Source organism: Rhodopseudomonas pentothenatexigens, assembly GCF_900218015.1.
GTDB classification, from domain to species: domain Bacteria; phylum Pseudomonadota; class Alphaproteobacteria; order Rhizobiales; family Xanthobacteraceae; genus Rhodopseudomonas; species Rhodopseudomonas pentothenatexigens.
Genome location: NZ_UFQQ01000026.1, coordinates 1 through 56,730 on the forward strand (window position 1 = coordinate 1; position 56,730 = coordinate 56,730).

At 66.8% G+C, this 56,730-nt stretch carries 47 protein-coding genes, 3 tRNA genes and 2 pseudogenes; 18 read left to right on the forward strand and 34 right to left on the reverse strand.

Features of this window, described 5'->3' with window-relative positions; all coding sequences use genetic code 11:
* Positions 1-103, forward strand: a pseudogene (locus DWA33_RS25775) (integrase core domain-containing protein); the annotation flags it as partial.
* A pseudogene (locus DWA33_RS20050) lies at positions 82-261 on the forward strand (integrase core domain-containing protein); the annotation flags it as partial. The pseudogenes DWA33_RS25775 and DWA33_RS20050, both read left to right, overlap by 22 nt.
* A 102-nt stretch (positions 262-363) precedes the next feature.
* On the opposite strand, the gene DWA33_RS20055 reads toward DWA33_RS20050, so the two are convergent.
* Together DWA33_RS20055 and lipA are read right to left on the reverse strand one after the other, a co-directional pair.
* Positions 364-837 (reverse strand): type II toxin-antitoxin system RatA family toxin, encoded by a 474-nt coding sequence (locus tag DWA33_RS20055; protein ID WP_114360284.1) that lies wholly within the window; start codon positions 835-837, stop codon positions 364-366.
* A 25-nt stretch (positions 838-862) separates the two neighbouring features.
* On the reverse strand, positions 863-1,822 hold the full coding sequence (gene lipA / locus DWA33_RS20060; protein ID WP_114360285.1) for a lipoyl synthase: 960 nt from the start codon (positions 1,820-1,822) through the stop codon (positions 863-865).
* A 162-nt stretch (positions 1,823-1,984) separates the two neighbouring features.
* Between lipA and DWA33_RS20065 the strand changes: the two genes are divergently transcribed.
* The gene (locus DWA33_RS20065; RefSeq protein WP_114360286.1) at positions 1,985-2,605 is read left to right on the forward strand and encodes a DNA-3-methyladenine glycosylase; all 621 of its coding nucleotides are present in this window, start codon (positions 1,985-1,987) and stop codon (positions 2,603-2,605) included.
* A gap of 159 nt (positions 2,606-2,764) precedes the next feature.
* Here DWA33_RS20065 and DWA33_RS20070 read toward each other — a convergent pair whose 3' ends face one another.
* The 6 genes from DWA33_RS20070 to DWA33_RS20095 all read right to left on the reverse strand — a co-directional run bounded on the left by DWA33_RS20070 (position 2,765) and on the right by DWA33_RS20095 (position 10,182).
* Positions 2,765-3,325: a hypothetical protein gene (locus DWA33_RS20070; protein WP_114360287.1), complete on the reverse strand. Its 561-nt coding sequence runs from the start codon at positions 3,323-3,325 to the stop codon at positions 2,765-2,767.
* Positions 3,326-3,427: 102 nt separating this feature from the next.
* Positions 3,428-3,814, reverse strand: a complete 387-nt coding sequence (locus DWA33_RS20075) for a VOC family protein (protein WP_114360288.1) — start codon at positions 3,812-3,814, stop codon at positions 3,428-3,430.
* A gap of 3 nt (positions 3,815-3,817) precedes the next feature.
* Positions 3,818-6,691, reverse strand: a complete 2,874-nt coding sequence (locus DWA33_RS20080; RefSeq protein WP_114360289.1) for a valine--tRNA ligase — start codon at positions 6,689-6,691, stop codon at positions 3,818-3,820.
* 145 nt (positions 6,692-6,836) lie between these two features.
* Positions 6,837-7,622 (reverse strand): PopZ family protein, encoded by a 786-nt coding sequence (locus DWA33_RS20085; protein WP_114360336.1) that lies wholly within the window; start codon positions 7,620-7,622, stop codon positions 6,837-6,839.
* A gap of 291 nt (positions 7,623-7,913) precedes the next feature.
* A complete protein-coding gene (locus DWA33_RS20090) occupies positions 7,914-9,305 on the reverse strand; it encodes a TolC family outer membrane protein (RefSeq protein ID WP_114360290.1) in 1,392 nt (463 codons plus the stop codon).
* A gap of 211 nt (positions 9,306-9,516) precedes the next feature.
* On the reverse strand, positions 9,517-10,182 hold the full coding sequence (locus DWA33_RS20095; RefSeq protein WP_114360291.1) for a protein-L-isoaspartate O-methyltransferase family protein: 666 nt from the start codon (positions 10,180-10,182) through the stop codon (positions 9,517-9,519).
* A gap of 258 nt (positions 10,183-10,440) precedes the next feature.
* Between DWA33_RS20095 and DWA33_RS20100 the strand changes: the two genes are divergently transcribed.
* The 3 genes from DWA33_RS20100 (at position 10,441) to DWA33_RS25280 (ending at position 11,449) form a co-directional block, all read left to right on the forward strand.
* A tRNA-Asn gene (locus tag DWA33_RS20100) sits at positions 10,441-10,515 on the forward strand.
* A 201-nt stretch (positions 10,516-10,716) separates the two neighbouring features.
* On the forward strand, positions 10,717-11,088 hold the full coding sequence (locus DWA33_RS20105; RefSeq protein WP_114360292.1) for a hypothetical protein: 372 nt from the start codon (positions 10,717-10,719) through the stop codon (positions 11,086-11,088).
* A 187-nt stretch (positions 11,089-11,275) separates the two neighbouring features.
* A complete protein-coding gene (locus tag DWA33_RS25280; RefSeq protein WP_167443247.1) occupies positions 11,276-11,449 on the forward strand; it encodes a hypothetical protein in 174 nt (57 codons plus the stop codon).
* 14 nt (positions 11,450-11,463) lie between these two features.
* Here the strand turns inward: DWA33_RS25280 and DWA33_RS20110 are convergent, their stop codons facing one another.
* From DWA33_RS20110 to DWA33_RS20150, 9 genes are all read right to left on the reverse strand, one after another.
* Complete coding sequence (locus DWA33_RS20110) at positions 11,464-12,597, reverse strand: alginate O-acetyltransferase AlgX-related protein (protein WP_114360293.1); 1,134 nt, start codon at positions 12,595-12,597, stop codon at positions 11,464-11,466.
* Between the two features lie 2 nt (positions 12,598-12,599).
* On the reverse strand, positions 12,600-14,069 hold the full coding sequence (locus DWA33_RS20115) for an MBOAT family O-acyltransferase (RefSeq protein ID WP_114360294.1): 1,470 nt from the start codon (positions 14,067-14,069) through the stop codon (positions 12,600-12,602).
* A 390-nt stretch (positions 14,070-14,459) separates the two neighbouring features.
* Positions 14,460-14,533: transfer RNA gene (locus DWA33_RS20120), tRNA-Cys, on the reverse strand.
* A gap of 87 nt (positions 14,534-14,620) precedes the next feature.
* Positions 14,621-15,400, reverse strand: coding sequence for an exodeoxyribonuclease III (locus DWA33_RS20125; RefSeq protein WP_114360295.1), 780 nt, complete (start codon positions 15,398-15,400; stop codon positions 14,621-14,623).
* A gap of 93 nt (positions 15,401-15,493) precedes the next feature.
* The gene (locus DWA33_RS20130; RefSeq protein WP_114360296.1) at positions 15,494-16,225 is read right to left on the reverse strand and encodes a tRNA-uridine aminocarboxypropyltransferase; all 732 of its coding nucleotides are present in this window, start codon (positions 16,223-16,225) and stop codon (positions 15,494-15,496) included.
* Positions 16,226-16,232: 7 nt separating this feature from the next.
* Entirely contained in the window at positions 16,233-19,340 is a 3,108-nt protein-coding gene (locus DWA33_RS20135) for an efflux RND transporter permease subunit (protein ID WP_114360297.1), read from the reverse strand.
* On the reverse strand, positions 19,340-22,471 hold the full coding sequence (locus tag DWA33_RS20140) for an efflux RND transporter permease subunit (protein ID WP_114360298.1): 3,132 nt from the start codon (positions 22,469-22,471) through the stop codon (positions 19,340-19,342). Before DWA33_RS20140 ends, DWA33_RS20135 begins: the two co-directional genes overlap by 1 nt.
* Before the next feature lie 75 nt (positions 22,472-22,546).
* On the reverse strand, positions 22,547-23,908 hold the full coding sequence (locus tag DWA33_RS20145) for an efflux RND transporter periplasmic adaptor subunit (RefSeq protein ID WP_114360299.1): 1,362 nt from the start codon (positions 23,906-23,908) through the stop codon (positions 22,547-22,549).
* Positions 23,898-25,346 carry an efflux transporter outer membrane subunit gene (locus DWA33_RS20150; protein WP_114360300.1) on the reverse strand — a complete coding sequence of 483 codons (1,449 nt, stop codon included), beginning with the start codon at positions 25,344-25,346 and terminating at the stop codon, positions 23,898-23,900. Before DWA33_RS20150 ends, DWA33_RS20145 begins: the two co-directional genes overlap by 11 nt.
* 429 nt (positions 25,347-25,775) lie before the next feature.
* On the opposite strand from DWA33_RS20150, the gene DWA33_RS20155 reads away from it, so the two are divergent.
* The 5 genes from DWA33_RS20155 to DWA33_RS20175 all read left to right on the forward strand — a co-directional run bounded on the left by DWA33_RS20155 (position 25,776) and on the right by DWA33_RS20175 (position 30,784).
* Positions 25,776-27,089 (forward strand): NAD(P)/FAD-dependent oxidoreductase, encoded by a 1,314-nt coding sequence (locus DWA33_RS20155; RefSeq protein ID WP_114360301.1) that lies wholly within the window; start codon positions 25,776-25,778, stop codon positions 27,087-27,089.
* 2 nt (positions 27,090-27,091) lie between these two features.
* The gene (locus tag DWA33_RS20160; RefSeq protein ID WP_114360302.1) at positions 27,092-27,937 is read left to right on the forward strand and encodes a DUF1365 domain-containing protein; all 846 of its coding nucleotides are present in this window, start codon (positions 27,092-27,094) and stop codon (positions 27,935-27,937) included.
* Positions 27,938-27,991: 54 nt separating this feature from the next.
* Complete coding sequence (locus DWA33_RS20165; protein WP_114360303.1) at positions 27,992-29,221, forward strand: SAM-dependent methyltransferase; 1,230 nt, start codon at positions 27,992-27,994, stop codon at positions 29,219-29,221.
* A 110-nt stretch (positions 29,222-29,331) separates the two neighbouring features.
* The gene (locus DWA33_RS20170) at positions 29,332-30,369 is read left to right on the forward strand and encodes a cysteine synthase A (protein WP_114360304.1); all 1,038 of its coding nucleotides are present in this window, start codon (positions 29,332-29,334) and stop codon (positions 30,367-30,369) included.
* 145 nt (positions 30,370-30,514) lie between these two features.
* Positions 30,515-30,784, forward strand: coding sequence for a hypothetical protein (locus DWA33_RS20175; protein WP_114360305.1), 270 nt, complete (start codon positions 30,515-30,517; stop codon positions 30,782-30,784).
* Positions 30,785-30,805: 21 nt separating this feature from the next.
* Here the strand turns inward: DWA33_RS20175 and DWA33_RS20180 are convergent, their stop codons facing one another.
* Genes DWA33_RS20180 through DWA33_RS20195 form a run of 4 tightly spaced genes read right to left on the reverse strand, consistent with a single transcriptional unit; the run spans position 30,806 to position 35,306 of the window.
* The gene (locus DWA33_RS20180; RefSeq protein ID WP_114360306.1) at positions 30,806-31,546 is read right to left on the reverse strand and encodes an amino acid ABC transporter ATP-binding protein; all 741 of its coding nucleotides are present in this window, start codon (positions 31,544-31,546) and stop codon (positions 30,806-30,808) included.
* 15 nt (positions 31,547-31,561) lie between these two features.
* Positions 31,562-33,067 carry an amino acid ABC transporter permease gene (locus DWA33_RS20185; RefSeq protein ID WP_114360307.1) on the reverse strand — a complete coding sequence of 502 codons (1,506 nt, stop codon included), beginning with the start codon at positions 33,065-33,067 and terminating at the stop codon, positions 31,562-31,564.
* Positions 33,064-34,269 (reverse strand): amino acid ABC transporter permease, encoded by a 1,206-nt coding sequence (locus DWA33_RS20190; protein ID WP_114360308.1) that lies wholly within the window; start codon positions 34,267-34,269, stop codon positions 33,064-33,066. Before DWA33_RS20190 ends, DWA33_RS20185 begins: the two co-directional genes overlap by 4 nt.
* A gap of 20 nt (positions 34,270-34,289) precedes the next feature.
* Complete coding sequence (locus DWA33_RS20195) at positions 34,290-35,306, reverse strand: amino acid ABC transporter substrate-binding protein (RefSeq protein WP_114360309.1); 1,017 nt, start codon at positions 35,304-35,306, stop codon at positions 34,290-34,292.
* A 325-nt stretch (positions 35,307-35,631) separates the two neighbouring features.
* Between DWA33_RS20195 and metC the strand changes: the two genes are divergently transcribed.
* Positions 35,632-36,828: a cystathionine beta-lyase gene (gene metC, locus DWA33_RS20200; protein WP_114360310.1), complete on the forward strand. Its 1,197-nt coding sequence runs from the start codon at positions 35,632-35,634 to the stop codon at positions 36,826-36,828.
* 184 nt (positions 36,829-37,012) lie between these two features.
* On the opposite strand, the gene DWA33_RS20205 is transcribed toward metC, so the two are convergent.
* From DWA33_RS20205 to DWA33_RS20230, 6 genes are all read right to left on the reverse strand, one after another.
* Positions 37,013-37,351: a lipid-A-disaccharide synthase N-terminal domain-containing protein gene (locus tag DWA33_RS20205; protein ID WP_114360311.1), complete on the reverse strand. Its 339-nt coding sequence runs from the start codon at positions 37,349-37,351 to the stop codon at positions 37,013-37,015.
* The gene (locus DWA33_RS20210; protein WP_114360312.1) at positions 37,351-38,103 is read right to left on the reverse strand and encodes a glycosyltransferase family 2 protein; all 753 of its coding nucleotides are present in this window, start codon (positions 38,101-38,103) and stop codon (positions 37,351-37,353) included. Before DWA33_RS20210 ends, DWA33_RS20205 begins: the two co-directional genes overlap by 1 nt.
* Before the next feature lie 68 nt (positions 38,104-38,171).
* The gene (locus tag DWA33_RS20215) at positions 38,172-39,014 is read right to left on the reverse strand and encodes a phosphatase PAP2 family protein (protein WP_114360313.1); all 843 of its coding nucleotides are present in this window, start codon (positions 39,012-39,014) and stop codon (positions 38,172-38,174) included.
* Between the two features lies 1 nt (position 39,015).
* Positions 39,016-40,761, reverse strand: coding sequence for an ArnT family glycosyltransferase (locus DWA33_RS20220; protein WP_114360314.1), 1,746 nt, complete (start codon positions 40,759-40,761; stop codon positions 39,016-39,018).
* A 50-nt stretch (positions 40,762-40,811) separates the two neighbouring features.
* On the reverse strand, positions 40,812-43,007 hold the full coding sequence (gene pbpC / locus DWA33_RS20225; protein ID WP_114360315.1) for a penicillin-binding protein 1C: 2,196 nt from the start codon (positions 43,005-43,007) through the stop codon (positions 40,812-40,814).
* Complete coding sequence (locus DWA33_RS20230) at positions 43,004-48,217, reverse strand: alpha-2-macroglobulin family protein (RefSeq protein WP_114360316.1); 5,214 nt, start codon at positions 48,215-48,217, stop codon at positions 43,004-43,006. The genes pbpC and DWA33_RS20230 overlap by 4 nt, the downstream gene beginning before the upstream one ends.
* A gap of 292 nt (positions 48,218-48,509) precedes the next feature.
* Here DWA33_RS20230 and DWA33_RS20235 point away from each other — a divergent pair.
* Both DWA33_RS20235 and DWA33_RS24960 read left to right on the forward strand, forming a co-directional pair.
* Positions 48,510-48,586 (forward strand) — tRNA-Arg (locus tag DWA33_RS20235).
* A 57-nt stretch (positions 48,587-48,643) separates the two neighbouring features.
* Positions 48,644-49,168, forward strand: coding sequence for a hypothetical protein (locus DWA33_RS24960; RefSeq protein ID WP_147270259.1), 525 nt, complete (start codon positions 48,644-48,646; stop codon positions 49,166-49,168).
* 159 nt (positions 49,169-49,327) lie between these two features.
* Here DWA33_RS24960 and DWA33_RS20240 read toward each other — a convergent pair whose 3' ends face one another.
* The gene (locus tag DWA33_RS20240) at positions 49,328-49,777 is read right to left on the reverse strand and encodes a peptidase associated/transthyretin-like domain-containing protein (protein WP_114360317.1); all 450 of its coding nucleotides are present in this window, start codon (positions 49,775-49,777) and stop codon (positions 49,328-49,330) included.
* 239 nt (positions 49,778-50,016) lie between these two features.
* Here DWA33_RS20240 and DWA33_RS20245 point away from each other — a divergent pair, with 239 nt between their 5' ends.
* Entirely contained in the window at positions 50,017-50,370 is a 354-nt protein-coding gene (locus DWA33_RS20245; protein WP_114360318.1) for a hypothetical protein, read from the forward strand.
* Here the strand turns inward: DWA33_RS20245 and DWA33_RS20250 are convergent, their stop codons facing one another.
* Positions 50,371-50,850, reverse strand: coding sequence for a threonine/serine exporter family protein (locus tag DWA33_RS20250; RefSeq protein ID WP_114360319.1), 480 nt, complete (start codon positions 50,848-50,850; stop codon positions 50,371-50,373).
* The gene (locus tag DWA33_RS20255; protein ID WP_114360320.1) at positions 50,847-51,653 is read right to left on the reverse strand and encodes a threonine/serine exporter family protein; all 807 of its coding nucleotides are present in this window, start codon (positions 51,651-51,653) and stop codon (positions 50,847-50,849) included. The genes DWA33_RS20250 and DWA33_RS20255 overlap by 4 nt, the downstream gene beginning before the upstream one ends.
* A gap of 220 nt (positions 51,654-51,873) precedes the next feature.
* Here DWA33_RS20255 and DWA33_RS20260 point away from each other — a divergent pair, with 220 nt between their 5' ends.
* Entirely contained in the window at positions 51,874-52,218 is a 345-nt protein-coding gene (locus tag DWA33_RS20260; RefSeq protein ID WP_114360337.1) for a hypothetical protein, read from the forward strand.
* Positions 52,219-52,270: 52 nt separating this feature from the next.
* On the opposite strand, the gene DWA33_RS20265 is transcribed toward DWA33_RS20260, so the two are convergent.
* Positions 52,271-52,729, reverse strand: coding sequence for an FKBP-type peptidyl-prolyl cis-trans isomerase (locus tag DWA33_RS20265; protein ID WP_114360321.1), 459 nt, complete (start codon positions 52,727-52,729; stop codon positions 52,271-52,273).
* Positions 52,730-52,946: 217 nt separating this feature from the next.
* On the opposite strand from DWA33_RS20265, the gene DWA33_RS20270 reads away from it, so the two are divergent.
* Positions 52,947-53,294 carry a GrlR family regulatory protein gene (locus DWA33_RS20270; protein ID WP_114360322.1) on the forward strand — a complete coding sequence of 116 codons (348 nt, stop codon included), beginning with the start codon at positions 52,947-52,949 and terminating at the stop codon, positions 53,292-53,294.
* A gap of 43 nt (positions 53,295-53,337) precedes the next feature.
* Here DWA33_RS20270 and DWA33_RS20275 read toward each other — a convergent pair whose 3' ends face one another.
* Both DWA33_RS20275 and DWA33_RS20280 read right to left on the reverse strand, forming a co-directional pair.
* Positions 53,338-53,580: a pentapeptide MXKDX repeat protein gene (locus DWA33_RS20275; RefSeq protein ID WP_114360323.1), complete on the reverse strand. Its 243-nt coding sequence runs from the start codon at positions 53,578-53,580 to the stop codon at positions 53,338-53,340.
* A gap of 237 nt (positions 53,581-53,817) precedes the next feature.
* Positions 53,818-54,714, reverse strand: coding sequence for a LysR family transcriptional regulator (locus DWA33_RS20280; protein ID WP_114360324.1), 897 nt, complete (start codon positions 54,712-54,714; stop codon positions 53,818-53,820).
* Between the two features lie 147 nt (positions 54,715-54,861).
* On the opposite strand from DWA33_RS20280, the gene DWA33_RS20285 reads away from it, so the two are divergent.
* Positions 54,862-55,512, forward strand: coding sequence for a hydrolase (locus DWA33_RS20285; RefSeq protein WP_167443248.1), 651 nt, complete (start codon positions 54,862-54,864; stop codon positions 55,510-55,512).
* Positions 55,513-55,778: 266 nt separating this feature from the next.
* Here DWA33_RS20285 and DWA33_RS20290 read toward each other — a convergent pair whose 3' ends face one another.
* Entirely contained in the window at positions 55,779-56,684 is a 906-nt protein-coding gene (locus DWA33_RS20290; protein ID WP_114360326.1) for a hydroxymethylglutaryl-CoA lyase, read from the reverse strand.
* Positions 56,685-56,730 lie beyond the last annotated feature (46 nt).

Genomic DNA, 56,730 nt, shown 5'->3' on the forward strand with positions numbered 1-56,730 from the left:
GAGGCAATGCTGCGCGAGCTCGGCATCGTGCACCGTTACACTCGGCCTTACCGCCCCCAGACCAACGGCAAGATCGAGCGCTTCTGGCGGACCCTGGACGACGACGTGATCGACGGAGCCACCTTCGACAACCTCGACCACTTCGCCAACGAGTTGTTCGAATACATGGTCTATTACAACAACTTCAGGCCCCACCAGGCCCTCGGCGGCAAAACCCCGAAGGACTTCGCCGCCGACAAAAAAATCCGATCACCGAATTAGTGAACTCGCACAATTGCGAGGAGCGTAGCGACGAAGCAATCCAGTGCCGGAGCACGGGGCTGGATTGCTTCGCTTCGCTCGCAATGACGACGGAGGCGTGAACTACACCTGGGACAGTTTCGGGCCGGTGCCGTAGATCTGGTCGGCGCGGGTTTCGAACGCTTCGGCGAAGCGATGAAACGCGGTGTCGAACATCGCGCCCATCAGCGTGGCGAGCATCCGGCTCTTGAATTCATAGGCGATGAAGAAGCCGACCTCGCAGGCGCGCTCGGTCTTGGCTGTGAAGGTCCAGCGGTTCTCCAGGTTGGAGAACGGGCCTTTCAGATACTCGACCAGGATCGTCAGATTGGCGCGGTCCAGAGTGACGCGGCTGGTGAAGGTCTCCTGCACCAGCTTGAACGACACCGTCATGTCGGCGATCACCACTTCGGTGCCGTCCGGCTGCGGGTTGCGCTCGCGGATTCTCAACGCCTTGCACAGCGGCACGAATTGCGGATAGCGCTCGACGTCGGCGACGAGGTCGAACATCTTCTCGGCACTGTGCGGCACTCGGCGCCTGTTGGAAAACTGCGGCATCGTCTCGGGCTTCAGATCTTGGCTCTCAGCGGGCTCGCGCCGCGCGCGCCGCCTTGAGCTTGGCGAAATCGTCGCCGGCGTGGTGCGACGAGCGCGTCATCGGCGACGCCGACACCATCAGAAAGCCCTTGGCGTAGGCGGTGGTCTGATAGCCGGCGAACTCGTCCGGCGTGACGTAGCGCATCACCGCGTGATGCTTGCGGGTCGGCTGCAGATACTGGCCGATGGTGAGGAAATCGACCTCCGCCGAGCGCAGATCGTCCATCACCTGCAGCACCTCGTGGCGCTCCTCGCCGAGCCCGACCATGATGCCGGATTTGGTGAAGATGCCGGGGTCGAGTTCCTTCACCCGCTGCAACAGCCGGATCGAATGGAAGTAACGCGCGCCCGGCCGCACCGACAGATAGCGCGACGGCACGGTTTCGAGATTGTGGTTGAACACGTCCGGCTTGGCAGCGGCCACCACTTCAAGCGCGCCGTCCTTGCGCAGGAAATCCGGGGTCAGGATCTCGATCGTGGTGGTCGGGCACGCCGCGCGCACCGCACGGATCGTCGCCGCGAAATGCGCAGCGCCGCCGTCGACGAGATCGTCGCGATCGACCGAGGTGATCACGAGATGCTGCAGCCCGAGCTTGCGGGTCGCCTCGGCGACGTAAGCCGGCTCATTGGGATCCAGCGCGCCGGGCAGCCCGGTCTTGACGTTGCAGAACGCGCACGCCCGGGTGCAGGTGTCCCCCATGATCATGAAGGTGGCGTGCTTCTTGTCCCAGCACTCACCGATGTTCGGGCAGCCGGCCTCCTCGCACACCGTGTGCAGGCCGTTTTCCTTGACGATGCCGCGGGTCTCGCCGTAGCCGCGGGTGGTCGGCGCCTTGACCCGGATCCAGTCCGGCTTCTTCGGCGACAGCGCATCCGGCCGCGCCGCCTTCTCCGGATGCCGGGGGCGGACAGGATTGGCGGACACCGTATCGACGAGAACGACCATGAGCTGCCTGGGGTTTGCGCGAGAACCCTACCTAATCCGGCCGTCCCCGTCCCGCAACCCGGGCGGCTTGCAGGCCGTTATCCCTTGGAATAATGCTCGAATTGTAAGCATAACGCGCGCCGCCGGCCGCCCCCTCACGGCGCCTCGATCCTTGTCCCACAGATGACCAAGCCCCGCGTTCCGAAGCCCTCGTCGGACGGAACACATCCAGCTCTCGGCCCGCTGCTGACGCGCCGGTTCTTCGCCCGCAGCGTCCATGAGGTCGCGCCCGAGCTGATCGGCGCGACGCTGCTGTTCGGCGGCACGGGCGGCATCATCGTCGAGGTCGAAGCCTATCACCACACCGACCCGGCCGCGCATTCCTTCGGTGGCCAGACCCCGCGCAACGCGGTGATGTTCGGCCCGCCGGGCTTCGCCTATGTGTACCGGTCCTACGGCATCCATTGGTGCGTCAACGTCGTCTGCGAGCCCGAAGACTCGGCCAGCGCCGTCCTGATCCGCGCGCTGGAGCCGACCCACGGCCTCGCGGCGATGCGCAAGCGCCGCGGCCTCGACGAGCCGCGCAGCCTGTGTTCCGGCCCCGGCAAGCTGGCGCAGGCGCTCGGCATCACCATCGCCCACAACGGCCTGCCGCTCGACGCCGCACCGTTCGCGATCCATCGCCGACCCAGGACTCCGGAGGTCGTCACCGGCCCGCGCATCGGCATCACCAAGGCGGCCGACTATCCGTGGCGCTATGGGCTGAAGGGGTCGCGGTTTTTGAGCAAGCCATTCCCAGGTTGAATGTCTCGGGCAGCGCTTCTCCAACCTCTCCGGTCATCGCCCGACTTGATCGGGCGACCCAGTATTCCAGAGCGCTTCAACTACCAACGACCGCTCTGGGATACTGGACCCTCCGCTTTCGCGGAGGGTGACGTGTGTTTGCGGCGCAGCGCCGCGGACTTAGCTTGCCGCCGCCCGCGCCTTCCGCAAATGGTCCGGGTACCAGACCGTGAAGATCGCGGTGCCGATCAGCACCGCGTAGGAGATCAGCTCGTAAGCGAGTTCGGGAAGCGCGAACTGCTCCATCTTGCCGAATGCCAGCACAGCGTTGATCGTGAAAGCCGTCGCCCAGATGCCGGTCATCAGCACGTTGATGCGGATGAATTTCGGATCGTTCCAGACCGCCGGATCGACATGCTCCTTGGCGTAGTCGAGCGTGAACGGCTTGCCGAGCAGGATGGTCAGCCAGGCGCCGGCCGCCAGCGCGCCGTTGGCCAGCACGCCGAGATGGCGCAGCGTCCAAGTGTCGTGGAAGCCGATCACCGCGATGGTCGCGGCGCCGAAGAACACCACGCCGACCCACAGAATGATACCGCGATGGAGCTTCAACACGCCCATCACGACCGTCAGCGCCAGTGCAACGCAGAGGCCGATCTCGACCCGGAGCAACGTGTCACGGGCGATGATCAGGAACGACAGCCACGGCGCAAACGAGATCAGTAGCTTGAGGAAGGCGAGCATCGGCACAGCCCCGTTGATGCCCGATCCTACGCGACTGCCGCGGTGTCATACTTTGGCGCCGATCAACGCCGCGGCGACGGACAGCAGGTGCAAGGAAAGAGCTCAATCGAGCGCGTGGCACACCGCTTCGAGCCGGTTGCCGTCAGGGTCGGTGATGAAGGCCGCGTAGTAACCGGGATGATAATCGCGCAGTCCTGGCGCGCCCTGATCGACGCCGCCGTGAGCGAGCCCGGCTTGCCAGAATGCATCGACCACCGAGCGGCTGTTCGCCTTGAAGCACCAGTGCCGGCCATAGGCCGGCTCCGGCCTGTCGCCCTTGCGGATCGACAGATAGACGCGGTCCGGATGCTCAGGCCGCGCCCGCTCGCCATAGCCGAGCCAATCGCCGCGGGCGCCGACCTTGACGACGCCGAGCGCCGCCATGATCGCGTCGTAGAACGGCTCGGCCACCGCAATATCGGACACGGTGATCGAGACGTGGTCGAGCAAGGGTCAGCTCGCGTTCTTGATCCGCAACAGCGCTTCGAGGATTTTGACCTTGCGGGCGATCGCGGCTTCGCGCTTTTCGCGCTCTTCCTCGACCACTTCCTCGGCGGCGTTGGCGACGAACTTCTCGTTCGCCAGTTTGGCCTCGGCGCGCTTGATGTCGGCTTCGGCCTTGCCGAGCTCCTTCTCCAGGCGCGCCTGTTCGGCGGCGAAATCGATCACGCCCTTCAGCGGCAGGGCCGCGACCTCGCCGCGCACCAGGAGCTGCACGGCGCCCTGCGGGGCTGCGTCGGCGAACGAGATTTCGCCGACCCGCGCCAGCCGCTTGATCACGTCGCTCCAGCGCCCGGCCCGGGCGTTGGTCGCCGCCGAGGCGCCGGCCAACACCAGCGGCGTCAGGGTCGACGGCACGATGTTCATCTCGGCGCGCACCGAGCGGATCGCGGTGACGAGATCGACCACCCAGCCGATCTCGGCCTCGGCGGCCTCGTCGGTGAAGTCCGGCTCCTGCGGCTCCGGAATCGCCAGCATCGCCGGCCCGGCCATCGGGTCGGTCGCGGCTGAGCCCGCCAGCACCGAGACCTCTTCGTCCGACATCCCGGACTTGCGCGACCACGGCGCCAGTGCCAGCAGGCCGTCGCGGGATGCCGTCACCGCCCACAGTTCCTCGGTGATGAACGGCATGAACGGATGCAGGATCTTCAGGATCTCGTCGCGCGCCCACGCCACCATCGCGCGGGTCTCGGTTTTGGCGGCGCCGTCCTCGCCCATCAGCACCGGCTTGGCGAGTTCGAGATACCAGTCGCAATACACGTTCCAGACGAAGCGATATGCGGCTTCGGCGGCGTCGTTGAAGCGATAGGATTCGATCGCCTCGGTGACCTCGCGCACCGCGCGCACGGTCTCGTGCGCGATCCAGCGGTTCAGCGTCTCCTTCGCCGCGGTGTAGTCGAAATCCGCCGGCGCGACGCAGCCGTTCATCTCGGCGAAGCGGCAGGCGTTCCACAGTTTGGTGGCGAAGTTGCGGTAGCCTTCGACGCGGCTGGTCGCGAGCTTGATGTCGCGGCCCTGCGCCGCCATCGCGGCCAGCGTGAAGCGCAGCGCGTCGGCACCGTATTGGTCGATCAGGTTGAGCGGATCGATGACGTTGCCCTTCGACTTCGACATCTTGGCGCCCTTCTCGTCGCGAACGAGGGCGTGGATGTAGACGGTCGGGAACGGCACGTCGTCCATGAAGTGCAGGCCCATCATCATCATCCGGGCGACCCAGAAGAAGATGATGTCGAAGCCGGTGACCAGCACGTTGGTCGGATAGTAGCGGTCGAGCTCGGGCGTCTCGTCCGGCCAGCCCAGCGTCGAGAACGGCCACAGCGCCGAGGAGAACCAGGTGTCGAGCACGTCCTCGTCGCGGGTGATGAAGCCCTCGCGCTTGACGGGATCTTCCGCCATGTCGTGCGCCTGGGCGGGCGTCAGCACTTCCTGCTCGACGTAGTAGCCGAGCGCGTTACCGACCGCCTCTTCTTCGGTTTCGGCGACGAACACCTTGCCGTCCGGCCCGTACCACGCCGGGATCTGATGGCCCCACCACAGCTGGCGCGAGATGCACCACGGCTGGATGTTTTCCATCCACTCGAAATAGGTCTTTTCCCAGTTCTTCGGCACGAAGTTGGTCTCGCCGGAACGCACCGCGGCGATCGCCGGCTGCGCCATCGTCTTGGCGTCGACGTACCACTGGTCGGTGAGGAACGGCTCGATCACCACGCCGGAGCGGTCGCCGTGCGGCACCATGTGGACGTTGGGCTCGATCTTCTCCAGGAAGCCGAAATCGTCGAGCCGCGCCACGATCATCTTGCGGGCGACGAAGCGGTCGGTGCCGTCGATCTCCTCGGCGAATTCACGCGCGCCCTCCGGCAGGCCTTCGAGATAGGCGCTGTTGTCGGCGACCGAGATCTTGCCCTCGATGTCGAGCACGTTGATCTGCGGCAGATGATGCCGCTTGCCGACCTCGAAGTCGTTGAAGTCGTGCGCCGGCGTGATCTTCACCGCGCCCGAGCCCTTCTCGGGATCGGAGTACTCGTCGGCGACGATCGGAATTCGCCGGCCGACCAGCGGCAGGATGACGTGCTTGCCGACCAGATGCGTATAACGCTCGTCTTCCGGATTCACCGCCACAGCGGTGTCGCCCAGCATCGTCTCGGGCCGGGTGGTGGCGACGACGATGAAGGTCGAAGGATCGGCCGGGTCGAAGCTTTTGCCTTCGATCGGATAGCGCAGGTGCCAGAGATTGCCCTTCACCTCGATCTGCTGGACCTCCAGATCGGAGATCGCGGTGAGCAGCTTCGGGTCCCAATTGACCAGCCGCTTGTCCTTGTAGATCAGGCCCTGGCGGTGCAGCTCGACGAACACCTTGGCGACGGCGCGCGACAGCCCCTCGTCCATCGTGAAGCGTTCGCGCGACCAGTCGCACGAGGCGCCGAGCCGCTTGAGCTGGTTGACGATGACGCCGCCGCTCTCGGCCTTCCACTGCCACACCCGCTCCAGGAACCTGGCGCGGCCCATGTCGCGGCGGCTCGGCTCCTGGCGCTCCATCAGCTGGCGCTCGACCACCATCTGGGTGGCGATGCCGGCGTGGTCGGTGCCGGGCTGCCACAGCACGTCGCGGCCGCGCATCCGCTCGAACCGGCACAGGATGTCCTGCAGCGTGTTGTTGAGCGCATGGCCCATGTGCAGCGAGCCGGTGACGTTCGGCGGCGGGATCACGATCGAGTACGGGATGGCGTCACGGCGGTCCGGACGACCGGCCTTGAAGGCCTCCGCGTCTTCCCAGGCGCGCGCGATGCGGGCCTCGATGTCGGCAGGCTGGTAGGTTTTCTCGATCATGGCGCTGCAATCAAAAAAGGCGCGTCGCCGGGCTGCGGACGCGCTCGCTGGACGTCGCTAGAAACCTTCCGGCGCGCCGCAAGTCAACAATGGAAGGCCGATCCATTCGATCAGGCCGCCGGCAGGCGCAGCCGCGGTCCGCCGCTCAGCGCCCGCGCGAGACCCGCTCGATCTCCTGGCGGACGATCCGCTCGACCAGCGTCGGCAGATTGTCGTCGAGCCAGGCCTTCAGCATCGGCCGCAGCATCTCCTTCACCAGGTCCTCGAGGGTCCGGGCATTGTTGCTGAGCACGGTGGTGGCGAGCGAATTGAACGCGGACTCGACCGCCGCGGCGGTGGTCCGCGACAGGATCGGCTGCTGCGGCTCTTCGCTCCAGGCCGCTGCAGGTGGCGGCTCGTAAGCCGGCTCCGGCGCGCGCGGCTTCGGCGCGGCTTCGGCGAATTCGATGTCGTCCTCGACCGGCGCCTTCTGAACCGGCGACGGTGGCGGCGGCGGCGGAGTCGGCTCAGGCTCCGGTTCGGGCTCCGGCAGCGCCATCTCGTCGGTCAGCTCGAGGACGTCGCCGTCCGGCTGCGGCGGCCGGACTTCTTCCTCGGTGGTGCCGGCGTCGAGGCCGGCCAGCAGCGCGTCGATGTCGTCCTGGCTGTTGCTCTCGGCTGCGGCCGGCATCGGCGGAGGCGCCGGCTTCGGCGCGGCAGCGGGCTTCGGCGGCGCAGCTTGCGACACCGGACTGGGTGCAGACGGAGGTGGGGTCATGGCCGCGGGCTTGCTCGGCGGGGGAGCCGGCTTGGGCGGCTCCGGCTTCGGGGCAACGGCCGCCGGCGCAGGGGCCGGGGTCGCGGGCTTGGCTTCGTCATCGGCGATGATGCGACGGATCGACGCCAGAATCTCCTCCATCGAAGGCTCTTGGGCCTTTGCAGGCTGCGTCATCTCCGACTCCACATCATCACGCCCTTCCCGGCGTTGTAACATCAAACTCTGCGGGAGAGACCGGTTCCGAACAGGCGGCGCTGGGTTTCGCGTTCGAAGCAGGACTTGTCCCCAGCTTCAACTGCGGTTCTCACCGAGGTCAGGCTCGGCAGCGAACGGCGCTACGCACCACGACGCGGCGCATCTCCGACTCGAATCGCTACCACGATTCCGTCGAACGGTAGGCACCGTGTTAGTTGTTTGCAAGCAAACGCACCCGCGGCAAGCCCACGGGTGCCGGCGCGACCGCAATCAGCGGCCGTCGGGAGTCCGCACGCCGCCCCAGCTGTCGCGCACCTGATGATAGTGCACGCTGGGATCATAGACGTTGGTCTTCAGGCCGAGCACCTGCGGCGAGAGACGGCCGACCGCGTTCAGCACCGCGTAGGACGCCACCACGCGATCATGCTGCGCGGTCACCAGCGCGACGCGGGCATTCACCAGCGCCTGCTGCGCGTTCAACACGTCGAGCGTGGTGCGCTGGCCGGCGCGGGCTTCCTCGCGGACGCCGTTGAGCGCGATCTCCGAGGCCTTCACCTGCGATTGCGCCGAGGACACCTGCGCCTTCGCCGCCTGCAACTGGCCCCACGCCTGCACCACGCTGGCGCGGGTCTGGTCGCGGACCTGTTCGAGATTGAGACGCTGCTGCGCCAGGCTTTCCTTCGACTGCCGGATCAGCGCGTATTCGCCGCCGCCCTGATAGATCGGGATCGAGAGCTGCGCCACGCCGGACGCCAGGAACTGCCGCGGCGACGAGATCGACGGTTCCCACGACTGCTGCGCGCTGGCCTGCAGCGTCAGGGTCGGGAACAACGCGCCTTCGTTGATCTTCACGTTGAGATAGCTGACGTCGATGCCGTACATCGCGGCGGTGACGTTCGGATTCTCGACCAGCGCCAGATTGATCGCCTGCGCCAGCGTGCTCGGCAGATACCGATCGACCGGCGAGCCCGGTGCGAGATTGCCCGGCTCGTTGCCGATGATGCGCCGGTAGTTCGACCGGGTGGTGGTCAACGTCGACTCGGCGGCGAGCTGCTGGGTGTTGCCGGCGGCGAGCTGCGCCTGCGACTGCGCGACGTCGGTGCGGGTCACCTCGCCGACGTTGAATCGATCGTTGGTCTGCCGCAGCGTCTGCTCGAGCACCCGCACGTTCGACCGCTGCACTTCCAGGGTCGCGGAGTCGCGCAGATAGTCCATGTAGATGGTGGCCGCCGACAGCAGCACCGACTGCTCCAGCACCCGCAGGCCCTCGCGCGCCGAGGAAACCTGGCTCTCCGCCGCACGGGTGCGGTTCGCGGTCTGATTGCCGTTGAACAGCGTCTGCGACGCGGTCACGCCGACCGAGCGCGGGATCTGCGTGCCGTTGAGATGAAACTGATTGCCGCCGACGCTCGAGATCGCATCGGTGTACTGATAGCCGCCGCTCGCGGTGATCGACACCTTCGGCCGGTAACCGGACAGAGCCTGCGGCACCGATTCGTCGGTGGCACGGACAGATGCGCGCTGCGCGTTGAGCTGGGGATTGTTCTGGTAGGCTCGGATCAGCGCCGCTTCGATCGTCTCGGCCCCGGCCACGGTCGGAGAAACGCACGCCAAAACGATGCCGGCAGCCGCGAGGCCGGAAATCCGCTTAAGCCCATCCATTCTGGCAATCCAATCCTGAACTTTTCCCCACACCGAACCCACCGGTGCACCATGACGCGCGCCCAGCCGAACAATGTCCGGTAAGTCCATCCTCACCATAGGACACCGAACTGGCCGAAGAAACCCCCTGCCCCGGTCCCGCGTCGAAACTTCCAATCTGGGGCATTCGCGCCACAGGTATGATTTCCCAGCAGAATTCGGACGATTCCGATCAGAATTCGAAGGCCGGAACACGCTCCAGGCCGGGCAGAACCGGCACCGAGGCATCGAACAGGATGCGGGTGCCGAAGTCGCAGTGCGACCGCGTCACCACCGTGACCCGCTGCGGCCTGCCGGTCGCGAACGCGCCGACCAGACGCCCGCCGAGCTTGAGCTGCTCGTACAGCGCGGTCGGTTCCACCTCGGCGGCACCGCACAGCAGGATCGCGTCGAACGGCGCGCCGTGCAGATCACCGCGCGCCGCCTCGGCAACCCGGACATCGACATTGGCGAAGCCGAGCGCCGGCAGCGTCGCACGCATGCGCTGCGCCAGCGTCTCGTCGTCGATGGTCGTGACGACACGATCGGCGAGCTTGGCCACCACTGCGGCGACGTAGCCGGTCGGACAGCCGACCACGAGGACGCGATCGTCCCGCTGGATCTCCGCGGCCTGGATCAGGCGCGCCGTCATGATGGGGTTGAGAAGGAAATGCTTGCGGCCATCGCCGCCGTCGATCTCAAGGTCGAGATCGAGATAAACCAGTTCGCGCTTCGAGTCCGGAACGAACGCCTCGCGCGGCAGCGCGCGCATCGCGTCGATGATTCGCCAATCCGTCACGCTGGCGGGCCGGATCTGGCCGTCGACCATGTTCTGCCGCGCGCGCTCGAATTTCAACATCCCCGATCCCCTGCGATGAAACCCGGCGCCATCCATGCTGCAACGCGGTTCAAAACGCAACTGGCCAAGGGCGGTCCACAGAATTGGCGTGATGGGGGCTTCACGCCGGGCTTCACATCCCCTACATACGACCCGCGCCGCCACGGCGGCTGCGCCGCGCTGCGGCGGCGGAACGGACGATCCCGATCGACCGATTTCCGCTTTCCAACGCCGAACGGCTTTGTTATACGCTGCCCCGCGAAGCGATGCTTCGCATGTTCCCTGGTAGCTCAGTGGTAGAGCAACCGGCTGTTAACCGGTTGGTCGCTGGTTCGAATCCGGCCCGGGGAGCCATTTCCATTTTCCATCATTGCAGATCGTGACGTCCACGACAGTTCGTGGGCTTCCGAGGATGCGTCCTTGTTCGCGCACCCGGCTTCGCGCCCAAGGCCGCGTGCCCTTCACGCCGCTGTGAATCCGCCTCCCCCCGCTCCCGGAACGTTCTCGCGTCGCCGCACGTTGCGTCCGCATCGGAGACAATGAGGGAGACCGAAGATGTTGAAGCCGACGACCTTTGCGGCCGCTGTATTCGCAGGCGCCGTGGCCCTGAGCAGCGCCGCTTCGGCGCAGCAACCGATGCAGACGCGTGGCCAGCACTACGGCGAGACCTATCGCCATCAAGGTTATCAGGACCGCGGCTATCAGCAGCGCAATTGGCGCGACAGCAACGCGTTCTGGCCGGGTCAGGTCGCCGCGGGTGTGGTCGGCGGCGCGATCGGCGCGGCCGGTGCGATCGCCACCGCGCCGTTCCAGGCCGGCTATCAGGGCGACTACGACATGCGCAGCTATGCCGAGCGCAACGGTTTCGTCTGTCTGCCGGGCACCACGTTCCGCGGCGAAGACGGCCGGATGCATCTGTGCCAGTAACGTTGCATTCAGCAACGCGTCTGAATCGAGCCGCCTCCCGTTCGGGGGCGGCTTTTTTCATGGCGACCGATGCATCGGCAGCGGGCGATCCGGTACCAATCGGCCGATCGCTAAAATTGTAGCGATCCGCTCAACCGCGCTCACAGCTGTTTTTGCCAGACTCCGGTTCGGACAGGGGAGCCGAACCATGAGCGAAGCCGAATACGATCTGATGCTGGAAACGATCAGCGGTGCCGTCGCCGAAAGCGCGCAGGACAATGTCGCACGTTCGACCGTGGCGACGATGCGACGCGCCGCCAACGACAACTCGGTCGAATGGCCGCTGCTGCCGTTCCCATCGGACTGGTACGCTTCCTGCTGACGGCCCTCGCCGGCCTACCGCCCGTCCGGCGCGACGGTGTCGGCGAGCGAGTCGAGATGCCGCTCCGCCAGCTCTTCGATTACCATGTCGGGCGCCTCCCGCTCGATCAGCGGCACGATCTGGCGTGACGGCTTGAAGCCCGAACGCGCGACGTAAACCACTTCCCCGAAACTGCGCGACAGATACTTCACCAGACCGTCGGTGAAGGAGTCGCCGACGAATACGATCTTGAACTTCGCCTGCGGACAGAACGTCCGCCGCACCGCAATGTCGTCGCCGACGTGCTGGAAGGCAGTGGCGGTGAAAGCGCATCGATCGGCCGGCACCTGCGCAACCCGGGTCGGCTCGCGCCGCGACAGACCCGCCATGCCGGCGAGATCGCCCGCATGGTCCGCCGGGACCGCGAACTGCCGCGCATCGAGATCGAGCACCGGCAGACCGGGCAGCGGCAGCGCGGCCATGATGCGACGATAGCCGAGATAGGCGCCCCAATCGCTCCAATGCGAGTCGTCTTTGAAGTACACCTGCCCGTCCGCCTTTCCGGCCCGCAACGCGGCGCGCAGATCGAGGACCGGCAATCCCGCCGCACCGGCGATCGCGACGACCTGATCGAGCTGCGACGGCGGATCGCGCCGCGACATGTAGGTCGGCATCATCTCCGGGTAGATCGTGTGCTTGTCCGGCGCGACGACGAACAGATACGGCCGGTTCGCGGCCTGCATCGCGCCCACCCGGCGCTGCAGAGCCGTTCGGGTATTGTCGAGCTGCAGCGAACTGAGCGGACGCTGGTTGCGATACAGTTCGATCGAATTGTCGCCGGCGTAGAACAGCCAGTCGTTATGGCCGAACACCACCTTGTCGGACGGCGAGCGCCCCAGCATCACGGTGCTGAAATTCGAGTTCAGCCGCAGCAGCAGCGTCCGCAACCCGAAATTGTCATTGAAGAACGCGTCGAACCGCTGCGGAAAGCTGTCCCATTCGGCACGCGTGCGCGGCCATCCGGGCATCTGCGCCAGCGCCCGGTTCTCGACTCTGCTGATCTCGGCGTGCTTGAACGCCATGGCGATCAGCGAGGCGAACGGAAACACCAGCACCAACCCGACCAGAGCGCCGCCGTACAGTCGAGCGTAGAACGGTGATCGCCGCATCGCTAGAACCGGAAATAGATGAACGGATTGTAGGTGCCGGCCGCGACCTGGCTGGCGGCCAGCAGCCCGGTGGTCAATAGCACCATCAGACGCGCGCCGAGCACCACGGCGCCGTCACGACCCAATTGCAGGCAGCCGATCCCGGGTTCGACGCGGCCCTCCCGCTGGTTTCGGCGCAGCCGCCAGTCCGAGGTGAGCGGGCTGAACAGCGCCGCGCTCGCCAGGCTGCCCATCACCAGACAGATCACCACCAGCGGATCGATCTCGTACAGGAAGTCGAGCGACCAGCCGGCGCCGAGACCGGCCATCGCCTGGAGATAGCCGATCGCGTGGGGCAGATCGGCGGCGCGGAAGAACACCCAGGCCAGCGACACCACGGCCAGCGTGTAGAGGTGGCGCACCGGCCTCGGCATCCGCGCCAGCAGCGCCGCCAGACCGAGGCGCTCCAGGATCAGGAACAGACCGTGGATCAGCCCCCAGACCACGAACGTCCAGTTGGCGCCGTGCCAGAGCCCGCACAGCAGGAACACGGTGGCGAGGTTGAAATACACCCGCCATGGCGGCATGCGATTGCCGCCGAGCGGGATGTACAGATAATCGCGCAGCCAGTTCGACAGCGAGATGTGCCAGCGCCGCCAGAATTCCTGCAGCGACTGCGACAGATACGGATAGTTGAAATTCTCCAGGAAGGTGAAGCCGAACAGCCGCGCCAGCCCGATCGCCATGTCCGAATAGGCGGAGAAGTCGAGATAGATCTGCAAGGTGTAGCAGACCAGCCCGAGCCAGGCCGCACCCGGACTGAGCTCGGCGGCCGGCAGCGCGAAGATCCGGTCGGCGACCTCGCCGAGCGGATTGGCCAGCAGCATTTTCTTGCCGAAGCCGGCGAGGAAGCGCTCGATCCCGGACGTCGCCAGTTCGAGCGTCACGGGCCGTCGGCGGAGCTGGTCGGAGATATCGTGATAGCGGATGATCGGGCCGGCGATCAGTTGCGGAAAGAACGCGATGTACAGCGCGAAGTCGACCGGCCGGCGCTGCGCGCGCGCGACGCCGCGATACACGTCGATCACGTAGGACAGCGCGTGGAAGGTGAAGAACGAAATCCCCAGCGGCAGATGCGGCGCCACCACCGTGATCGGGGCAATCCCGACGGCGCCGAGCACGGCGTTGAGATTCGAGATCAGGAACTCGGAATACTTGAACACCGCGAGCAGGCCAATGTTCAGCACCACCGCGGCAGCGACCACCAGCTTGCGCCGACGCGGATCGGCGAGGCCGTCCAGCGCCAGCCCGAGCAGCCAGTTGCCGAAAATCGACCCCAGCATCACCAGCGCGAAGAACCGCTCGCCCCAGGCGTAGAACACCAGGCTGGCGGCCAGCAGCACGCTGTTGCGCAGCGGACGCGGCACGCTCCAGTAGACCAGGAGCAGCAGCGGCATGAACAGGAACAGGAAGACCGGCGAACTGAACAGCATCAGGCCGTCGTCCTCGTGCCGTTCCGGCCCCTGCAGTCGCGATCCGGCATCGCCATCGTGTCCCCTGGTGTTTCCCCTCCTTGCGCGACTGTTTCTGAATGTTCAAGACCGCCGGAGCCGAGATGCGGTGCCGCCGTTCACCGTCCGGACGCGCCGCGACGCCGAACTGCGCAGGTCGCGGCGGATCACACTGCCGGCAACGCCGCCGTCACGATTCGAGGTTGGGAAGAGCTTCCAGAGAAGCGGCGCGTCACGGCCAAATCGCCTCGACCGCGGGCCGGATCGCCCCCGGGCGCAAGCTGTCGCCCAGCCCAAAGACAGGCCGGCGGCGAGCGGCGCTGGGCTCGCGCAGCGAGCCAAGACAATGCACTAACGCGTTGGAATTGAAAGTGGAGGCCACGACCAGAATTGAACTGGTGTACACGGTTTTGCAGACCGTTGCGTAACCACTCCGCCACGTGGCCCCACACGGCGACCTTCTATAGGCGATCCGTCGGCGAGGCAACAACCGAGACGCCGCCCGCTCCAGCGCGGATCGGCCCCGGTCGGGTTCAAGGCTTGCGCAGCACGATCCAGGCCGGAGCATGATCGCTCGCGCCCGGCCCGGCCCGGACGTCGCGGTCGACGCCGCCGCGGATGAGGCGGTTTGCCAGCGCCGGGGCGAGCAGCAGATGATCGATCCGCAGCCCGGCGTCGCGCTCGAACCGGTTTCGCCAATACGACCAGAAGGTATAGGGCGGGCCAGCGGGATGCAGCGCGCGCAGCGCGTCGCTCCAGCCCTGCTTCAGCAGCTTGGCGTAGAGCGCGCGGGGCGCAGGCTGCACCAGCGCGTCCTTGTCCCATGACCGCGTCGGATAGATGTCGTCCGGCGTCGGCACCACGTTGAAGTCGCCGGCCAGCACCACCGGCGCGCCGCTCTCGAGCAGCGTGGCGGCGTGGCGGTTGAGTCGCTTCAACCAAGCCAACTTGTAGTCGAACTTCGGTCCCGGCTGCGGGTTGCCGTTCGGTGCATACAGGCAACCGACGATCATCCCGGCGACGGCGGCCTCGATATATCGGCTCTGACTGTCCTTCGGATCGCCTGGCAGCCTGGTCCGCGTGACCACGATCCGGGCCCTGCCCCGCGCCAGAATGGCCACGCCGTTCCAACTCTTCTGCCCGACCCAGGCCGCCGAATACCCGGCCTTGCGGAGCGCCACCTCGGGAAACTCGGCCTGCGCCGCTTTCAGCTCCTGCAGGCAGACCACGTCCGGCTTCGCCGCCCGCAGCCAGCCGAGCAGAACCGGCAGCCGCTTGTTGACGTCGTTGATGTTGAAGGTGGCGATCTTCACCGCGGGGCCCCCGCGCCGGCTAAGGTCGGCGACGCGTCGGACAACCGATCGAGGCCTGAGAAGATCCTCCTCTCCCCGCCGCGAGAGTCGCCCTCACCCGCGCCGCTTGCGCCGCCAGTCGCGCTTCTTCGGCTTCGGCGCCAGGTCGGGGCGCTCGGCCTGGACCTGCTTGAACCGCACCAGCATCCGGTCGAACGCGGACAGCAGCACGGTCTCGATCTCGGGGCGGTGCTCCAGCCGCGACAGCAGCATCGCGGCGGCTTCCAGCGTCGACAGCCCGTCGCGGCGCGGCTCCTTGCGCAGCCGGCCGTAGCGCGACGGCGCAGCGGGATCGAGAATCACCCGCTGGCATTTCAGCATCCAGGCGTTGCGCCACCACAGCGCCTTGGCCTGGCTCCAGGTGCCGTCGAGCAGCACCACGCCCTCGATGTCGTCGAGGATCATGTCCTGGTGCGGCTCAGGCTGCCCCTTGGCGTCGACCGCGACGATGTCGCGCCCCTCCGCGAGCTCCGCGGCGCGCGCGGAGCCGAGATACAGCACCGCCCAGCGCGACGGATCGTGCACGGTGCGGCCGAGCGCCTTGGACAGGCTCGGCCACGACAGCCCGATTCGAACCACGGCGTTGTTGAAATGCTGCGCGGTCAGCCGGGCGGTGCCGAGTGCGCGATCCTGCTCCTGCGGGTGCTGCAGGATCAGAAGCTGGATGCGGCTGGCGATCGGCTCGACGGTGTCGCAAATGCACAGCGGCAGCGGCTTGCCGCAGCGGTCGCACTCCGGCTCCGGGGCGCCCAGCTCTGCCGTGTGCGTCTCGTGTTCGGTCGTCATCTTGTCCCTACTCCGCCGGCACCGCGGCTCGCGCGCCGCGGCGCCAGCGCCACTGCCGTCCGCGGTCGATCAGAAGATAAATCACCGGCGTGGTATACAGCGTCAGCACCTGCGACACGAACAGCCCGCCGATGATGGTGATACCGAGCGGCCGGCGCAGCTCGGTGCCAGGGCCGACCGCGACCACCAGCGGGATCGCCGCGAACAGCGCCGCCAGCGTGGTCATCAGGATCGGCCGGAACCGCACGATGCAGGCTTCGAAAATCGCGTCCGCCGACGACAGTCCGCGGTCGCGCTCCGCCTCCAGCGCAAAGTCCACCATCATGATCCCGTTCTTCTTGACGATGCCGATCAGCATGATGATGCCGACGAAGGCGATCACCGAGAGTTCGGTCCCGGTGACCAGCAGCGCCAGCAGCGCGCCGAGTCCGGCCGAGGGCAGCGTCGAGATGATCGTCAGCGGATGCGCCAGACTCTCGTAGAGCACGCCGAGCACGATGTACATCGCGATGAACGCCGCCAGGATCAGCAGCGGCTGCTTGCTGGACGCGGCGCGGAAATCGCCAGCATTGCCGTCGAACGAGCCGCGGATGCCCTCCGGCATGTGCAGTTCGTCGACTGCGCGCTGGATGTTTCCGGTCGCCTCCTGCAGCGGCACGTCGGGCAGCGTGTTGAACGACACCGTGGTCGAGGGCACGCCCTGGGTGTGGGCGACCGCCAGTGCCGCCAGCCCGCGCTCGGCGCGCACCACGGCGGACAGCGGCACCTGCTCGCCACTGGAGCTGTCGACGTAGATCCGCTTCAAATCGGTCGGATCGGTCTGGAATGCCGGGTCGGTCTCCAGCACCACCTGATACTGGTTGCGCTGGGTGTAGATCGTGGCGATCTGGCGCTGCGAGAAGGCGTTGTTGAGCGCGTTGTCGATGTCCTGAACCTTGACGCCGAGCCGCGACGCCATGGTGCGGTCGATCGACAGCGTGAGCTGCAGGCCGCCGTCGTCGCGATCGCTGGTGACGTCGGTGATGCCCTCGACGGTCTGCATCCTTTTGGCGACGATCGGCGCCCATTTCTGCAACAGGTCGAGGTCGGGACTGCTCAGCGTGTATTGGTAGTTGGACTCGCTGGAGCGTCCACCACCACGCAGATCCTGCGCGGCGAACATGAACAGCCGGATGCCGGCGACCTGGCTGAGCTTCCGCCGCAGCCGGTCGATCACCATCTGGGTGGTGACGCCCGGCCGCTCCGCGTTCGGCTTGAGGTTGATGAACATCGTGCCGCGATTGGAGCCGCCGGCGCCCGGCCCGCCGCCTCCCAGCACCGAGCCGACGCCCGCCACCGCCGGATCGGCCATCACGATGTCGGCGAGCTGTTCCTGCAGCTTGCGCATCGACTGGAACGAAATGTCGGCCGAGGCCCGGGTCGATCCGATCACGAAGCCGGAATCGTCGATCGGGAAGTAACCCTTCGGCACCTTGATATACAGCGTGATGGTGAGCGCGATGGTGGCGATGAACACCACCACCGTCAGCCACGGCACGCCGAGCACGGCGCGCAGCGTCCAGGCGTAGAACCCGACCATGCGGCCGAGCGTGCCTTCCACCAGGCGATCGAACCAGGTCTGCTTCGGCGCCGCCCCGGCGCGGATGTAGTGCGCGCAGATCATCGGCGTCAGCGTCAGCGACACCACGGTCGACACCGCAATGGCGAAGGTCAGCGTCAGCGAGAATTCGCGCAGCAGCCGGCCGATCAGGCCGTCCATGAAGATCAGCGGCGCGAACGCGGCGACCAGCGACAGGCTGATCGACAGCACCGTGAAGCCGATCTGCCGGGCGCCATCGATCGCCGCCGGCAGCGGCGCCATGCCGCGTTCGAGATTGCGATACATGTTCTCGATCATCACGATCGCGTCGTCGACGACGAAGCCGACCGCGATCGCCAGCGCCATCAGCGACAGATTGTTGATCGAGAACCCGCTGATCCACATCCCGGCGCAGGTGCCGGCCAGCGCCAGCGGCACCGATACGCCGGCGGCGATGGTCGGCGTCAACCGGCGCAGGAACAGCAGCACCACCACCATCACCAGCACCGCGGTCGCCAGCAGCGTCCATTGCATGTCGTCGACGCTGGCGCGGATCGTTCCGGTGCGGTCGGCCAGCACCGAGATCTCGACGCCCGCCGGAATCCACTGTTTCAGTTCGGGCAGCAGGGCTTTGACGCGGTCGACGGTCTCGATGACGTTGGCGTCGCCCTGCTTGGTGATCTGGATGATCACCGCCGGCTGCTTGTTGTACCAGGCGATGGTGCGGGCATTGCGCGTGGCGTCACTGACCGTGGCGACGTCGGACAACCGCACCGTACCGTTGGCGTCGCTCTTGATCACGATACTGCGGAATTCCGCCGCGGTGCGCATCTGCGGATTGGTCGACAGCGTCTCGGTCAGATGCGGCCCGTCGAACGCGCCGACCGGGCCGACCGGATTGGCATTGACGATCGCGGTGCGGACGTCGTCGGTGGAGATGCCGGCGTTGGACAGCGCGACCGGATTGAGCGCGATCCGCACCGCCGGTTGGTCGGCCCCCGAAACCGTGACGTCGCCGACCCCCGGCACCTGGGAAATCCGCTGCGCCAGCACGGTGTCGGCGACATCGTAGATCGCGCTCGCCGGCATCGTCTTCGAGGTCAGCGCCAGGATGTACACCGGCGCGGCGGCGGAGTTGAACTTGCGGAACTTGGGCAGCGTCGGCAGGTCGGTCGGCAGGTCGCTGACGGCCGCATTGATCGCCGCTTGGACGTCGCGCGCGGCGCTGTCGACGTTGCGGCCGATCGAGAACTGCAACTGGATTCGGGTGTTGCCGAGCGAACTGGTCGAGGTGATCTGGTCGAGCCCAGCGATTTCGCCGAGCCGCCGTTCCAGCGGCGCCGCAACGGTCGAGGCCATCACCGACGGCGCCGCGCCCGGCCGCGACGCCTGCACCATGATCATCGGGAAATCGACGTTCGGCAGCGCCGCCACCGGCAGCACCGCATAGGCCACCATGCCGACCAGAAACAACCCGATCGCCAGCAGCGTGGTACCGACCGGCCTGCGAATGAACGGGTCGGACATCGAGGCCATTACAGCCCCTCTCCGGCGCCGGCCAGCGGCGGCGACGGTGTCGCCGGCGGCACCGGCGGCAGCGCCCGCTCCAGCTTCCGGTTGATGCGGTCGAGCGCCAGATAGATCACCGGCGTGGTGTACAGCGTCAGCAACTGGCTGAGCAGCAGACCGCCGATGATCGAGATGCCGAGCGGAAACCGCAGCTCGGAGCCGGTACCGCTTTCGACCGCCAGCGGCAGCGCGCCGAACAGCGCCGCCAGCGTTGTCATCATGATCGGCCGGAACCGCAGCCGGCAGGCCTGCACGATCGCTTCGTAGGACGACATCCCCTGCCCGCGCTCGGCGTCGAGCGCGAAGTCGATCATCATGATGGCGTTCTTCTTGACGATGCCCATCAGCAGGATGATGCCGATCAGCCCGATCACCGACAGATCCTGGCCGAACAGCATCAACGCCAGGATCGCACCGACGCCGGCCGACGGCAGCGTCGACAGGATGGTGATCGGGTGGATGTAGCTCTCGTACAATACGCCGAGCACGATGTAGATCGCCACGATCGCCGCCAGGATCAGCCACGGCTGCCCGGCCAGCGCCTTCGAGAATTCGGCGGCGTCGCCATAGAACACCCCGACGATGCTGCCGGGCATCCCGATCTGCTTCTCGATGGTTTCGATCCGCTTCAACGCCTCGCCGAGCGAGGCATCGGGCGCGAGGTTGAAGCTCATCGCCACCGACGGGAACTGCGCCTGGTGTGAGATCGCCAGCGGCGCGATGGTGCGCTTCAACTCCGCCACCGCCGAGATCGGCACCTGCGCGCCGGCATTGCCGGGCACGTACAGCTTGGACAGGATCGACGGATCCTGCTGATAGATCGGCATCGCCTCCAGCACCACGCGATACTGGTTGGCCTGGCCGTAGATCGTCGAAATCTGCCGCTGCGCGAAGGCGTCGTTGAGCGTGTCGTTGATCGCCTGAACGCTGACGCCGAGCTGTCCGGCGCGTTCGCGGTTGACGTCGAGCGCGGCGCGCAGGCCGCCCTCCTGCGCCTCGGTCGAGACGTCGCGGAACAGCGGATCGCGGCGCAGTTCGCCGAGCAGCCGGTTCGTCCATTGCGACAGCAACGCCGCATCGGTCGCGGTCAGGGTGTACTGATATTGCGACCGGCTGGCCTGGGTCGAGATCTGCACGTCCTGCACGGCCTGGAAATACACGGTCATGCCGGGGATCGCCGCGACGCGCTGCTTCAGCCGCACGATCACTTCGCCGACGTCGGAGGCACGGTCGCCGCGCGGTTTCAGCGTCAGCACCAGCCGGCCGACATTCGGCGTCGGATTGACCGAGCCGGCGCCGATCACCGACACCACGCCGACCACGTCGGGATCGGCTTCGATCGCCTTGGCGATTTCGGTCTGGCGAGCCTTCATCTCGGCGAACGACACCGCCGGTCCGGCTTCGGTCACCGCGGTGATCGAGGCGGTGTCCTGCAGCGGCAGAAAACCCTTCGGCGCGATCACATAAAGCACCAGCGTCGCCGCGATGGTCAGGAACGTCACCACCAGCGTCGCCCGCTGATGTTTCAGCACCCACAGCAGGCTGCGGTGATACGCGTCGGCGCCGCGGTCGATCCAAGCGGTGATGGTGGCGAGCCCGGGCACCTGCCGCTCCTCGCGGGCGTGTTTGAGCAGCCGAGAGCACATCATCGGCGTCAGCGTCAGCGACACGATCGCCGAGGTGACGACCGCGATCGTCAGCGTCAGCGCGAACTCGCGGAACATCCGGCCGACCAAGCCGGACATGAACAGCAGCGGGATGAACACCGCGATCAGCGACATCGTCAGCGAGATCACGGTGAAGCCGATCTCGCTGGCGCCTTTCAGCGCCGCCTGCATCGGGCTCTCGCCGTCCTCCATGTGGCGGACGATGTTCTCGATCATCACGATGGCGTCGTCGACCACGAACCCGGTGCCGATCGTCAGCGCCATCAGCGACAGATTGTCGAGGCTGAAACCGGCGAAATACATCACCCCGAAACTGGTGATCAGCGACAGCGGCAGCGCCACCCCGGCGATGATGGTGGCCCGCATCGAGCGCAGGAACAGCAGCACCACCAGCGTCACCAGCACCACGCTGAGCAGCAGCGTGAACTGCACGTCGTGCACCGACGCCCGGATCGTCTCGGTGCGATCGCTGACCACGGTGAGCTTGACGCCGGCCGGCACCAGCCGCTGGATTCGCGGAATCTCCGCACGGATTCCCTTGACGACGTCGATGACGTTGGCGCCGGGCTGGCGCTGGATGTCGAGGATCACCGCCGGCGTTCCTTGGTACCAAGCGCCGGTGCGCTCGTTTTCGAGCCCGTCGATGATCTGGGCGACGTCGCCGATCGTCACCGGCGAACCGTTGCGGTACGCTACGATGATCGGCCGATAAGCATCCGCGGCAGCAATCTGGTCGTTCGCCGCGATGGTGTAGGCCTGCTGGGCGCCGTCGAGCGAGCCTTTAGGCCCCGACACGTTGGCGTTGGCGATCGCGGTGCGCAGGTCTTCCATCGAGATGCCGTAGGCGGCGAGCCGGGCGAGGTCGGCCTGCACCCGCACCGCGGGCTTCAAGCCGCCGAGCACCGAGACCCGCCCGACGCCGGAGATCTGCGCCAGCCGCTGCGCCAGCAGCGTGTCGGCGAGATCGCTCATGTTGCGCAGTGACACCGTGGTCGACGTCAGCGCCAGCGTCATCACCGGCGCATCGGCCGGGTTCACTTTGGCGTAGACCGGCGGATACGGCAGGTTCTTCGGCAGAATGCCGGCGGCGGCGTTGATCGCCGCCTGGACGTCCTGAGTGGCGCCGTCGATGTCGCGGTTGAGGTCGAACTGCAGCGAAACCTGGCTGACGCCGAACGACGAGGTCGAGGTCATCGCCGTCAGCGACGGGATCTGGCCGAGCTGTCGCTCCAGCGGCGCGGTGATCAGCGAGGCAACGACGTCCGGGCTCGCGCCGGGGAGCTGCGTCGTCACCTGCACGGTCGGAAAGTCGACCTGCGGCAGCGCCGACACCGGCAGCGCCAGATAGCCGAGCAGACCGCCGATCATCAGCGCCACGCCGAGCAGCGAGGTCGCGATCGGACGTCGGATGAACGGCTCGGATACGCCCATGAAACTCACCTCAGCGTTGCGTACTGACGTCTCGCACTCCGGCCTTCGCCGCCGCGCCGCCGGCAGCGAACGGCATCAGGGCGCCTTGGGCGCTCCGGACGCCGGCGCCGCGCCGGACGTCGGCGCCTGCTGTGCGGCCTCGCCGCGGCGACGCTTGCCCTGCCCCTCGCCCGCATCTCCGCCACTGCTCTGCGCGCCGGGCGGGCGCCGGCGCTTCTGCGGGGCGAGATCGGCGGCTGGCGTCTGGCTGGCGTCGCCGACCGTCACCTTGGCGCCTTCGGCCAGATTGGCGAAGCCGGTGGTGACGACGCGGTCGGCCGGCGTCAGCCCTTCGGCGACCACCGCCTCGCTTTCGTTCTGCTGCGTCACCTTCACCGGGCGGGCATGAACGATGTTGTCGTCGCCGATAACGTAGCTGAAAGTGCCGGCGGGACCGCGCTGCACCGCCGACACCGGCACCACGATCGCCTGCTTCAGCGTATCGACCTTGAGCCGGACGTTGACGAACTGGCCCGGCCAGAGCTGCATTCTGGCGTTGGGGAATTCCGCCTTCAGCTTGACCGTGCCGGTGGTCTGGTCGACCTGGTTGTCGATGCCCTTCAGCACCCCGGTGTCGATCACGGTGACGCCGTCGTTGCCGAACACGTCGACCGGCAGCGGAGCCTCGGCGGCCGCGGCGTTGACCCGCACGATCTCCTGCTGCGGCAGGCTGAACTGCACGGCGATCGGCTGCAACTGGGTGATCACCACGATGCCGGTGGTGTCGGCGGACTTGACCAGATTGCCCTTGTCGACCTGGCGCAGGCCGGCGCGGCCGGAGATCGGCGCCACCACCTTGGTGTAGCTCAGCGTCGCCGCCGTATTGTCGATCGCCGCCTGATCGGAGCGCACCTGCGCCTCGAGCTGCGCGACGGTCGCCTTCTGAGTGTCGGCCTGTTGCTTGGAGCCGGCATTCGAGGCCGCAAGCTGCTGGTAGCGCGCCAGATCGATCCGGGCGTTGGCGAGCTGCGCCTCGTCCTGCGCCTTCTTGGCGACCGCTTGGTCGTACGCCGCCTGATAGATTGCGGGGTCGATCTCGGCCAGCACGTCGCCGGCCTTGACGTCCTGACCTTCGGTGAAATTCACCGCGATCAGCTTGCCGTCGACCTGGGCCCGCACCGTGACGGTGGCGAGCGGCTTCACCGAGCCGACGCCGTCGAGATACACCGGCACGTCCGCGACCTTCGGCACCGCCGCCAGAACCGGCACCGCGAGGTCGGGCGGCATCCGCCGCTCCGCCTGCTTGGTCTGCATCGCCCGCCAGGCGACGAAGCCGAGTCCGCCGAGGATCAGCACGACCAGCAGCAGCGAGACGCCACGGCGTCCCAGCCGCGCACCCCAGCCGCTCCGTGCCTTTCCGGCGTCGGACGTATCCTTCGCATCCGGCTTAAAGAGCATCGGCCGTTCTTTCCATCTTTGGCTCCCAGCCGCCCCCGAGTGCCTGAAACAGGCTGACGATCGCCTGGAAGCGCGCAAGCTGCGTCTGGATCAGCGCGTCCTCGGCCTGGAATAGCGTGAGCTGCGTATTCAGCACGGTGACGATGTCACTGGTGCCGGCGCGGAGCTGCTGTTCGGCGAGATCGAACGCGCGCCGCGACGACGCCACCACAACGCGCTGCAGCCGCAGCCGGTCGGTGTTCTGCTTGATCGATTCGAGGGCGTTGTCGACGTCGGCGAACGCCGACACCACGGTCTTGCGATAGGTCTGCAGCAGTTCTTCCTGCTGCGCCCGCGTCAGGTCGAAATTGCCCTGGATGCGGCCGCCGTCGAAGATCGGCTGGGTCAGCCCCGCGGCGATGTTCGAGAACGTCGCCTGCGGGGTGAACAGCGACGCCAGCGCCGCGCTCTGGTATCCGCCCTGGGCGGTGAGCTGGATGGTCGGGAAGAACTGCGCCCGCGCGCTGCCGACATTGGCGGTGGCCGAGGCGAGCTGAGCCTCCTGGCGGCGGATGTCGGGCCGCTGGGTGAGCAGATCCGACGGCAGCCCTGGTGTCACCCGCGGCGCCGCCAGGCGGGTCAGCGAACCGCCGGCGATCTTCACGCTCTCCGGCGGACGCGCCACCAGCGTCGCCAGCGCGTTGACGTTCTGGGCCAGCGTCAGCCGCAGCGGCGGCAGCGCGGCACGCTGATTCGCAACCACGCTCTCCTGCTGGGCGACGTCGAGATCGGTGCCGGTGCCGGCTCCGAGGCGTTGCTTGATCGCGTCGAGGATGCGGCTGGCGCTCTTGATGTTGCTTTCGGCGGTGCGAATCCGGTCCTGCGCCGCCAGCACCTGGAAGTACGCATTGGCGACGCTCGCCATCGTCGTCAGCATCACGGTGTCGCGGTCGAACCGGCTGGCGGTGGCGGTCTCCTCGGCGGCGAGCGCGGCGTCGTGGTTCTTGCCCCAGAAATCGATTTCGTAGGACGCGCTGAGCGACGACGAATAGGTGCTGTAGCGGCGGCCGGCGATCGTGGTGTTGGAGATGTTCGAGCCGGAGGTCTTGACTTGAGAGCCGTTGCCCGTCCCGCTGAGGCTGGGCAGCAGCGCCGCGCCGGTGATCCGCGCCTGCGCGTCCGCCTGGCGGATGCGCGCGACAGCGGCGGCGACGTCGAGATTGACGGTCTGCGCCTCTTCCATCAGCTGGGTCAGTTCGGCCGAACGGAAGCCCCGCCACCAATCCAGCGCCGGCGGCTTCTCGGCCGTGGTGTACGCGGCAGCCTTGTAGCGATTCGGCAGGTCGAGCGCCGGATCAGGCAGGTCTTGGGTGAGGATGCAGCCGCCCGAGGCCGTGACCAACACCGAGGCCACCACCAATCGGGCTGCGCGGCCAAGGTAGCGAAGTGTGGTGCTCATGCCGGGCGCGATCCATCTCCCGGCGCGGCGTAACGCCGCGCACCCCGCGCCACAGACCGTTTCGGCGCACGATGTTTTCTGCCAGCCACTTGCAACTCGATCACGGAAGAATGCTGTCTCAAGCCAGATGCCATTGTAACCGGCGGATTCGGTAACGGACAGAGCCGTCATGGGCACAGTTCGCTACAAGTTGTTTCCAGTGTGGCGGCGGCGCCGCCGACGCGATCGCGAATCTCCCGATTCCATCGGTGTTCCCTCAGCTTGACGGCCTCCCGGATTGCGGCAAAGCTTACGAAGATTTCATCTGGTGATACGGCCGTCCGAGGACGATTCCCTGCCCGCCCTTCGAATTTTTTCGCTGCCGGACGTGCTGAAACTCTCGCCCCTCGATGCCGTAGCTCGGTCGCCGGTGGGTAGAGGGGGCTTGGAATGCGCGTTGCTATCGTCGGAACGGGAATCGCGGGGAATGCCGCCGCATGGGCGCTGTCGCAGCGTTATCCCGTCACAGTCTATGAGCGCGAGCCGCGCCCCGGCGGCCATAGCCATACCGTCACCGTCGACTATGACGGGACCGAAATTCCGGTCGACATCGGCTTCATCGTCTACAACCAGCTCAACTATCCCGACCTCACCGCGATGTTCGCGCATCTCGGCGTCGAGACCGTCGAAAGCTGCATGAGCTTTTCGGTCAGTGCCGACGCCGGACGATTCGAATGGAAAGGCGGCGGCTCGAACTGGCTGGAGACCGCGGACGGCCTGTTCGCGCAGCGCCGCAACCTGCTGTCGCCGTCCTATTTGAAGATGCTGCGCCACATCCTGATCTTCAACGAGCAGAGCGTCGAAGACTTCAAGAGTGGTGCCCTCGCCGGGCTGTCGCTCGGCGACTATTTCACCAGCCGCAAATTCGCGCCGCGGCTGCTGACCGACTACCTGGCGCCGATGGGCGCGGCGATCTGGTCGGCGCCGGCGTCGGAGATCCTCGACTTCCCGGCCGAGAATTTCGTCGCCTTCTTCAACAACCATCGGCTGCTGCACTACGAGCGCCCGATCTGGCGCACGGTGAAGGGCGGCAGCGCGCGCTATGTCGAGAAGCTGACGGGCGCCTTCAAGGACGACATGCGGCTCGGGGCCGCCGTCACCTCGATCGAACGCTCGCCGAAGGGCGTGATCGTCCGCGACAGCCTCGGCGGTCTCGGCGTATACGATCACGTCGTGATCGGCGCCCACAGCGATCAGGCGCTGGCGATGCTCGCCGATGCCAGCGACGTCGAGCGCGACATTCTCGGCAGCATCGGCTACGCGCCGAACATCGTGTATCTGCACCGCGACCCGCGGCTGATGCCGAAGCGCAAGCGCGCCTGGGCGTCGTGGAATTTCCTGCGCTGGCAGCGCGAAGGCTCGCCGGTCAACGACGTCGCCGTCACCTATTGGATGAACCGGCTGCAGGGCATCGACGCCGACAAGCCGCTGTTCGTCAGCCTCAACCCGCCGTTCGAACCCGCCCCCGAGCTGACCTTCGGCCGCTACGAATGCGAGCATCCGCAATACACCGCCAAGGCGTTCGCCGCGCAGCGCCGCGTCGGCGAGCTCCAGGGCCACCGCAACACCTGGTTCTGCGGCGCCTGGACCGGCTACGGCTTCCACGAGGACGGGCTGCGTTCGGGACTCGCGGTCGCCGAACATCTCGGCGCCCCGGTGCCGTGGCGCGGCCCGCCGTCGGAATTCCGCGAAGCGGCCGAATGACCATGGCCGCCCTCGCCGCTCCCACCTCATCGACCAGCGCCACGCCGCCCGCAGCGGCCGCGGCGCTGTATGTCGGCGAGGTGATGCACGCGCGTCTGAAGCCGGTCGGACACCGTTTCCAATATCGGGTGATGTCGCTGCTGATCGATCTGGACCGGCTGGATGACGCCGACCGGATGTCGCCGCTGTTCGGCGTCAACCGCCGCGCGCTGTACAGTTTCCACGAGGCCGATCACGGCCCGCGCGACGGCTCCTCGCTGCGCGCCTACGCTCAGGCCAGCGCCGCGGCGCAAGGCGTCGATCTCAGCGGCGGCCGCGTGCTGCTGCTGACCTATCCGCGCATCGCCGGCTACACCTTCAACCCGTTGTCGGTGTATTTCTGCTACGATGCATCCGGCGCGCTGGTGCTGGTGATCTACGAAGTCCGCAACACCTTCGGCGACATCCATCCCTACGCGCTGCCGGTGCGAGCCGGCGAACTCGGTCCCGCCGGTCTGCGGCAGGAGCAGGACAAGCTGTTCTACGTCTCGCCGTTCATCGAGATGGCGATGCGTTATCACTTCCGCATCGTGCCGCCGGGCGAGATCGTGCGCTTGCGAATTCTCGAAACTGACGCCGAAGGCCCGGTGCTTGCTGCCACTTTTGCCGGCACACGCCGCGCATTGTCGACGGCGTCGCTGCTCCGGCAATTTTTCGCGCTGCCGCTGATGACGTTGAAGGTGATCGCGGCGATCCATTGGGAAGCGCTGAGACTGTGGATCAAGGGCGCCAAGCTCGTTCCACGTCCCGCCTCGCCGCCGCCCCCGCCGGGCTTTGCAGCCCGCGGCCCCGATGCTTATAATCCCTAAAGTGTGTGCCCGGCGCCGCCGTCGGTTCCGCTGGGCGCGAGCGATGGAACAGCAATGCCCGAGTTGGTAGCGCTCACCCCCGACAACGTCGATGCTGCGGTGGCCGATCTGCCCCGCGTGGTGCGGATGGCGCTGGCGTTTGGTGCGCGGCTGCGGCGCGGAACGCTGGACGTCACCCTGCCCGACGGCCGCCGCTTCCGGCTCGGCGGCGCCGAGCCCGGCCCGGCCGCGGAGATGCGGCTGCACAGCTACGCGTTCGCCACGCGCCTGATCAATGGCGGCGACATCGGCATCGCCGAGGCCTATCTCAATCGCGACTGGGACACGCCCGATCTCACGCAGTTCCTGTACCTGTTCTGCGTCAACCACGAGATGATCCAGGCGATGCTCGGCGACAATCCGCTGATGCGGTTCGTGCAGATGGTGCGGCATTGGTTCAACCGCAACACCAAGCGGCAGGCGAAGAAGAACATCTACGCCCATTACGACATCGGCAACGCGTTCTACTCGGCCTGGCTCGATCCGAGCATGACCTATTCGTCGGCGCTGTTCGAAGACCACACCGACGATCTGACCGCGGCGCAGATCAACAAATATCAGCGGCTGGCTGAAGCGATCGACCTGAAGCCGGGCCAGTCGGTGCTGGAGATCGGCTGCGGCTGGGGCGGCTTTGCCGAATATGCCGCCAAGACCTTCGACGTCCGCATCGTCGGCCTGACCATCAGCCGGGAACAGCGCGACTTCGCCCAGCGGCGGATGTTCGAGGCCGGGCTCGCCGACAAGGTCGAAATCAAGCTGCAGGACTACCGCGACGAACGCGGTCGCTACGACCGGATCGCCTCAATCGAGATGATCGAAGCGGTCGGCGAGGAATTCTGGCCGAAATACTTCTCACAGTTGCGCGATCGGCTGATGCCGGGCGGGCTGGTCGGCATCCAGGCCATCACCATCCAGGACCGCTTCTTCCAAGCCTACCGCCGCGAGGTCGATTTCATCCAGCGCTACGTCTTCCCCGGCGGGATGCTGCCCTCGCCCGGCGTGCTCAAGTCGCTCGGCGAGACGTTCGGCGTGCCGGTGGTGCGCGAGCGGGTGTTTGGAGAAGATTATGCCAAGACGCTCGCGACCTGGAGAGACAATTTCCGCGCCGCCTGGCCGAACCTGACCGCGCAGGGCTTCGACGAGCGCTTTCGCCGGCTGTGGGAATACTACCTGTCGTATTGCGAGGCGGGCTTCCTGTCCGGCAACATCGACGTCCGCCAGGTGGTATTCGCCAAAACAGGCTGATGCAGCGACAGCTTCGCCGTCGCAGTTGCTCAATGCAGCGGCATCGATGCCTTGTCTCGCGCCGTCCGGTCTCCTAACTTGAGGGCCCGCAACGTCACCAGCCGGACAGCATGAACATCAAGAACGACGTCGTCGACGCCATCGGCAACACGCCCCTGATCAAACTGAAGCGCGCGTCGGAACAGACCGGCTGCACTATTCTCGGCAAGGCCGAGTTCATGAATCCGGGCCAGTCGGTGAAGGATCGCGCCGCGCTGTTCATCATCCAGGACGCGGTGAAGCGCGGTGCGCTGCGTCCGGGCGGCGTCGTCGTCGAAGGCACCGCCGGCAACACCGGCATCGGGCTGGCGCTGGTCGCCAACGCGCTCGGCTTCCGCACCGTGATCGTGATCCCGAACACCCAGAGCCAGGAAAAGAAGGACATGCTGCGGCTGTGCGGCGCCGAGCTGATCGAAGTTCCGGCGGTGCCCTACGCCAATCCCAACAACTACGTGAAGCTGTCCGGCCGGCTCGCCGCGCAACTCGCCGAGACCGAACCGAACGGCGCGATCTGGGCCAATCAGTTCGACAACGTCGCCAACCGCCAAGCCCACATCGAGACCACCGCGCCGGAGATCTGGAATCAGACCGAAGGCAAGGTCGACGGCTTCGTCGCCGCGGTCGGCTCCGGCGGCACGCTGGCCGGCGTCTCGATCGGCCTGAAGCAGTTTAGTCCGAAGGTCCGCGCCGTGCTCGCCGACCCGATGGGCTCGGCGCTGTACAATTACTACAAGAACGGCGCGCTGAAGGCGGAAGGCTCCTCGATCACCGAAGGCATCGGCCAGGGCCGCGTCACCGCCAATCTGGACGGCGCGCAGATCGACGACGCTTACCAGATCCCCGACGATGAAGCGGTGCCGCTGATCTACGATCTGCTCGAGCACGAGGGCCTGTGCCTCGGCGGCTCCAGCGGCATCAACGTCGCCGGCGCGATCCGCCTCGCACGCGATCTCGGTCCCGGCCACACCATCGTGACCATCCTGTGCGACTACGGCAGCCGCTATCAGTCCAAGCTGTTCAACCCGGACTTCATGCGTAGCAAGAACCTGCCGGTACCGGACTGGATGGAGACGAAGAGCACGATCCAGGTGCCGTTCGAGCAGATCTGAAGATCACCAACCACGGGCGCGGCCGCGACATCCTGAGCGACCGCATTAACCCGCCGCCAACCGTGCCGTCACAGCACGCGGCGCATTAAACTGAAACTTCATGGCGCCGGCCGATCCTTGCGCAAAACAAGGAGCGCGTCGGCTCATGTCCGGGTTCAGGTCGTTCGGCGCCACGCTGGTGGCGGCGGTTGCTGTGCTATTCGTGTCGGATGCCCTGTTCGGCAACGACAGCTACCGTTTCGACCGGTCGCTGTACGACAGCGCATTGTACGCGCCGCGTCACGTGCCGAGCACGGCGGCAACGCTGGAGTTCGACCAGGCGATGACGCCCGCCGAGCGCATCCGGGAGACGTTCAGCCAGTTCAGCGTCAGCAGCCCCAGGCGGTACTCGTCCCGCGCCACCATCATCCGATAGCCGGCGGCCCGACGCGGCACGTCAGCGAAGGATCTGGCTGAGGAACAGCTTGGTCCGCGCGTGCTGCGGATCGGCGAAGAACTTTTCCGGCTCGTTCGCCTCGATGATCTGGCCGGCATCCATGAACACGACGCGGTCGGCGACCTCGCGGGCAAAGCCCATCTCGTGCGTCACCACCAGCATGGTCATGCCCTCCTCGGCGAGGTCGACCATGGTGTCGAGCACCTCCTTCACCATTTCCGGGTCGAGCGCCGAGGTCGGCTCGTCGAACAGCATCACCTTCGGGTTCATCGACAGCGCCCGCGCGATCGCCACGCGCTGCTGCTGACCGCCGGAAATCTGCCCCGGATATTTGTCCGCCTTGTCGGGGATCCGCACCCGCTCGAGATATTTCATCGCGGTGGCTTCGGCGTCCTTCTTCGGCACGTTGCGGACCCAGATCGGCGCCAGCGTGCAGTTCTCCAGCACGGTGAGATGCGGAAACAGGTTGAAGCTCTGGAACACCATCCCGACTTCGCGGCGGATCGCATCGACGTGCTTCAGGCTCGGCCCGAGATCGATGCCGTCGACCACGATGTCGCCTTCCTGAAACTCCTCCAGGGCGTTGATGCAGCGGATCAGCGTCGACTTGCCCGAGCCCGACGGCCCGCAGATCACGATGCGCTCGCCGCGTCCGACGTCGAGGCTGATGTCGCGCAGCACATGGAACTCGCCGTACCATTTGTTGAGACCCGCGATTCTGACGATCGGAGTATCAGCCATCAATCGATCCTTCCGTCAGGTCCGCCGGTGCGCGTTGAGCCGGTGCTCGACCGACAGCGAATAGCGCGACATCCCGAAGCAGAACACGAAGTAGATCAGCCCGGTGAAGGCGAAGCCGGTGAACAGCGTCGTCGGCGTCGACCAGGTCGGATCGGCAAAGGCGGCGCGGAGCTGGCCGAGCAGATCGAACAGCGCCACGATCGACACCAGCGAGGTATCCTTGAACAGCGCAATGAAGCTGTTGACGAGGCCCGGAATGACGTGGCGAAGCGCCTGAGGCAGCACGATCAGTCCGGTCGTCTTCCAATACGACAGCCCGAGCGCGCTCGCCGCCTCGGCCTGGCCGCGCGGAATCGCATTCAGGCCGCCGCGAACCACCTCGGCATTGTAGGCGCCGGCGAACAGCGCGATGCCGATCAGTACCCGCATCAGATTGTCGATGGTGAAATTGCCCGGCAGGAACAGCGGCAGCATGTAGGTGGCGAAGAACATCACCGTGATCAGCGGCACGCCGCGCCAGAACTCGATGAAGGCGACCGAGAAGATCCGGATCAAGGGGATTGTCGAGCGCCGGCCGAGCGCCAGCGCGATGCCGATCGGCATCGAGGCGACGATGCCGGTCACCGACACCACCAGCGTCACCAGCAGGCCGCCCCACATCCGGGTATCGACGATCGGCAGACCTCCCCGATCCAGCCGCAGCACCGCGATCACGATCGCGATGCCGACGAAGGTCGCCACCGTGGTCGCCAGCGCCCGCCAGCCGTTGCGCACCCCGGTCAGCACGAACACCAGCGCGGTGACGGCGACGGCCGTGCACAGAAGATCGAGCCACAGCGGCTGCGACGAGGCCTGAATCCAATCGCGCAGCGCCACCAGCGGCCAGCTCAGCCAGACCAGGACGGTGCCGAGGCCGAGCAGCACTGGACCGATCGTACGGCCGATCGCCCCGCCCGCCGCCAGTTTCCGTCCGGCGCTGCCGACGCTGTCCGCCAGGCTGCTTGCCAGATCGGCGCTCCAGGTCACCCCGAAGCCCTGCAGCCCGCCGCCGTACAACAGGAAAAACGCCAGCACCGGAAAAGCGATGAAGAACAGGCCGGCATTCAACGTCTTGGCCGGTGCCCGCGGGATCAATAGCGGCAGCAGCAGCAGCGCACCAAGCGCGAACACCAGGTCGACCCGCCATCGCTCCGGCGTCGGATAGAAGCCGTAGATGAATTGCGAGAACTTGGCCTGGACGAACGGCCAGCACGCGCCGACCGGATGCCCCGCCTGGTCGGCGAGGCAGTCGGTGCGGTTCGAGCCGGTCCACACGGCGTCGACCAGCAGAAATTTCACCGTCGGCACGATGGTGAAATACAGCAGCAGCACCCCGACGATGGTCAGCAGAATGTTGGTCGGCGAGTTGAACAGCCGCTGCCGCATCAGTCCGAGCACGCCCGGCCGATCGACCGGCGGCGGCCGCTGCGGCACCATCTCGCCGCGGACGAACACCGGGGTGACGGAGCCGAGTTCGCTCATGCGCCCATGCTCCGGTTGATCCGCCACGCGTACAGACTCATCAGCGCGCTGGTGACCAGCGAAATCAGCAGGTAGACGCCCATCGTGATCGCGATCACCTCGATCGCCTGCCCGGTCTGGCTCAGCGTGGTGCCGGCGAACACCGAGAACAGGTCGGGATAGCCGATCGCCACCGCCAGCGACGAGTTCTTGGTCAGGTTGAGATACTGGTTGGTGAGCGGCGGCAGGATCACCCGCAGCGCCTGCGGGATCACGATCAGCCGCAGCGTCTGGCCGCGCGACAGGCCGAGCGAGGCCCCCGCCTCCATCTGCCCCTTGTGCACCGACAGGATGCCGGCCCGGACCACCTCGGCGATGAACGCCGCCGTGTAGGTCGACAGCGCCAACGTCAGCGCCACGAACTCCGGCGCCAGCCGCGCGCCGCCGGCGAAGTTGAAGCCGCGCAGCACCGGCACTTCCAATGAAAACGGCTTGCCGAAGATGAGAAACGCGATCAGCGGCAATCCGATCAGCAGGCCGAGCACGATCGGCCACACCCGCATCGGCTTGCCGGTCGCGAACAGCCGGCGCCTGGCATATAGCGGCAGCACGATCGCGGCGGCCAGAGCCACCAGCATCGCAATCAGGAAGCCGTCGAGCCCCGCCTCGCCGACCGGGCGCGGCACCACGATGCCGCGATTGGACAGAAAGAAGCTGTCCAACACCGACACGCTTTGGCGCGGCGACGGCAGCGCCCCGAGCACGGCGAGATACCAGAACAGGATCTGGAACAGCAGCGGCAGGTTGCGGACGATCTCGACGTAGCCGCCACCGATCCGGGAGATCAGCCAGTTCGGCGACAGCCGCGCCAGCGCGACCGCGAATCCGATCAGCGTGGCGAAGAAGATGCCGACGACGGACACCAGCAGCGTGTTGACCAGGCCGACCAGGAAGACCCGCGTATAACTATCCGACTCCTGATACGGAATCAGCGTCTGACTGACGCCGAATCCCGCCGTTTGCGACATGAAGCCGAAACCCGAGGCGATCCGCTGGTTGGCGAGATTTTCACGGGCATTGTCGAAGATCTCGTAGCCGATCCAGACCAGCGCGGCGACGAACAGCACCTGGGCGAGCAGCCCCTTCCAGCCTGAGCGACCGCCGAGCGCCCGTCGCAGTTTCGCGACGAGCTGCGGCGGCGGTGGGCGGGCGTCGATCGCCATCGGCGCGGATCTTCAGGCGATCAGCGGATCGGCGGGGCGTACATGATCCCGCCCTTGTTCCACAGCTTGTTGAGGCCGCGAGCGATTTCCAGCTTGGAGCCGGTCCCGACATTGCGCTCGAACGACTCGCCGTAATTGCCGGTGGCCTTGATGATGCGAGCCACCCAGTCCTTGGTCAGGCCGAGCTGTTCGCCGAGATTGCCGTCGGTGCCGAACACCCGCTTCAGCTCCGGCTTGTCGGACTTGGCGCTCTCGTCGACGTTCTTTTGGGTGATGCCGAGCTCTTCGGCATTGATCATCGCGAACAGCGTCCACTTGACGATGTCGAACCATTGGTCGTCGCCGTGGCGGACCAGCGGGCCGAGCGGCTCCTTCGAGATCACCTCCGGCAGGACGACGTGCTCCATCGGGGCCGCCAGCTTCAGGCGTTGGGCGTAGAGCTGCGACACGTCGGAGGTGAACACGTCGCAGCGGCCGGATTCATAGGCCTTGACCGCCTCGTCGGCATTGGCGAAGGCGATCACCTCGTATTTCATGTTGTTGCCCTTGAAATAGTCGGCAACGTTCTGCTCGTTGGTGGTGCCGGTCTGAACGCAGATCGAGGCGCCGTTCAGTTCCAGCGCGGAGTTCACCTTCAGGGCCTTTTTCGCCATGAAGCCCTGGCCGTCGTAATAGCTGACGCCGGCGAAGTTGACGCCGAGCGAGGTGTCCCGCGACAGCGTCCAGGTGGTATTGCGTGACAGCACGTCGATCTCGCCCGACTGCAACGCAGTGAAGCGATCCTTGGCCGACAGCGGCACGAACTTCACCTTGCTCGGATCGTCGAAGATCGCCGCGGCGATCGCGCGGCAGACGTCGACGTCGAGTCCGGTCCAGTTGCCCTTGTCGTCGGGAGACGAGAATCCCGGCAGTCCCTGGCTGACGCCGCAGGACAACATGCCGCGATCCTTGACGGTCTTCAGAGTCTGCGCATCCGCCGACGACACCGAAAACACGGCAGCGGCAGCAAGGGTGACGACGAGCGATACACGTTTCATGCAATGACCTTTCAAGGGATGTCCTGGCCGCTTCAATCGGCTTCGTAGGCGATGCGTTCCGATTGGATCCGCCGTTCGATCGCCCGAAGGCCCGCGCGCGGCAGCCGTCATTCCGGCGCCGCGCATGCGTAACACTCGCCCCGGCATTCGCGAGCCCCTCAGCACGGCGTCCAGACAGACCGGTATGCATCACAGAACGAGTTGCGCGCCGGGTCAAGGGGTTGACGGCCGTCTTCCAGAAGCTGCTATTACGCCCATTCGTCGAACCGGCCGTTTCGTGCGCCTCGCACGCAGTGTTAAGCGGTCCAACCATCAGCGAGCCGTCATGGACTCTTCCGATTCCCACGGGACATCATCGCCGCTCAGCACGCAGACCCGTCTCGTCACCGCGGGCCGCGACACGGCGTCCCAGAAGGGTTTCGTCAATCCGCCGGTGGTGCACGGTTCGACGGTGCTGTACCCGACCGCGGCCGACCTGCACGCCCATCGCGGCGAGTACTCCTATGGCCGGCACGGCACGCCGACCACCAAGGCGCTGCAGCAGGCGCTGATGGCGCTGGAAGGCGAGCGCTGTGCCGGTGTCGGCATCACCCCCTCCGGGGTGTCGGCGATCTCGACCGCCCTGCTCGCGGTGGTGAAGGCCGGCGACCATGTCCTGGTTTGTGACAATGCGTATCGCCCGACCAGGCTGTTCTGCGACCAGATGCTGAAGCGGCTCGGCGTCGAGACCAGCTATTTCGATCCGCTGATCGGAGCCGGCATCGCCGACCATCTTCGCCCGAACACGGCGGCGGTGGTTGTCGAAGCGCCGGGCTCGCAATCGTTCGAGATACCGGACATCCCGGCGATCGCCGCGGTCGCCAAGCAGCACGGCGCACTGGTGATCGACGACAACACCTGGGCGACGCCGCTGTATCACCGCTCGCTGGAACAGGGCGTCGACATCTCGATCCAGGCCGCCACCAAATATATCGGCGGCCATTCCGACATCATGTTCGGCACCATCTCGGCCAACGCGGCAGCGTGGCCGAAAGTGTCGGAGGCGATCCGGCTGCTCGGCGTCTGCGCCGGGCCGGACGACGTGTTCCTGGCCCTACGCGGCTTGCGCACCCTCGAGGTGCGGCTCGCCCGGCACTATCAGGCGGGCCTCGAAATGGCCCGCTGGCTCGCCGCGCGTCCCGAAGTGCAGCGCGTGCTGCATCCGGCGCTCGAAACCGACCCGGGCCATGCGATCTGGAAGCGCGACTTCACCGGGGCGTCGGGCCTGTTCTCGATCGTGCTGCAGGATGCGCCGCAGGCCGCGGTCGACGCGCTGCTGGATACCGTCAGGCTGTTCGGCATGGGTTATTCGTGGGGCGGGTTCGAAAGCCTGGTGATCCCGTTCGACTGCGCGTCGTACCGGACGGCGACGGCGTGGAACCCCGGCGGTCCGGCGCTGCGTCTGCATGTCGGGCTGGAATCGACCGACGATCTGAAGGCCGATCTCGACCGCGGCTTCGCCGCCTTCAACGCGGCGCGGTAACCGTTCTCTCCGTTATTGCGAGGAGTACCCGGATCGGCGCTTCGCGCCGTCCGAGCACAGGCTCCGCGACGAAGTAATCCAGCGCCGTGCACTGAGCTGCTGGATTGCTTCGCTGCGCTCGCAACGGCGGGGATCGTCTTCGTTCCGATCGCCGCCGAGCAGCATCGAGACGGTCCGCCGCCGATCAGTTCGGCAGGCTCTCCGAGCCGCGGGCGTGCGTCTTGATGATCAGCATGATGTTGCGGACGTAGATGATGGTGGCCATCGCCTGGCCGACGATGATCACCGGCTCGCGCTTGGCGATGCCGTAGACCAGCGTCATCAGGCCGCCGCCCATCGAGAAGAACCAGAACGCGATCGGCACCACGCTCTTGCCGGCGCGCTCGCTGGAAATCCACTGCACCAGGAAGCGCGCAGTGAACAGCAGTTGCGCGACCAGCCCGAACGCCAGCCAGAAATCGAACTTGGCGACGAACACGTCGTACAGATAATCGCCCAGTTCCTGGCCATATTGAATCAGCATCAGTTCACCTCGGTGGCGACCGGCGTTGCTTTCTTGCGGCGGATCAGCCACCACACCCCGGCCAGATCCATCAGTCCGACCCACAGCCGGTCGAAGAAGCCGTAGTTGGACCTGCCCGACAACCGTGGCCGATCGGCGACGTCGACATAGACGATGTCGAAACCTTCGCGGCGCACCAGCGCCGGCAGGAACCGGTGCAGCCCGTCGAAATACGGCAGTGACAGAAACACCTCGCGGCGGAACGCTTTGAGACCGCAGCCGGAGTCCCTGGTTCCGTCGCGCAGGATGCCGTTGCGCACCTTGTTGGCGACCCGAGACTGCAGCCGCTTGAACCCGGTGTCCTTGCGCCCTACCCGCTGGCCGGCGGCCAGACCGACCCGGGCGCCGCCCTGCTCCAGCGCGAAGATCAGATCGGGAATGAACGCCGGGTTGTTCTGGCCGTCACCGTCGAGCGTTGCCACGATTGCCCCGCGCGCCGCCCGTACTCCGGTCCGCACTGCGGCCGACTGGCCGCACGACGAGCGATGGCGGATCTGGCGTAGATTGGGCCGCTCGGCGCGTAGCGCGGCGAGCCGCTGCGGCGTGGCATCGGTCGAGCCGTCGTCGACATAGACGATCTCGTAAGCCCAGCGCCCGTCCAGTGCCGCAGCGATCTCGGCGATCAACGGAGCGACGTTTTCGGCTTCGTTGCGCACCGGTACGACGATGGACACCGCGGGCTGCGGTCCGGACTGGGTCATCGGTTCAGGCATGCTTCGGGACAATCCGGGGCCGTCGGGAACTCGCGGCCGGGGCGCGAACTTGGCGCGCGCCCCGCTTCTTATGGGGCCACAGCGTCGCGGGCAACCCTTTTGAGGCGGTCCCAGGAGGGCCCGTCGAGCGGGTCGATGCCGCCGTCGGGGCGGATGGTGAAGGCCAGCCGACGGGCGGCGAACCAATACCGCACCGCCATCGCCCCGACGATGCCGAGCAGCGCCCCGGCGACCACGTCGCTGGGGTGATGGGCGAGCAGCACCAGCCGGGTCGCCAGGATCGTCAGCGCATAGACGATCATCACACCGGTCAGCCGCGGCCACAGCGCCGAGACCGCAAACGCCAGCGCGGCCGCGGTGATCGAGTGGCCGGACGGCAGGCTGGCATAGGCTTCGTTCCAGGCGAACAAAGTGAAGTTGAACGGGTCGGCGGCCCCGCCGACGAACGGGCGGCCGCGGCCGATCACGCCCTTGAACACCTCGCCGGCGAGCACCGGCACCAGGACGGCCAGCAGCAGGTACTGTACCCGGGTGCCGACACCGATCAGCACCGCGCGCGACGCCCCGTGCAGCCGGGGCAGCAGCAGCCATACAGCCACCGCCAACCCCGCCAAAATCCAAAGCACGTAACGCGACTTGCCGAATTCGGTCAGGATCCTGATCGGCCACAGCGACGGCGTGCCGCGCGGCAACATCGCGGAGATCACGACCGCATCGACGGCAAACATCAAGGCTACCGCCACCAGCGACAGCAGCGCCGCCAGCAACAGCGCCTGCCGCGCCGCCCGCCGGGCTGCCGCCGCGCGTCGCGAATGCGACGGCTCGCGCACCAGCCGTTTGAGCGACCAGCCGATCGCGCGCGGCAGCTCCACCATATAGCCGGGCCTGCCGACGCTGTTCCTGCCGGCCATGCTATTGCGTGCCCTCGGAGCGGAAGATCGCAATCGACACCGGCTTGCCCTGCGAGAAGTTGTAGCCCTCGATCCGCGCCGCCACGTTGTAGCGCAACCCGATCGCCTCGGCCCGGCCGGCGAAGGCGCGTTCGCTGCGCGACTCCACGATCGCGAACCGGCAGGTGCCACCGAGCAGGAAGTCGGCGGCGCCGGAACCGTCGGTCAGCAAAGTCCGGGTATCGGTCATGAACACCAGGCTCGGCTCGTGATAGCCGGCGGCGGCTGCCTTCGGACCGACGCAGACTACCTTGCGCAGTTCACGCGCGATCTCGACGCTCGGAAACACCGGACGCAGCGTCGGCACCACCACGCCGAACACCGCAACGCCGAGAAACAGCGACGCCAGCGCGGCGTTCAACAGCGAGGCTTCGGCGCGGTTGTCGTCGAACAGACGCCACGCGAACAGGCCGAAGATCAGCGACGCCGCCGCGAACGGCCAGGCCAGAAACATCGGATGACGCGTCAGATACACCGAGCCGATCACCGCCAGCGGCAGGATGATGGCCGGGATCGCGAACCACCACGCCGAGCCGCGGGCCAGCCAGGAGCGCGACAGCACTTTCCGCTCAATCGCCCCGGCCGTCATGATCGCGATCGCCGGATACAGCGGCAGCACGTAATGCGGCAGCTTGGTGATCACCAGTTCGAACACGATCCAGGACGGAATCAGCCAGGCCAGGAGGTATTGCGCGCCCGGCTCCCGCCGCGCCCGCCACACCGCGGGAGCGGCCATCGCCGCCAGCGGCGCGCCGGGCCAGAACGTCGCCCAGAACAGCAGGAAATACAGGCCGGGCGGCGCGCCGTGCGACTCCATCGGGCTGGCGATCTTGCTCAGCATGTCGCCGCCCACCGAGTCGGCGAAGAAGGTGTCGCCGGCGCGCAGATAGATCGCGATGAACCACGGCAGCACCAGAACCAGCATCCACGGCAGGCCGAGCAGCGGCCGCAGCCGCCACAGCCAGGCGGCCGAACGGTCGAGGATCGCCAGCGGGATCACCGTCAGCGCGATGAACATCAGGATCAGCGGGCCCTTCAGCAGGATGCCGCCCGCCAGCGCGGTCCAGAACACCGCCGGCACGATCAACGACCGCTCCGGCCCGATGTCGCCGCGCTGCCAGCCGAGATAGGCCCGCGCCATCGCGCCCATCGCCGCGGTGACGGCCAGCAGCAGCACCGCGTCGGTCTTGGCGAGTCGCGCCTCGACCCCGAGCAGGATGCAGCTACACAGCAGCAGGCCGGCGACGACCGCCCCGCGCCGGCCGACGAACGCCAGCGCCGCCCAATAGGTCATCAGCACCGCACCGATCGCACCGGCGAGCGACGGCACCCGATACAGCCAGATCCGGACCTGCGCGCGCGGCAAGCCGAGCTTGCCTGCGGTCTCCACCACGGCGGCCTGCAGCCAATAGATGCCGACCGGCTTCTTGTAGCGAACCTCGTCCTGATAGCGGATGTCGATGAAATCGCCGGTCTCGACCATCTGCTTGGTCGCCTGCGCGAACCGCGCTTCGTCGCGGTCGATCGGCGGGATGTTGAAGAATCCCGGCAGGAAGAACAGCAGCCCGACCACCACCAAAAACGCGGTCGCGCGCAGATGGCTCACCGTGACGAAATCCAGCACCGCGACCAGCCCGCGGCCGGGATCGACGGTGGTTTTAGGTTCGCGCGGCGCGCCGAAACGGGGTCTGGCAGAGGTCTCGATCATCGGTTTCGCATACGCTGAAACCGATACAGCGACAACCGGTTAGCCGGGCACTATTGAATTCTGACGACAACTGTGTCCGCGGCGCCAGCGGCGTCCATCACGGTGAGCCGGACGAACCCCGGACCGGGCGGCGCGATCAGCCGTTGTCGCCGTCCGTCGAGCTCGCCGACCGACAGTCCGTTGACCATCACGGTCATCGGCAGCACCCCGCCGGCGACTTTCACCGGCAGCGCGCCGATCGACGCTTCGCTGACCGCGTCGATCCGTGATCCGTTCAGCGGAAACTGGATCCGCAGCGCCTTGTCGTCGCCGGCTTGCATCAGGTCGCCTGCCGGCCGGAACCGGCGGAGCGGCAGCGGCAGCTTGGCATTGCTGGCGACCAGCGTTCCCCGCGGCGCCTTCGGCAGAGGTGCCCGCAGATGCCCGCTGCGGGCGAACGCGTCGAACAGCACCGGCGCCGCGGCGACGCGGCCGATCATGCCGGGCACCGGAGCACCATCGGGCCGGCCGACCCAGACCCCGATGGTCATCCGGCCGTCGAATCCGACCGACCAGGCGTCCCGGTAGCCGTAAGACGTGCCGGTCTTGAATGCGATCTGGCTGCGCGCCGCGTTCTCCGGCGGCGGCGTGCCGAGCAGAACGCTGCCGACCTGCCACGCCGCAACCTGATCCATCAGACGCAGACTCTCGCGCTTGTCGTTGCCGGAACTCGCGATTTCGCGCAGCGGCAGCACGCTGCCGAGACGCGGCAGCCCGCTGTAGAGCTGCACCAGGTCGATCAGCTTGACGCCGACGCCGCCGAGCCCCATCGCCAGACCCGGCACCTCGTCCTTGGGCAGCACCAGCTCGGTGCCGGCCTGCTTCAGCCGCGAGGTCAGGCGCGCCGCACCGACACGGTCGAGCAACGAGATCGCCGGGACGTTGAGCGACAATTGCAGCGCCTTGCGTATCGGCACGGTGCCCTGGAACGTCATGTCGAAATTCTCCGGCGCATAGGCGCCGAACCGCACCGGCCGGTCGTCGATCAGGCTTTCCGGATGAACGAAGCCGTCCTCGAAGGCGAGGCCGTAGATGAACGGCTTCAAGGTCGAGCCAGGCGAGCGAACCGCCCGGGTCATGTCGACCTGGCCGGCGCGGCGATCGTCGAAATAATCGGCCGAACCGACATGGGCGAGCACCTCGCCGCTGGCATTGTCGACCGCCACGATGCCGATCGAGATCTCCGGCCCGAGCGCCGCGGCGCGGTCGCGTGCCAGCGTCTCCAGCGCGCGCTGCATTCCGGCGTCGAGCGTCAGCCGGATCAGCGCCGACTCCTTGTCGGTCGCCACCGCCTGGTCGGCGGAATGCGGCGCCAGGATCGGCATCGGCTTGCGCTGGCGCAGCACCGGCACCGCCCTCGCCTGGGCCGCATCCTCGGCGCTGACCACGCGATCCTCGACCATCCGCGCCAGCACCCGGTCGCGCGCCTCCCGGGCCACGTCCGGATGGCGGTCGAGCCGGCGATGTTCGGGCGATTGCGGCAGCGCCACCAGCAGCGCCGCTTCGGCCAGCGACAGCCGTTTCGGCTCCTTGCCGAAATAGGCGATCGACGCGGCGCGGATGCCTTCGAGATTGCCGCCATACGGCGCCAGCGCCAGATACAGATCGAGAATCTGCTGCTTCGACAGCGTCTGCTCGAGCTCGACCGCCCGCACCATCTGCCGCAGCTTGGCGCTGAGCGATCGCTGCCGCCGCGGCTCCATCAGCCGCGCCAGCTGCATGGTGATGGTGGAGCCGCCGGACACGATCCGGCCATGGCTGACGAGCTGCAGCGCGGCGCGCCCGACCGCCAGCGGATCGACGCCATGATGCGACCAGAACCGCTTGTCCTCGTAAGCGAACAGCAGCTTGAGGTAGCGCGGATCGACTTCGGTGGCTGCGTCGACGGGCAGCCGCCAGCGCCCGTCGGCCATCGCGAACGCCCGCAGCAGCTTGCCGTGGCGGTCGACCACCGTGACCGAGGTCTGCCGCGCCTCGTCGAGCGGCAACGGGCCGAGCGAGACGGCGTAAGCGAAAAGGCCGCCGACCGCTACAACGACCGCAACCGCCGACACGATCGCGCCCCGCTTGAGCCACGCCCATCCTCTCCGCCGGTCATGGCCGGGCTTGTCCCGGCCATCCACGTCTTTCGCCGTCGACGAGTCAGGCGTGGATGCCCGGGACGAGCCCGGGCATGACGATCGTGGTGGTGTGGGCGCCACGCTCATTTCGCCGCCCGCACCTCGATCGTGCCGGTGCCGGTGCGGCCGTAGCGCGAGGGGTTGTACATGTCCTCGACCACGGCCTGCGGCAGCACGTATTTGCCGGGCGACACCGCGCGCACCACATAGGCGACCGTGAACACCGCCTTGTCGTCGGCCTTGCGGTCGATCGCCGCGGTGAAGCGGTCGTCGCGGAACTCGGTGTTCACCGGCTCGGCGCCGTCGGCGATCCAGCCCAGCGTGCCGGAGTCGCCCGACGACACCAGATGCGGATTGTCGATCTCGAGGCCCGCCGGCAGGTAGTCGGCGATCATGACGTGGCCGTATTCGGGCTTCGGCTCGGTGATCGTCAGCACCACCGCGAAGCGCTCGTTCTGCTTTGCCTTGGTGATGTCGGCCGGCTCGCCGCCGAGCGTGAAGTAGTTGCGCTCGATCTTGAAGCCGTGGCTGGCGGCCGGCTCCGGGGTGACCGGCGAACCGCTCACCGTCACCACCGCCTGCACCGGATTATCGCCGGCATTGGCGATCCGGAGCGGCTGCGCCTTCACCTCGTCAGCCTTGTAGCTGCGATACAGCGCGGTCTTCACCGCGTCGCCGTTGAGGTCGAGCGCCATCGTCTCCTTGGCGAGCGCGCGCGCCGCCAGCACCAGCCAGGCGTTCTCCTGGGTCGAGGTGTAGGGCGACAGTCCGCGCGCGGCTTCGACCCGCTGCACCGCCGTGGTCAGCGTCGGCCGCGGTGCGCTGCCTTCGCTGGCGAGCGACACCAGGGCCGCGGCATCGCGCAGCGCGGAGCCGTAGTCGGTCCGGCCGAACACGAGCGACGGCTTCGGATTGAGGCTGTCGGCCGCCGCCGCATAGACCCGTTCGGCCCGGGCGCGGTCACCGACCAGCGCCAGCGCCGCGGCGAGCTGCGCCTTGGCGATCGGGGTGGCCAGCTTGTCGAGCTTGGTGTCGGCCAGATAGCGCAGGTCGCCGATCGGCGCGGCGCCGTTGCGGGCGAGCACATAGAGGCCATAAGCGAGATCGCGACCGCCGTCCTTCTCCGGCTCGTCGGCATTGACCACCGAGTTGCGGATACGGTCGAGCGCGCTGCGGAACGCGACGTCCGGCACCACGAACCGCTTCTCGCGCGCCCGGGTCAGGAAGTCGGTGACGTAGGCGTCGAGCCAGGCATCGTCGCCACCGGTCGACCACAGCCCGAACGAGCCGTTCGAGCCCTGCCGCGACAGCAGCCGGTCGATCGCGCCCTTGATCCGCTCGTCGGCGCTGCCGTCCATCGCCAGATGCGCGCCGGCGGCGAGATCGTTGACGTAGAGCAGCGGCATCGCCCGGCTGGTGATCTGCTCGGAGCAGCCGAACGGATAGCGGTCGAGCGCCTTGAGAATGGTGGCGGCGTCGAGCGCGGTCGATAGGCTGACCGACAGCGACAGCCCGCCGGTGCCCGGCACCAGGTCCGAGAACACGTCCGAGGTCAGCGTCAGGCTTTCGCCCTTGGCGAGCGTGCGGACCGAGCGCCGCGCCAGGGTCTGGTTGGCGGGACGAATGTCGAGCGCATAGTGCCGCGCCAGCGACAGACCGTTCGGGCCCTGGATCGCGACGTCGAGCGTGGCGGTGCCTGCCCCACCCGCGTCCAGCATCAGCTTGGCCGAGCCGCGCTGCTTGGCGGCGAGCTTCAGCGTCGTCGCCGCCTCGCCGCTCAGCTTCACCGGACCGCCGGCGCTGACCTTGATGGTGTAGTCGCCCGGCGCGCCTTCGACGTTGTCGAGATCGAACGCCATGGTGCCGCGGTCGCCGTTACGCAGGAAACGCGGCAGCGTCGTGGTCAGCACCACCGGGTCACGCACGGTGACGTCGGTATTGGCGCGCCCGACCTTGGTGGCGGTCCACGCCACCGCCATCACCCGCGCGGTGCCGGCGAATTCGGGGATGTCGAAATCGATCGTCGCGGTGCCGTCGGCGGCGACGGTGACGATGCCGGAATACAGCGCCAGCGGCTTTTGCGTCGGCGGGCTGCCCTGCAGCTCCGCCGCCGAGGCGTCACCGCCGGAGCGGATCGCGCCGACCGCGCCCTGCATGCCGTCGATCAACTGGCCGTAGAGGTCGCGGATCTCGGCGCTGAGCCGGCGCTGACCGAGGTAATAGGCATCCGGCGCCGGCGGCTTGTAGCCGGTGAGATTGAGGATGCCGACGTCGACCGCCGCGACCACGATCTTGGCGTCCTCGCCGGGCGACAGGCCGCCGAGCTTGACCGGCAGCTTCAGCGTGGTGGACGGCCGCACCAGCGCCGGCGGCGACAGCTCGACGGTGAGCGTCCGCGCCGCCTTGTCGATGCTGAACCATTTCAGCCCGATCGCACGGCCCGGCATCCGCTGCGCCGCCGAATCCAGCGGTCGCCGCAGCGTCGCCACCACATAGGCGCCCGAGCCCCAGTCCTTGCCGACCGCGAGCTTGACCTGAGCGCTGCCCGGCTTGACCTGCAGCGACTGCGTCGTCAGCAGCCGGTCGCCGAGCACGTTGACGGTCAGGAGCCCCGCGGTCCGCGCATTCACCGTCACCGTCATGGTGTCGCCGGAGGCGTATTCCGGCTTGTCGATCGAGGTCTCCAGCAGGTCGGGCGTATCCGCCGAACCGTCCGAATACCAGCCGACATCGAACTGCACCGAGGTCAGCGGACCGGCCGCATCGGCGGTCTTGACGTCCAGCCGGTAGCGGCCGGGCTCCGGGTTGAACTGCAGCCGCGCCGGCTCGCCGGCCTTGATCGACAGATCGCCATCGGCGACCCGCTTGGTGGATTTCACCGGCTCGTAATTCCACGACGAATCCTGCCGGTACCATTGATAGCGCGACTCGACCTTGAGCAGCTCGTAGCGCAGGCCGCTGCGCGCCAGCGAGGTGCCGTCCGGTGCCACGAACGCGACGTCGAACTTGGCGACATCGCCCTCGGCGACGTTGCGGTCGGCGAACAGCGGCTTGACGCCGATCATCGCCGCCGCCGGCGCGACCGGCAGCACCAGCTTGCGCTCGACCGCGCGACCGCCGGCTTCCGCCATCCGGATGAACACCTGCGCCTCCTGCGGCCGGGTCGAAGACGGCGGCTTCGGCAGGCTCACCTCGAAAGTGGCGGCGCCATTGGCGTCGGTCTCGGGCAGGTTCTCCAGCGGCGTGCGCTCGTTGCTGGTGGTCTCCTCGTCGGCGACGCCGAACTGATAGCCGGCATAGCCCGGCCGCGCTTCGGCGGGTGAGATCAGCAGGTCGCCTTCGAGCTGCAGCGCCGAGGCCGGCGCGCCGTACAGGAAGCGGCCATCGACTTGAAGTTCCACAGGAGCATCAGCTTTAATCGCCTTGTCCTTGGTGGAAATGTCGAATTCGATCCGATCGGGAACATAGTCTTCGACCATGAAGGTGGTTTCGCCGACGCTGCTGCCCTTCGGATCGGTGAACGCCCGCACCCGCCAGGTGCCGGTGGGCACCGCCGAGTTGAGCGCGACATCGAGGCTGCGGCCGCCGGCGCCCTGATCGGACAGCACGGCGCGGCGGTATTCGACACCATCCGGGCGCTCCACCACCAGCGTCATCGGGCTGGCGGTCATCGCCACGCCCTGCCCGTCGCGCAGCAGTGCGGTGAGATGCACCGTCTCGCCGGAGCGGTAGACGCCGCGCTCGGCATAGACGAAGGCGTCGGCGCCGGCCGGCACCGCGCGCCCGGCGACGCCGCGGTCGGACAGGTCGAAGGCGTTGGTCTTGAGGCTGAGGAAGGCGTAATCGGCCTTGTCGCGACTCGCGGTGAGCAGCGCCGGCGACAGCCCGCCCTCGCCGCGCGCCAGCCCGGCTTCGAACAGGATATGGCCGGAGGCGTCGGTCTTGCGGGTCGCCAGCACTTCGTTGTTGCGCGCGATCAGCCGCACCTCGGTATTGGCGAGCGGATCGGTCGAGGCCAGCGAATTGACGAAGACGTGGATGCCGTCGTTGCCGGAGAACGCCGTCAGGCCGAGGTCGGAGACGATGAACCACTGGGTTGCGATCTGGCCGTCATCGTCGGAATTGGGGATCGGCCCTTTCGGCGCCGCGGTCATCACATAGACGCCGGGCTGCAGATCGCCGAGCACCTGGTCGACCGGGAACGCGGTGGTGACGTCGGCATTCAGCGCTGCAGCGGCGGTGTCGAGCTCACCCTCCCACACCTTGGTGCCGCGCTCGCTGCCGAGATCGCCGAGCTGATAGCTGTTCAGTGTGCGCTGGAAGTCGCTGTCGACCACGGTGTTGATCAGATTGCGGTCGCCGATCCGGAACACCTGCGCCTTCACGGTCTGGGTGTTGACGCTGACCAGCGGAATGCCGCGCTGCCCGGTGCGTGGCAGCACATAGGCACGCCCGGTGAAGCGGACGAACGGCTTGCGGTCGCGGACATAGATGTTGAACTCGGCCGACTTGGCCAGCGCCTCCTTCACCGTCGACGGCAGCCCGGCGCGCAAATTCACCGTGTAGCGCTCGCCGTGCTTCAGCCCCTCGACGCAGAGCTGGCGTTCTTCGGCGCTGAGCGCCGGCTTGTCGGTGCCGGCCAGCGCCACATAGGGCGCAAAATCGGTGCGCTTGGCGAGTTCCTCGGAGAACTGGAAACACACCCGCGGCGACGCCGAATCCGAATCCACCGTGTAGTCGAGCAGCCGGAAGCCGTGGTCGGCGCGCAGCTTCTCGTATTGGCCGCGGATGTCGGCGACCTCGCGCAGATCCAGCGACAGCCGCAAGGCGTCCAGCGCCGGCCGCCACAGGCTGCGATCGGCCATCGCGCGGCCGAGCAGCGCCAGGGCGTCGGCTTCCTCGCCCGGGCTCTTGGCGCGCTGATAGGCGATATAGGCCGCCGTCGCGGCACGTTCGCGCAGGAAGGTCTGTTCGGAACTGGTGGCGCCCTTGATCTGCAACACGGTCTTGGCCAGCCGCAGCCAATTGTCGCTGTCGGCGGGGTCGATCGAGGCGATCTGGCCCATATATTGGAGGCCGGTGCGGTAGTCGCCGCGCCGGAACGCGGCGTCGGCCTCGCCGCGCAGCGACGCTGTCGGCTTGTTGGTGGCCGCCGCTTCGCTCTTGATCTGGGCTTCGAGCTTGATCGCGGCGTCGGCCAGCTCGTCGCGCTGGAACGCCTTATCGGCCGCCTGCGCGGATGCGAGCCCGAGCGCCAAACCGGCGCAAAGCGAAACCGCACGAACCCAACCGATCATGTCGAACTCCCCTGCCGCGAACGAACGTCGCGTTAGACCCTTGCGCTTTAGACCCACGTCATGCCGTGACGAAGATGACGCCGTGATGGCTTGCAGAGGACCTACCGCCCTGCTCGCCCTTCATCTTCCGCCCCGCGCCGGCCGCCGGCCCGCCCGGGACTCGCATCCTCGCCCGCGCGCGCCCCAATGACAACGCGCCGCATGCGTTGGACGCAACATGGTGGCAAATGGTTCGGGGCGGTTGTGGCGGAAGCGGATTTTTTGTATCCGGTGGTGCTATAAAGCCCCCAACGGTCCCATAGCTCAACTGGATAGAGTAGCGGATTTCTACTCCGCGGGTTGCAGGTTCGAATCCTGCTGGGATCGCCAGTTTTCGATTCTTGCGGCAGAACGCAGACAGATTCACCAATTTAGTTGCGATATGACATGTCGAACTGGCAAATGTTCTTTTCCACATACGGATCGATAATCGCCGGCTTCTTCGCCGCCGCTGGCGTAATAATCGGCATCATATCAAGTGTCGCGAGTTCGCAACTCGCAGATAAGTCGAATGCCGATCTCAAGCGGGCCGTTGAAATCATTGAGCGGCTCGAAGTTGTTATCGGAGAACAATGGAGCCCACTCGACACAGAACAGGTTGAAACTCTGCGAGTAGCGGTTACAAGAATACCTTTCAAGGGAACCATTCAAGTGATGTACTTGAATGCGCTTGGCAAGTCTCTTGCACAAAGCATAGCTACCGCGTTTCGCGCAGCACAGTGGGAAGTGAGATTCAGCACCGGCGGTGGGTTCGAATCCGGCGTAGAATATGGTCGGGGCACGCACGCGATGGAATTGGGGAAAGCACTAGCGTCCGTGATCGACCCGGCTCTTCTAAATGGAAGAGGCACTGAAGAGACCAGTCAGAACTTGTACTTCATTGGCGTTGGGTCAAAGCCCCCCAAGCGATGACGAGACATTCGGTCTCGGTCGCTTAATATCGCCACTCCCGCTCCGATCCCTCTGACTATCCAAACAGAGAAATCTTAAGTCGACAAACGGCGTTCTTTGTATCGCAGTATGGTATTGCCCCTTGAGCGAATATAGTCCTCACCAGATTACGTTCAGAGTTTAGCTCACCGGCACGCGCGGCTTGCGATGACGCCGAACGACCGGTGCCGGCGCCGCCGGTGCAGGCACCGGCTGCAGCGTCACCACGACCGGGTTGGGCTTGTGATCCATCGCGGCGCCGGTGGCGGCGTCGACGCCCATGCCGACGACGCCGCCGAGCAGCAGGTTGCCGGCAAAGCCGGCGCCGCCGCTGCCGGAGATTTCCCGGGTCAGCGGGATGATCTGCGGCTCATAGCCCTCTTTGCTCAGGCTGACGGTGATGTCGGCGTTGCGGTTGACCTCGACCACGCACGGCGTGACGCAGGAGAACGGCGCCTCGGTGCCGGATACATCGGCCTTGGCGCCGGCCGGCGTGCTCGCAATCGAAATGTTCTCCGTGGTGCCGCGCGTCACCGACGCACACCCCGACAGCAACAACGCGGCCAGCGCCGCGCCTCCCCATGACCGCATCACAATCCCTCTGATACCCATGCCTTCAGAGCACCGTGTTCGAGGGGGATTTCAAGCCGCGGCGGCCCGCCAAAGCCGCAACTGAGACGCAGAGACAACGCTATCTGCAGGATGTCCCCACGCCGCGGGATCGACACCGGCGACGGCCGACTGCCCCCGCGTCCTGCAAACACGACGCGGCAGCGGACCAGCGACCGAATCGGATACCGATCGCCTGACCGGAAAACCATTGAGATCTCGTGGACCAGTCCCAAGCCCGAGCGATTCTGCATCTGAAGGCGGAGATCGTCCGCGTCCGCTCGTTCGGCCAGTCGCACCGCTACAAGTTCTGGGCCTTCAAGGTCGACGAGATCACCGATCCGCTGTGGACCGACGGCGCGACCACCACATCGACGGTGTGGCTCAGCACCGACTACGGACTGCTCGACGGCACCGGCTATCGCGACCGCCGCAAATTCCGGATCGATCCCGGCGGCCGGGTGTCGCTGATCCAGGCCAGCAGCCACGACGGCAGCATCGTCGAGGGCCGCAACGCCGGACGGCTGGCGAGCGGGGTGGCGCGCTCGGTGGCGTGGCCCGGCATCGGGCGCTGATCAGAACTGCCGGCTCTTCAAGAGATACGCCGGGATCGCCAGCCCCGCCCCGATCGCGCCGACGATCGACAGCACCCGCACGAACGCCTGCGAGGCGGCGACGATCTGCGCCGTCGAGGAGCCGGTGGTGTCGGCGGCCACCGCCATATAGCCGAGCATCGCCTGGCCGAAGAATGCGCCCGGCACCATCGGGATGCAGCCGGCCAGCGCAACGGCGTTGCACGCCGGGCCGAGCCAGCGCAGCGCCAGGATCGCGGTGAACGAGGTGACCAGCGCAGCGACGAAGGTCGCGGCCTCGATACTGCCGCCGGTCTGCTGCACCACGGTGCGCACCGCCAGCGCCAACGCGCCGGCGACCGCGCACCACGCCAGCGAGCGCCAGCCGAAATTGAACAGCACGCCGAAGCCGGCGGCCGCCAGCGCCCCGAACGCCGCCTGATGCGCCAGATACGGCAGCATCGCCATCCAGCTCGCGCTCATGCGTGAACCCTCAGCACGAACTCGGCCAGCCACAGCCCGGTGACGGCGAACACCATGATCATGATCACGGTGACGGCACGGGCGCTGCCCATGGTCGGGTAACCGTCCATCACGTCGGTCTGCGCGTTGGTCGACGGCACGCCCGGCACCAGCAGCAGGATCGACGCCATCATCGCCAGCTCGGTGGTCGCGCTGCCGACCAGCCGGGCACCGAACCCGCCGAGCGCCGCCGACACGCAGCCGACGATCGCCGCGACCACGAACACGTTGACGCGGCGGCCGAGCAGCAGATGGCGGACGCCCTGCCCGATGCTCGCCGCCGCCAGCACCGGCCCGAACGACAGCCAGTCGGAGCCGAGCAGCCGGCCGAACGCCGCGCAGGCGGCACCGGTGGCGATCGCCACCAGCCACGGCGGATGCCGCGGCGTCTCGCTCTGCAGCCGCTTCAGTTCGGCCTCGATCGCATCCGGCGTCATGTCGCCGCGCGAGGCGCGCTCGAGCAGCTCGCGCACCGCGAAGTCGAGCCGGTGGTTGACGCCGTGCGGACCGATCTGAATCATGCGGGTGAAGCTGTGATGGCCGCGCGCCAGCGTGATCTCGAACGAGGCGTAGCCGGAGCGCATCCCCAGCACCTCGACGCCGAGCCCCTCCGCCACCATCCGCGCGCCTTCATGCACCACGCGCACCGACGCCCCGCTCTGCGCCAGCACCGCGCCGGCCTGCAGCGCGACGTGCGAGATTCGCGCCAGCGAATACGGGTGAATCGGTTCGAGGTCGGCGGGATCGGGCTGAATCATCGTCATGCTGGATCGCTATACAGGTCGAAGGTGGGCGAAAGCGGGATTAGTACAGGATGTGCGCGAAGCGGATACCACCACGCAAGTAATCGCGGTCACATCTTACCATTTGCGCGCCATCAGTGACGAGTTAACGCCATTGGCGTTGAACTCTTCCAATTCCGCAATGCAGGTCTATGCTCAGCACGGCCTCTACTGCCGCCGATCACGAGGAATGGGGTTGAAGATGAAGTTATCGACATTGATCGTCGCCTGCATCGCTGTCGCCGTGGTGGTGTTCGGCGTGCGCAATTTCCAGTCCGACTCCGATCCGGCCAAGGACGCCGATGCGCAAGCGGTGGCGACCGCCGCGGCGGTCCCGGTGAGTCCGATCAAGACGGTGACCTCGACCTCCTGTGCGTCGGACGGCTGCCCGGTGTCCTGCGCCGACGACGATACGCTGCTGTCGGCGTTCTGCGTCAGCGGCACCAAGGCCCGCTTCGCCGATACGATCAAGCTCGCCGGCGGCAAGCTGACCGCAACCTGCGGCATGGGCGCCAGCAGCGTGCTGATGTATTGCGGCCGGCCGTAACGGCAGCCGGTGACGACGGCCCGGCGATCGCCGGGCCATCGCGCGATCGGCATCACTTGATGCCGAGCAGCTCCACCTCGAAGATCAGCGTCGCGTTCGGCGGGATCACGCCGCCGGCGCCGCGCGCGCCGTAGCCGAGCTGCGGCGGAATGATCAGCGTGCGCTTGCCGCCGACCTTCATGGTCGAGACGCCCTCGTCCCAGCCCTTGATCACGCGGCCCATGCCGATCGGAAATTCGAACGGCTCGTTGCGGTCGACCGAGGAGTCGAACTTGCGGGTCTTGGCGCCGTTCTCGTACAGCCAGCCGGTGTAGTGCATCACGCAGATCTGGCCCGGCTTCGGCGAGGCGCCGGTGCCGACCTGGGTGTCGACGATCTGGAGGCCCGACGGTGTGGTCACGGTGTTGGCGGGTTCGGACATGGCGGGGGTGCTCGACATCAGGGCCGCCGCCGGAAACAGCGCAGCGACGGCCAAAGCCAGCACAGCGCCGGCGGGAAAAGCGAAACGCATCGGATTGTCCTTTGGGAAGATCGACGTCGGTCGCAGGGTGAGGCCCGGTTGTAGCCAGATGCGGCCGGGCTCACAACCATCGGCACGGAACCGGCTCGTGACGGAACGCCGCGCCGTCGCCGCCCCAATTTGCGCGAACGGCTCGCAACGCTAAGCTGCCTGATCGGCGCTGTCAGGTTCCCGCTGCAGGGCGGCCCGGCCGGAGACCGGAAATCCGATGCAGAACGGCCTGTATTCGATCCACATCCGAATGCTGGACGGCATTCGCGCCCGCTCGAACGGCGTGATCATCCTGCGCGACGGCCACCTGCTGGGCGGCGATCCGTATTTCTTCACCACCGGTCACTACGACGTCGGCGATGGCCGCTGGAAAGGCGAACTGGTGACACGACAGCACACGCCCTACAGCGAAACGCCGGGCCGGCCGCTGTTCTCCGGACACGAGGTCACCACCGGGTTTTCCGGCAGTTTCACAGGCGGCTGGTCGGAAGTGTTCGGCACCTCGCTGGTCGGCAGCCGCAGCGTCGCGTTCCGCGCCACGCTCCGGCTGCTCGCCGCCGACTGAACGGACGGCGCTCGCGCGCCGTCCGGCTCCGGTTGCGGCCGGACTACTTCTTCATCTGATCCTTCGCCATGCCGTCCTTGTGCATGCCGTCTTTGTGCATGCCGTCCTTGGCCATGGTGTCCTTCTTCATGCCGTCCTTGGACATGGAGTCCTTGGACATCGAGTCTTTGGCCATGCCGTCCTTCTTCTCCATCTTGTCCATGGCATAGGCGGCCGGCGCCGCGGCGAGGCTGGCGGAGAAGGCGGCGAAGACGAGAGCGAAAACGAAGCGGGTGCGCAGAGTCATGGTGCTGTCATCCTGTTGACGTCGATCCAATGCGGCGATGGCCGCCAAGAGAGAGACGCAGCCCGCGGTACGGTTGTTACGCGACCGCCGGAAATTTCATTTCGAGCAGCGATGCGCGCAATCGCGCCGCGTGCGTCGCAGCACGTCCTTTCCGCTGGCGGCCCGGAACCTGATGGTCAAGCTGCGCGCCGGGCTGCTGCCGTGCGGCACGGATGTCGAACGGTCCGGCTCTGCCGCTCAGCCGGCGTCCACATCCGCAAGCCGCGGATCTTCCGCGAAGTAATCGAGCAGCATCTCGATCAGCGCCCGCACCTTCCGATCGGGATGAGTCCCTGCGGGGCGGACCACATAGGCGCCGGCCGCCGGGGGCGGATGGCGGGTCATCACCACGATAAGTTCGCCGGATTCCAGATACTCATGGATCACACAATCCGGGAGCCAGGCGATGCCGAGTCCGGCAGCCGCGGCGACCGCAAGCGCCGTGCCGTTGTCCGCCTTGAAGCGGCCGCGTGGATGCACCGTGACGATCTGGTTGCCGTCGACGAACTGCCAGCTTTCGGTCCCCTGCATCAGGGCTTGATGAGCGGCGAGGTCGTCGAGCGTTTCCGGCGCCCCGTGCGCTGCGATGTAGTCCGGGCTGGCGACGAGTTTTCCGGTGATCGCGCCGATACGTCGCGCGACCAGGTTGGAATCCTGCAGATAGCCGACACGGATCGCACAGTCGAAGCCTTCAGCGACCAGATCGACAAAGCGATCGCTGTAGGAGCTGTGGATCTGAAGCTGCGGATGACGTCGCGCCATCTCGGCCAATGCGGGAGCGAAGTGGTTCGGACCGAACGACAGCGGCACGGAAACACGCAGGCGCCCGCGAAGCTCGCCGCTCGGCAGGATGGCTTCCCTGGCCGCGTCGATCTCGGCGCCGACCCGGGCCGCATGATTGCGTAGCGTCGTGCCGGCCTCGGTGAGTGCCGCGCCGCGTGTGGTCCGCGCCAGAAGCTGCACACCGAGCTCCGCCTCGAGCCGGAGCAGCCGCCGGCTGACGACCGACTTGGCGACGCCGAGCCGGCGCGCTGCGGCCGATACGCCGCCGGAGTCGGCGACCTCGACGAAGGTCGCCAGGTCTTCGATGTCCAATTCAGCGTTCCCCGGATGGCGACACAGCTTCGCGCCCTACAGCGCTACCGCATCACACCTCCGAATGCCAGTTTCCGCGCGTCCAGGCAGCGCCACGCCCGGTCCTGTTCCGGAACTCGCGCCACCCACAACAGCAAAGGATGAATGATGCCCCTTCGTAATGGTCTTGCGTCGCTTCTGCGCCCCGAGGATTCGGTGCTCGTGCTGATCGATCACCAGCCCTATCAGCTCGCCAACGTGAACAGTCACGAACCGCAGATGGTGATCAACAACACGGCCGGTCTGGCGAAGGTCGCCAAAGCGTTCGGCGTTCCCACAATCCTGACCACGGTGATCGCCAAGCGCGGCGGCCTGCTGTTCCCGCAGATCACCGACGTGTTCCCCGGCCAGGAGGTGATCGACCGGACCTTGATCAACACCTGGGAGGACCGCAAGGTGGTCGACGCCGTCAAGGCAACCGGCCGCAAGCAATTGGTGATCGCCGGGCTGTGGACCGAAGTCTGCGTCGCGATGCCGGCGATCCAGGCGGCCGGCGAAGGCTGGGACGTCACGGTCATCACCGATGCGTCCGGCGGCACGTCGGTCGAGGCCCACCACGTGGCGATCCAGCGCATGATCGCGGCCGGCGTCAACATGATGACCTGGATGGCGATCGCCGCCGAATGGCAGCGCGATTGGGCTCGGCTCGAACAGGCCGCCAAGCTCACGGAGGTGATCGTCGAGCACGCCGGCGGCAGCGGCATCGCCTTCCTGTGGGAACAGCAGCTCCTCAACACCCCGGTTCCAAAGGCCGGCTGATCGAAGCAGGTACGCCGGCTTTCGACCCGCTGCTTGGCCTCGGGCGGCCGTGATCGACTCGAACTGAGAGCAACAAGATCAGGCTGTCGAGTTTATCATTGCGAGAAGCGAAGCGACCAAGCAATCCAGAAGTCCCATGCTCGGCGCCTCTGGATTGCTACGCTTTGCTCTCAATCAAGGGATAGCCTAATTGATTTGGCGGCCTGGATTGCCATTCTGGCTCACGAGATGACGGTGTATCTGCGCCAGGTCCGAACGCGAATTGCCTAACTGCCGCGCTTCTTCTTCGCGTTCAGCGCATTGACCACGCGGCTCACCGGCGGACGGCCGAGCAGTGCGGCGACGCTGTTGGTCGCGGCGACGAGCTTGTCCATGTCGATGCCGGTCGACACGCCGATGCCTTCCAGCATGTACACCACGTCCTCGGTGGCGACGTTGCCGGTGGCGCCCGGCGCATAGGGACAGCCGCCGAGGCCGCCAGCGGCGCTGTCGATGACGCGGGCGCCCTCCTCCAGGCCGGCATAGAGATTGGCGAGCGCCTGACCGTAGGTGTCGTGGAAGTGCATCGCCAGCGAGGCCATCGGGATCGCCTCGGCGCAGGCGCGCAGCAGCTCGCGCACCTTCCTCGGCGTGCCGACCCCGATGGTATCGCCGAGCGAGATCTCGTAGCAGCCGAGATCCCACAGCGTCGTCGCGGCATCGACCACCGCCTGCACCGGCACCTCGCCGTCGAACGGACAGCCGAGCACGCAGGACACGTAGCCGCGCACTTTGACACTGTCGGCCTGGGCGCGGGCGATCACCGGCTTGAAGCGCTCGATCGATTCCGCGACCGAGCAATTGATATTGGCGCGCGAAAAGCCCTCCGACGCCGAGGCGAACACCGCGACGACCTGCGCGCCGGCGGCGCGCGCAGCCTCGTAGCCCTTCTCGTTCGGCACCAGCACGTGGAATTCGCCGGGCAGCTTCAATGCCGCGCGCAGCACCTCGTCGGAGCCCTGCATCTGCGGCACCGCCTTCGGCGACACGAAGGCGCCGACCTCGACAGTGGTGAGGCCGGCCGCGACCAGCGCCTCGACGAAGGCGACGCGGTCGGCGACGCTGACCGGCGTCTTCTCGTTCTGCAGCCCGTCGCGCGGGCCGACTTCGACGATGCGGATGGTGTCGGTCATGCGCCCTCCAAGTAGTATACTCCGTCATGCCCGGCCTTGTGCCGGG

What these genes read in the sequence shown, in the direction of transcription:
- DWA33_RS20165 (WP_114360303.1), top strand. Translation starts at nt 27,992, where the DNA reads ATGCCCGAGTTGGTAGCGCTCACCCCCGACAACGTCGATGCTGCGGTG.
- DWA33_RS20160 (WP_114360302.1), top strand. Translation starts at nt 27,092, where the DNA reads ATGGCCGCCCTCGCCGCTCCCACCTCATCGACCAGCGCCACGCCGCCC.
- DWA33_RS20140 (WP_114360298.1), bottom strand. Translation starts at nt 22,471, where the DNA reads ATGGGCGTATCCGAGCCGTTCATCCGACGTCCGATCGCGACCTCGCTG.
- DWA33_RS20205 (WP_114360311.1), bottom strand. Translation starts at nt 37,351, where the DNA reads ATGCTGATTCAATATGGCCAGGAACTGGGCGATTATCTGTACGACGTG.
- DWA33_RS20155 (WP_114360301.1), top strand. Translation starts at nt 25,776, where the DNA reads ATGCGCGTTGCTATCGTCGGAACGGGAATCGCGGGGAATGCCGCCGCA.
- DWA33_RS20290 (WP_114360326.1), bottom strand. Translation starts at nt 56,684, where the DNA reads ATGACCGACACCATCCGCATCGTCGAAGTCGGCCCGCGCGACGGGCTG.
- DWA33_RS20260 (WP_114360337.1), top strand. Translation starts at nt 51,874, where the DNA reads ATGAAGTTATCGACATTGATCGTCGCCTGCATCGCTGTCGCCGTGGTG.
- metC (WP_114360310.1), top strand. Translation starts at nt 35,632, where the DNA reads ATGGACTCTTCCGATTCCCACGGGACATCATCGCCGCTCAGCACGCAG.
- DWA33_RS20270 (WP_114360322.1), top strand. Translation starts at nt 52,947, where the DNA reads ATGCAGAACGGCCTGTATTCGATCCACATCCGAATGCTGGACGGCATT.
- DWA33_RS20080 (WP_114360289.1), bottom strand. Translation starts at nt 6,691, where the DNA reads ATGATCGAGAAAACCTACCAGCCTGCCGACATCGAGGCCCGCATCGCG.
- DWA33_RS20090 (WP_114360290.1), bottom strand. Translation starts at nt 9,305, where the DNA reads ATGGATGGGCTTAAGCGGATTTCCGGCCTCGCGGCTGCCGGCATCGTT.
- DWA33_RS20130 (WP_114360296.1), bottom strand. Translation starts at nt 16,225, where the DNA reads ATGACGACCGAACACGAGACGCACACGGCAGAGCTGGGCGCCCCGGAG.
- DWA33_RS20250 (WP_114360319.1), bottom strand. Translation starts at nt 50,850, where the DNA reads ATGAGCGCGAGCTGGATGGCGATGCTGCCGTATCTGGCGCATCAGGCG.
- DWA33_RS20180 (WP_114360306.1), bottom strand. Translation starts at nt 31,546, where the DNA reads ATGGCTGATACTCCGATCGTCAGAATCGCGGGTCTCAACAAATGGTAC.
- DWA33_RS25280 (WP_167443247.1), top strand. Translation starts at nt 11,276, where the DNA reads ATGAGCGAAGCCGAATACGATCTGATGCTGGAAACGATCAGCGGTGCC.
- pbpC (WP_114360315.1), bottom strand. Translation starts at nt 43,007, where the DNA reads ATGAGCGTGGCGCCCACACCACCACGATCGTCATGCCCGGGCTCGTCC.
- DWA33_RS20115 (WP_114360294.1), bottom strand. Translation starts at nt 14,069, where the DNA reads ATGCTGTTCAGTTCGCCGGTCTTCCTGTTCCTGTTCATGCCGCTGCTG.
- lipA (WP_114360285.1), bottom strand. Translation starts at nt 1,822, where the DNA reads ATGGTCGTTCTCGTCGATACGGTGTCCGCCAATCCTGTCCGCCCCCGG.
- DWA33_RS20175 (WP_114360305.1), top strand. Translation starts at nt 30,515, where the DNA reads ATGTCCGGGTTCAGGTCGTTCGGCGCCACGCTGGTGGCGGCGGTTGCT.
- DWA33_RS20110 (WP_114360293.1), bottom strand. Translation starts at nt 12,597, where the DNA reads ATGCGGCGATCACCGTTCTACGCTCGACTGTACGGCGGCGCTCTGGTC.
- DWA33_RS20065 (WP_114360286.1), top strand. Translation starts at nt 1,985, where the DNA reads ATGACCAAGCCCCGCGTTCCGAAGCCCTCGTCGGACGGAACACATCCA.
- DWA33_RS20145 (WP_114360299.1), bottom strand. Translation starts at nt 23,908, where the DNA reads ATGCTCTTTAAGCCGGATGCGAAGGATACGTCCGACGCCGGAAAGGCA.
- DWA33_RS20230 (WP_114360316.1), bottom strand. Translation starts at nt 48,217, where the DNA reads ATGATCGGTTGGGTTCGTGCGGTTTCGCTTTGCGCCGGTTTGGCGCTC.
- DWA33_RS20220 (WP_114360314.1), bottom strand. Translation starts at nt 40,761, where the DNA reads ATGATCGAGACCTCTGCCAGACCCCGTTTCGGCGCGCCGCGCGAACCT.
- DWA33_RS20255 (WP_114360320.1), bottom strand. Translation starts at nt 51,653, where the DNA reads ATGACGATGATTCAGCCCGATCCCGCCGACCTCGAACCGATTCACCCG.
- DWA33_RS20265 (WP_114360321.1), bottom strand. Translation starts at nt 52,729, where the DNA reads ATGCGTTTCGCTTTTCCCGCCGGCGCTGTGCTGGCTTTGGCCGTCGCT.
- DWA33_RS20240 (WP_114360317.1), bottom strand. Translation starts at nt 49,777, where the DNA reads ATGCGGTCATGGGGAGGCGCGGCGCTGGCCGCGTTGTTGCTGTCGGGG.
- DWA33_RS20210 (WP_114360312.1), bottom strand. Translation starts at nt 38,103, where the DNA reads ATGCCTGAACCGATGACCCAGTCCGGACCGCAGCCCGCGGTGTCCATC.
- DWA33_RS20150 (WP_114360300.1), bottom strand. Translation starts at nt 25,346, where the DNA reads ATGAGCACCACACTTCGCTACCTTGGCCGCGCAGCCCGATTGGTGGTG.
- DWA33_RS20185 (WP_114360307.1), bottom strand. Translation starts at nt 33,067, where the DNA reads ATGAGCGAACTCGGCTCCGTCACCCCGGTGTTCGTCCGCGGCGAGATG.
- DWA33_RS20105 (WP_114360292.1), top strand. Translation starts at nt 10,717, where the DNA reads ATGTTGAAGCCGACGACCTTTGCGGCCGCTGTATTCGCAGGCGCCGTG.
- DWA33_RS20170 (WP_114360304.1), top strand. Translation starts at nt 29,332, where the DNA reads ATGAACATCAAGAACGACGTCGTCGACGCCATCGGCAACACGCCCCTG.
- DWA33_RS20085 (WP_114360336.1), bottom strand. Translation starts at nt 7,622, where the DNA reads ATGACGCAGCCTGCAAAGGCCCAAGAGCCTTCGATGGAGGAGATTCTG.
- DWA33_RS20070 (WP_114360287.1), bottom strand. Translation starts at nt 3,325, where the DNA reads ATGCTCGCCTTCCTCAAGCTACTGATCTCGTTTGCGCCGTGGCTGTCG.
- DWA33_RS20275 (WP_114360323.1), bottom strand. Translation starts at nt 53,580, where the DNA reads ATGACTCTGCGCACCCGCTTCGTTTTCGCTCTCGTCTTCGCCGCCTTC.
- DWA33_RS20215 (WP_114360313.1), bottom strand. Translation starts at nt 39,014, where the DNA reads ATGGCCGGCAGGAACAGCGTCGGCAGGCCCGGCTATATGGTGGAGCTG.
- DWA33_RS20190 (WP_114360308.1), bottom strand. Translation starts at nt 34,269, where the DNA reads ATGGCGATCGACGCCCGCCCACCGCCGCCGCAGCTCGTCGCGAAACTG.
- DWA33_RS20055 (WP_114360284.1), bottom strand. Translation starts at nt 837, where the DNA reads ATGCCGCAGTTTTCCAACAGGCGCCGAGTGCCGCACAGTGCCGAGAAG.
- DWA33_RS20135 (WP_114360297.1), bottom strand. Translation starts at nt 19,340, where the DNA reads ATGGCCTCGATGTCCGACCCGTTCATTCGCAGGCCGGTCGGTACCACG.
- DWA33_RS20195 (WP_114360309.1), bottom strand. Translation starts at nt 35,306, where the DNA reads ATGAAACGTGTATCGCTCGTCGTCACCCTTGCTGCCGCTGCCGTGTTT.
- DWA33_RS24960 (WP_147270259.1), top strand. Translation starts at nt 48,644, where the DNA reads ATGTCGAACTGGCAAATGTTCTTTTCCACATACGGATCGATAATCGCC.
- DWA33_RS20095 (WP_114360291.1), bottom strand. Translation starts at nt 10,182, where the DNA reads ATGTTGAAATTCGAGCGCGCGCGGCAGAACATGGTCGACGGCCAGATC.
- DWA33_RS20285 (WP_167443248.1), top strand. Translation starts at nt 54,862, where the DNA reads ATGCCCCTTCGTAATGGTCTTGCGTCGCTTCTGCGCCCCGAGGATTCG.